This window comes from Massilia polaris, assembly GCF_012927275.1.
In the GTDB taxonomy this organism is placed as follows: domain Bacteria; phylum Pseudomonadota; class Gammaproteobacteria; order Burkholderiales; family Burkholderiaceae_D; genus Telluria_A; species Telluria_A polaris.
Genome location: NZ_JABBGG010000002.1, coordinates 113,014 through 170,684, shown reverse-complemented (window position 1 = coordinate 170,684; position 57,671 = coordinate 113,014). Strand labels below are relative to the sequence as shown.

General features: G+C 65.2%; 47 protein-coding genes, 1 tRNA gene and 1 pseudogene (2 of these 49 only partly in view). 31 read left to right on the top strand and 18 right to left on the bottom strand.

What is annotated here, in order from left to right; translation table 11 throughout:
- Positions 1–357: the final stretch of a TonB-dependent receptor plug domain-containing protein gene (locus HHL21_RS04560; protein WP_169464071.1), read on the top strand. 1,857 nt of this gene lie to the left of the window's left edge; only the last 357 of its 2,214 coding nucleotides appear in the window; its start codon lies off the left edge, out of view; it ends in the stop codon at positions 355–357.
- An 80-nt stretch (positions 358–437) separates the two neighbouring features.
- Complete coding sequence (locus HHL21_RS04555; protein ID WP_169464070.1) at positions 438–2,480, top strand: M13 family metallopeptidase; 2,043 nt, start codon at positions 438–440, stop codon at positions 2,478–2,480.
- A gap of 167 nt (positions 2,481–2,647) precedes the next feature.
- On the opposite strand, the gene HHL21_RS04550 is transcribed toward HHL21_RS04555, so the two are convergent.
- Positions 2,648–3,532 carry a c-type cytochrome gene (locus HHL21_RS04550; RefSeq protein WP_169464069.1) on the bottom strand — a complete coding sequence of 295 codons (885 nt, stop codon included), beginning with the start codon at positions 3,530–3,532 and terminating at the stop codon, positions 2,648–2,650.
- A gap of 171 nt (positions 3,533–3,703) precedes the next feature.
- Here HHL21_RS04550 and HHL21_RS04545 point away from each other — a divergent pair.
- Positions 3,704–3,779, top strand: a tRNA-Arg gene (locus tag HHL21_RS04545).
- A 310-nt stretch (positions 3,780–4,089) separates the two neighbouring features.
- Here the strand turns inward: HHL21_RS04545 and HHL21_RS04540 are convergent.
- A pseudogene (locus HHL21_RS04540) lies at positions 4,090–4,420 on the bottom strand (helix-turn-helix domain-containing protein); the annotation flags it as partial.
- Between the two features lie 258 nt (positions 4,421–4,678).
- Positions 4,679–6,646, bottom strand: a complete 1,968-nt coding sequence (locus HHL21_RS04535) for a bifunctional diguanylate cyclase/phosphodiesterase (protein ID WP_169464068.1) — start codon at positions 6,644–6,646, stop codon at positions 4,679–4,681.
- Here HHL21_RS04535 and HHL21_RS04530 point away from each other — a divergent pair.
- The 6 genes from HHL21_RS04530 to pepA all read left to right on the top strand — a co-directional run bounded on the left by HHL21_RS04530 (position 6,645) and on the right by pepA (position 14,550).
- Positions 6,645–7,073: a recombinase family protein gene (locus HHL21_RS04530; protein WP_169464067.1), complete on the top strand. Its 429-nt coding sequence runs from the start codon at positions 6,645–6,647 to the stop codon at positions 7,071–7,073. The genes HHL21_RS04535 and HHL21_RS04530 overlap by 2 nt on opposite strands.
- Before the next feature lie 655 nt (positions 7,074–7,728).
- A complete protein-coding gene (gene prsT, locus HHL21_RS04525; RefSeq protein ID WP_169464066.1) occupies positions 7,729–10,500 on the top strand; it encodes an XrtA/PEP-CTERM system TPR-repeat protein PrsT in 2,772 nt (923 codons plus the stop codon).
- 146 nt (positions 10,501–10,646) lie between these two features.
- Positions 10,647–11,411 (top strand): N-acyl amino acid synthase FeeM domain-containing protein, encoded by a 765-nt coding sequence (locus tag HHL21_RS04520; protein WP_229496041.1) that lies wholly within the window; start codon positions 10,647–10,649, stop codon positions 11,409–11,411.
- A 56-nt stretch (positions 11,412–11,467) separates the two neighbouring features.
- Positions 11,468–12,376: a ThiF family adenylyltransferase gene (locus HHL21_RS04515; RefSeq protein ID WP_169464065.1), complete on the top strand. Its 909-nt coding sequence runs from the start codon at positions 11,468–11,470 to the stop codon at positions 12,374–12,376.
- 12 nt (positions 12,377–12,388) lie between these two features.
- Complete coding sequence (locus HHL21_RS04510) at positions 12,389–13,507, top strand: nitroreductase family protein (protein WP_229496039.1); 1,119 nt, start codon at positions 12,389–12,391, stop codon at positions 13,505–13,507.
- A gap of 191 nt (positions 13,508–13,698) precedes the next feature.
- Positions 13,699–14,550: a flocculation-associated PEP-CTERM protein PepA gene (gene pepA / locus HHL21_RS04505; RefSeq protein ID WP_169464064.1), complete on the top strand. Its 852-nt coding sequence runs from the start codon at positions 13,699–13,701 to the stop codon at positions 14,548–14,550.
- Between the two features lie 110 nt (positions 14,551–14,660).
- On the opposite strand, the gene HHL21_RS04500 is transcribed toward pepA, so the two are convergent.
- The 6 genes from HHL21_RS04500 to HHL21_RS04475 form a co-directional block, all read right to left on the bottom strand.
- Positions 14,661–15,734: a nucleotidyltransferase domain-containing protein gene (locus tag HHL21_RS04500; protein ID WP_169464063.1), complete on the bottom strand. Its 1,074-nt coding sequence runs from the start codon at positions 15,732–15,734 to the stop codon at positions 14,661–14,663.
- The gene (locus HHL21_RS04495; protein ID WP_229496037.1) at positions 15,731–16,657 is read right to left on the bottom strand and encodes an HprK-related kinase A; all 927 of its coding nucleotides are present in this window, start codon (positions 16,655–16,657) and stop codon (positions 15,731–15,733) included. The genes HHL21_RS04500 and HHL21_RS04495 overlap by 4 nt, the downstream gene beginning before the upstream one ends.
- Positions 16,645–16,923 carry an HPr-rel-A system PqqD family peptide chaperone gene (locus HHL21_RS04490; protein WP_169464062.1) on the bottom strand — a complete coding sequence of 93 codons (279 nt, stop codon included), beginning with the start codon at positions 16,921–16,923 and terminating at the stop codon, positions 16,645–16,647. The genes HHL21_RS04495 and HHL21_RS04490 overlap by 13 nt, the downstream gene beginning before the upstream one ends.
- 21 nt (positions 16,924–16,944) lie before the next feature.
- A complete protein-coding gene (locus tag HHL21_RS04485; RefSeq protein ID WP_169464061.1) occupies positions 16,945–17,610 on the bottom strand; it encodes a hypothetical protein in 666 nt (221 codons plus the stop codon).
- Positions 17,611–17,794: 184 nt separating this feature from the next.
- Positions 17,795–18,430, bottom strand: coding sequence for an XrtA/PEP-CTERM system exopolysaccharide export protein (locus tag HHL21_RS04480; RefSeq protein ID WP_370659664.1), 636 nt, complete (start codon positions 18,428–18,430; stop codon positions 17,795–17,797).
- Between the two features lie 110 nt (positions 18,431–18,540).
- The gene (locus HHL21_RS04475; RefSeq protein ID WP_229496035.1) at positions 18,541–19,314 is read right to left on the bottom strand and encodes a S1 family peptidase; all 774 of its coding nucleotides are present in this window, start codon (positions 19,312–19,314) and stop codon (positions 18,541–18,543) included.
- 385 nt (positions 19,315–19,699) lie between these two features.
- Here HHL21_RS04475 and HHL21_RS04470 point away from each other — a divergent pair, with 385 nt between their 5' ends.
- The 15 genes from HHL21_RS04470 to HHL21_RS04400 all read left to right on the top strand — a co-directional run bounded on the left by HHL21_RS04470 (position 19,700) and on the right by HHL21_RS04400 (position 38,801).
- Positions 19,700–21,238: an XrtA system polysaccharide chain length determinant gene (locus HHL21_RS04470; RefSeq protein ID WP_169464060.1), complete on the top strand. Its 1,539-nt coding sequence runs from the start codon at positions 19,700–19,702 to the stop codon at positions 21,236–21,238.
- Positions 21,239–21,262: 24 nt separating this feature from the next.
- Positions 21,263–22,144 (top strand): XrtA-associated tyrosine autokinase, encoded by an 882-nt coding sequence (locus HHL21_RS04465; protein ID WP_370659663.1) that lies wholly within the window; start codon positions 21,263–21,265, stop codon positions 22,142–22,144.
- Positions 22,125–23,696, top strand: coding sequence for a TIGR03016 family PEP-CTERM system-associated outer membrane protein (locus tag HHL21_RS04460; protein WP_169464059.1), 1,572 nt, complete (start codon positions 22,125–22,127; stop codon positions 23,694–23,696). Before HHL21_RS04465 ends, HHL21_RS04460 begins: the two co-directional genes overlap by 20 nt.
- Before the next feature lie 15 nt (positions 23,697–23,711).
- A complete protein-coding gene (locus tag HHL21_RS04455; protein WP_169464058.1) occupies positions 23,712–24,725 on the top strand; it encodes an XrtA/PEP-CTERM system-associated ATPase in 1,014 nt (337 codons plus the stop codon).
- Complete coding sequence (locus HHL21_RS04450; RefSeq protein ID WP_169464057.1) at positions 24,722–25,597, top strand: XrtA system polysaccharide deacetylase; 876 nt, start codon at positions 24,722–24,724, stop codon at positions 25,595–25,597. Before HHL21_RS04455 ends, HHL21_RS04450 begins: the two co-directional genes overlap by 4 nt.
- Positions 25,594–26,679, top strand: coding sequence for a FemAB family XrtA/PEP-CTERM system-associated protein (locus tag HHL21_RS04445; RefSeq protein ID WP_169464056.1), 1,086 nt, complete (start codon positions 25,594–25,596; stop codon positions 26,677–26,679). Before HHL21_RS04450 ends, HHL21_RS04445 begins: the two co-directional genes overlap by 4 nt.
- A gap of 3 nt (positions 26,680–26,682) precedes the next feature.
- A complete protein-coding gene (locus HHL21_RS04440; RefSeq protein ID WP_169464055.1) occupies positions 26,683–27,933 on the top strand; it encodes a TIGR03087 family PEP-CTERM/XrtA system glycosyltransferase in 1,251 nt (416 codons plus the stop codon).
- On the top strand, positions 27,918–29,465 hold the full coding sequence (xrtA, locus tag HHL21_RS04435; protein ID WP_229496033.1) for an exosortase A: 1,548 nt from the start codon (positions 27,918–27,920) through the stop codon (positions 29,463–29,465). The genes HHL21_RS04440 and xrtA overlap by 16 nt, the downstream gene beginning before the upstream one ends.
- Positions 29,462–30,658 (top strand): TIGR03088 family PEP-CTERM/XrtA system glycosyltransferase, encoded by a 1,197-nt coding sequence (locus HHL21_RS04430; protein WP_229496031.1) that lies wholly within the window; start codon positions 29,462–29,464, stop codon positions 30,656–30,658. Before xrtA ends, HHL21_RS04430 begins: the two co-directional genes overlap by 4 nt.
- Positions 30,646–32,547 (top strand): XrtA/PEP-CTERM system amidotransferase, encoded by a 1,902-nt coding sequence (locus tag HHL21_RS04425; RefSeq protein WP_169464054.1) that lies wholly within the window; start codon positions 30,646–30,648, stop codon positions 32,545–32,547. The genes HHL21_RS04430 and HHL21_RS04425 overlap by 13 nt, the downstream gene beginning before the upstream one ends.
- 34 nt (positions 32,548–32,581) lie before the next feature.
- Positions 32,582–33,802 carry a TIGR04063 family PEP-CTERM/XrtA system glycosyltransferase gene (locus HHL21_RS04420; RefSeq protein WP_169464393.1) on the top strand — a complete coding sequence of 407 codons (1,221 nt, stop codon included), beginning with the start codon at positions 32,582–32,584 and terminating at the stop codon, positions 33,800–33,802.
- A 115-nt stretch (positions 33,803–33,917) separates the two neighbouring features.
- Positions 33,918–35,057 carry a glycosyltransferase family 4 protein gene (locus HHL21_RS04415; RefSeq protein ID WP_229496029.1) on the top strand — a complete coding sequence of 380 codons (1,140 nt, stop codon included), beginning with the start codon at positions 33,918–33,920 and terminating at the stop codon, positions 35,055–35,057.
- Positions 35,054–36,460 (top strand): phenylacetate--CoA ligase family protein, encoded by a 1,407-nt coding sequence (locus HHL21_RS04410; RefSeq protein WP_169464053.1) that lies wholly within the window; start codon positions 35,054–35,056, stop codon positions 36,458–36,460. Before HHL21_RS04415 ends, HHL21_RS04410 begins: the two co-directional genes overlap by 4 nt.
- Positions 36,460–37,812 (top strand): putative O-glycosylation ligase, exosortase A system-associated, encoded by a 1,353-nt coding sequence (locus tag HHL21_RS04405; RefSeq protein ID WP_169464052.1) that lies wholly within the window; start codon positions 36,460–36,462, stop codon positions 37,810–37,812. The genes HHL21_RS04410 and HHL21_RS04405 overlap by 1 nt, the downstream gene beginning before the upstream one ends.
- Positions 37,809–38,801, top strand: a complete 993-nt coding sequence (locus HHL21_RS04400; RefSeq protein ID WP_229496027.1) for a polysaccharide deacetylase family protein — start codon at positions 37,809–37,811, stop codon at positions 38,799–38,801. Before HHL21_RS04405 ends, HHL21_RS04400 begins: the two co-directional genes overlap by 4 nt.
- A 13-nt stretch (positions 38,802–38,814) precedes the next feature.
- Here the strand turns inward: HHL21_RS04400 and HHL21_RS04395 are convergent, their stop codons facing one another.
- Genes HHL21_RS04395 through HHL21_RS04385 form a run of 3 tightly spaced genes read right to left on the bottom strand, consistent with a single transcriptional unit; the run spans position 38,815 to position 43,378 of the window.
- Positions 38,815–39,870 (bottom strand): glycosyltransferase, encoded by a 1,056-nt coding sequence (locus HHL21_RS04395; protein WP_229496025.1) that lies wholly within the window; start codon positions 39,868–39,870, stop codon positions 38,815–38,817.
- On the bottom strand, positions 39,870–41,312 hold the full coding sequence (locus HHL21_RS04390; RefSeq protein WP_169464051.1) for a lipopolysaccharide biosynthesis protein: 1,443 nt from the start codon (positions 41,310–41,312) through the stop codon (positions 39,870–39,872). The genes HHL21_RS04395 and HHL21_RS04390 overlap by 1 nt, the downstream gene beginning before the upstream one ends.
- On the bottom strand, positions 41,309–43,378 hold the full coding sequence (locus HHL21_RS04385; RefSeq protein WP_229496023.1) for a glycosyltransferase: 2,070 nt from the start codon (positions 43,376–43,378) through the stop codon (positions 41,309–41,311). The genes HHL21_RS04390 and HHL21_RS04385 overlap by 4 nt, the downstream gene beginning before the upstream one ends.
- Positions 43,379–43,591: 213 nt before the next feature.
- On the opposite strand from HHL21_RS04385, the gene HHL21_RS04380 reads away from it, so the two are divergent.
- From HHL21_RS04380 to prsR, 6 genes are all read left to right on the top strand, one after another.
- Complete coding sequence (locus HHL21_RS04380; protein WP_169464050.1) at positions 43,592–44,305, top strand: N-acetyltransferase; 714 nt, start codon at positions 43,592–43,594, stop codon at positions 44,303–44,305.
- A gap of 200 nt (positions 44,306–44,505) precedes the next feature.
- On the top strand, positions 44,506–45,795 hold the full coding sequence (locus HHL21_RS04375; protein ID WP_169464049.1) for a nucleotide sugar dehydrogenase: 1,290 nt from the start codon (positions 44,506–44,508) through the stop codon (positions 45,793–45,795).
- 19 nt (positions 45,796–45,814) lie between these two features.
- Positions 45,815–46,855 carry an SDR family oxidoreductase gene (locus HHL21_RS04370; protein ID WP_169464048.1) on the top strand — a complete coding sequence of 347 codons (1,041 nt, stop codon included), beginning with the start codon at positions 45,815–45,817 and terminating at the stop codon, positions 46,853–46,855.
- A gap of 61 nt (positions 46,856–46,916) precedes the next feature.
- A complete protein-coding gene (locus tag HHL21_RS04365) occupies positions 46,917–48,317 on the top strand; it encodes a TIGR03013 family XrtA/PEP-CTERM system glycosyltransferase (RefSeq protein ID WP_169464047.1) in 1,401 nt (466 codons plus the stop codon).
- Between the two features lie 75 nt (positions 48,318–48,392).
- Positions 48,393–50,450, top strand: a complete 2,058-nt coding sequence (prsK, locus tag HHL21_RS04360) for an XrtA/PEP-CTERM system histidine kinase PrsK (protein ID WP_370659662.1) — start codon at positions 48,393–48,395, stop codon at positions 50,448–50,450.
- 42 nt (positions 50,451–50,492) lie between these two features.
- On the top strand, positions 50,493–51,857 hold the full coding sequence (gene prsR, locus HHL21_RS04355; protein WP_169464046.1) for a PEP-CTERM-box response regulator transcription factor: 1,365 nt from the start codon (positions 50,493–50,495) through the stop codon (positions 51,855–51,857).
- A gap of 13 nt (positions 51,858–51,870) precedes the next feature.
- Here the strand turns inward: prsR and HHL21_RS04350 are convergent, their stop codons facing one another.
- Genes HHL21_RS04350 through HHL21_RS04325 form a run of 6 tightly spaced genes read right to left on the bottom strand, consistent with a single transcriptional unit; the run spans position 51,871 to position 56,981 of the window.
- A complete protein-coding gene (locus HHL21_RS04350; protein ID WP_169464045.1) occupies positions 51,871–53,085 on the bottom strand; it encodes a VanZ family protein in 1,215 nt (404 codons plus the stop codon).
- A 10-nt stretch (positions 53,086–53,095) separates the two neighbouring features.
- On the bottom strand, positions 53,096–53,788 hold the full coding sequence (locus HHL21_RS04345; protein ID WP_169464044.1) for a tetratricopeptide repeat protein: 693 nt from the start codon (positions 53,786–53,788) through the stop codon (positions 53,096–53,098).
- Between the two features lie 10 nt (positions 53,789–53,798).
- Positions 53,799–55,055 (bottom strand): glycosyltransferase, encoded by a 1,257-nt coding sequence (locus HHL21_RS04340; RefSeq protein WP_229496021.1) that lies wholly within the window; start codon positions 55,053–55,055, stop codon positions 53,799–53,801.
- Positions 55,049–55,900 (bottom strand): hydrolase 1, exosortase A system-associated, encoded by an 852-nt coding sequence (locus HHL21_RS04335; RefSeq protein WP_169464043.1) that lies wholly within the window; start codon positions 55,898–55,900, stop codon positions 55,049–55,051. Before HHL21_RS04335 ends, HHL21_RS04340 begins: the two co-directional genes overlap by 7 nt.
- The gene (locus tag HHL21_RS04330; protein ID WP_169464042.1) at positions 55,897–56,736 is read right to left on the bottom strand and encodes a hydrolase 2, exosortase A system-associated; all 840 of its coding nucleotides are present in this window, start codon (positions 56,734–56,736) and stop codon (positions 55,897–55,899) included. Before HHL21_RS04330 ends, HHL21_RS04335 begins: the two co-directional genes overlap by 4 nt.
- A complete protein-coding gene (locus HHL21_RS04325; protein ID WP_169464041.1) occupies positions 56,733–56,981 on the bottom strand; it encodes an acyl carrier protein in 249 nt (82 codons plus the stop codon). The genes HHL21_RS04330 and HHL21_RS04325 overlap by 4 nt, the downstream gene beginning before the upstream one ends.
- 376 nt (positions 56,982–57,357) lie before the next feature.
- Between HHL21_RS04325 and HHL21_RS04320 the strand changes: the two genes are divergently transcribed.
- On the top strand, positions 57,358–57,671 hold the beginning of the coding sequence (locus tag HHL21_RS04320) for an acyl-CoA ligase (AMP-forming), exosortase A system-associated (protein ID WP_169464040.1). Its footprint extends 1,282 nt past the window's final position; 314 of the gene's 1,596 nt are visible here — the first part of the coding sequence; it begins with the start codon at positions 57,358–57,360; its stop codon lies beyond the right edge, outside the window.

Genomic DNA, 57,671 nt, shown 5'->3' with positions numbered 1-57,671 from the left:
ATTCCGGGTCCGGACAACCGGCTCGACCAGCAGGCCGAGCAGACCGCCAACATCGGCTTCGACTACCGCCTCAAGGCGGTGCCGCTGACCGTCGGCGGCGGCTTTAACTGGACCCCTGCGATCGAAGTGCAGACCAGCCTGACCGAGCGTGTGAGCACCGGCCCGAAGCGCCAGCTCGACCTGTACGGCCTGTGGAAATTCACGCCGGACGTGCATCTGCGGGTCTCGGGCAGCAACCTGCTTGGCGAAGACTACGACACTGGCCGCGTCGTTTACACCGGCGGCCTGGCGCAGACCTCCTTCACGGCGGCTCGCAGCTACCCGAGCGTGAGTGTTAAGCTTGAGATGAAACTGTAGTAAAGCGGGCAGGTGGAGACCCTGCCCGAGACGCACCCGCGGCCACGAGCCTTTTTTCCAAGACCCATAAGGACAATCCTGTGAAACGACATTTGCTGACTACCCTGTCCCTGAGCCTGATCGCCGCCTTTGCCAGCGCGGCCGACGTCGCCAAGCCTGCCGGCCCGATCTCGGGCATCGACGTGCAGTACATCGACCCGACCGTGCGCGCGGCGGACGATTTCTTCGTGCACCTGAACGGCAAGTGGCTGAAGGCGACCGAGATCCCGGCCGACAAATCGAGCTGGGGCAGCTTCGCCAAGCTGCGCGACGACACCCAGCCGCAGCTGCTGGCGCTGATCGAGACCGCGCAGAAGGACAAGGGCGCCAAGGCAGGTTCGGAAACCCGCAAGATCGGCGACCTGTACGCCAGCTTCATGGATGAAGCGCGCCTGGAAAAGCTTGGCTACAAGCCGCTGACCGGTGAGCTGCAGCGCATCCGCGGCCTGCGCGACAAGAAGGCAGTGCCGGCGATGATCGCGCACCTGTCGCAGATCGGCGTGTCGGTTCCGTACGGGATCTACATCGCGCAGGACGCACGCGAATCGACCCGCTACGCGGCCTACGTCACCCAGAGCGGCCTTGGCATGCCGGACCGCGACTACTACCTGAAACTGGACGACGCCAAGCTGGGCGAAGCCCGCGCGAAGTACGAGAAGCACATCGAGACGACGCTGGCGATGGCCGGCGAGAAGAACGCCGCCGCCGCCGCGAAAGCCATCCTGGCCTTCGAAACGCAGCTGGCCGAAGTCCAGTGGACCAAGGTCGACAACCGCGACCCGGTCAAGCGCTACAACAAGGTCGACATCGCGAAGCTCGCCGAACTGACCCCTGGCTACGAATGGAAGTCGGCGCTGGCCGCGGCCGGCATCGCCAACAAGGTCGACTACGTCATCGTCAACCAGCCAAGCTACCTGAAAGGCTTTAACGAAGTAGTCGCCAAGACCGACCTCGCGACCCTGAAGTCCTACTTCGAGTGGCAACTGCTGCGCGGTTATTCCGAGTTCATGTCGAAATCGTTCGTCGATGCAAACTTCGCGTTTTACGGCACCGCGCTGAACGGCATCGCCGAAAACCAGCCGCGCTGGAAAACCGGCGTCGCGACCGTAGAAACCGCGATGGGCGAAGCGGTCGGCAAGCTGTATGTCGGCCAGCACTTCCCGGCCGAGCGCAAGGCGCGCATGGAAGTCCTGGTCAAAAACCTGCTCGAAGCCTACCGCCAGAGCATCGACACGCTCGACTGGATGGGCCCTGAGACCAAGAAGGAAGCGCAAGCCAAGCTTGCCAAGTTCACGCCGAAGATCGGCTACACCGAAAAATGGCGCGACTATTCGACCCTCAGCGTCGACCGCACCGACCTGGTTGGCAATGTCATGCGTGCCCGCACCTTCGGTTACAAGCGCAACGTCAACAAGCTGGGCAAGCCGATCGACCGCACCGAATGGGGCATGACGCCGCAGACCGTGAACGCGTACTACAGCTCGACGATGAACGAGATCGTGTTCCCGGCTTCGATCCTGCAGCCGCCGTTCTTCGACATGCGCGCGGATGACGCGGTCAACTACGGCGCGATCGGCGCGGTGATTGGCCATGAGATCAGCCACGGCTTCGACGACAAGGGCAGCCAGTCCGATGGCGACGGCAACCTGCGCGACTGGTGGACGGCCGAAGACCGCGCCAAGTTCCAGGCCAAGGCCGACGCGCTGGTCGCGCAGTACAACGCCTTCAGCCCACTGCCTGGCTATAACGTCAACGGCGCGCTGACTCTTGGTGAGAACATCGGCGACAACTCCGGCGTGGCGATTGCGTACAAGGCCTACAAGCTGTCCCTGGGCGGCAAGCCAGCGCCGGTAATCGACGGCCTGACCGGCGACCAGCGCTTCTACATGGGCTTCGGCCAGGTATGGCGCATGAAGATGCGTGAAGCGGCGCAGATCGTCCAGGTCAAGACCGACCCGCACTCGCCGGGCCAGTTCCGCGCCAACGGCACGATGCGCAACCAGCACGGCTTCTACGAAGCGTTCGACGTCAAGGAAGGCGACAAGATGTACCTGGCGCCGAAAGACCGCGTCACCATCTGGTAACCGCTGTCCGCTGAAAAGCAAAAGCCGCTTCTTCACTTCCCGAAGCGGCTTTTTTATTTTTGGCAGGGCGGAAGAGCGCGAAGCGCGTCATCCGCCGAATGATGCGACAAAACGAGGGACCAAAAAAAACCGCCTTGCTGGGCGGTTTCATCGAAGCCTGGAGCGTCTTACTTGGACGAGGCGACCATGTAGTCGACTGCTGCCTTGACTTCAGCGTCCGAAGCGGTCGAGCCGCCTTTTGGAGGCATCATGCCGGCTTTGCCCATGAAGCCCTTGATCGCGTGCTCGTACATCACTGCGTCGCCTTGCTTGATGCGTGCGGCCCAATTGGCCTTGTCACCCAGCTTAGGTGCGCCTGCGATGCCGGCGCCGTGGCAAGCTGCGCACGAAGCGGTGTAGATGTTCTTGCCTGCGTCGGCCGACAGCGTGGCAGGTGCTGCGGCCGCTGCGGCAGCGGCAGGAGCGGCAACCGGCGCCTCGGCGGCTGGTGCAGCTGCGGCAGGCGCTGCTTCAGCAGTTGCTGCCGCCGGCGCTGCAGCTGGTGCCGGAACTGCTGGCTCCTTGAACGAAGCGCCGCTCTTGTTGGCCATGTAGACGACAGCGCGTGCCACTTCCACGTCGTCCAGGTCAGGATTGCCGCCTTTGGCAGGCATCGCGCGGATACCTTCGACCGCGTGCTTGACCAAGGTGTCGTAACCCTGGGCGATGCGTGCGCCCCAGCCGCCGGCGTCGCCGAGCTTAGGAGCACCGGCGGCGCCGCTGGTGTGGCAGGCCGCGCAGTTAGCGGTGTAGACCGCGTCGCCAGCGAGCAATACTTTAGGCGCGTTGACATCTTTCAGGGTGAAGCCTTCGTCAGCGACGGGCGCCAGACGGGTCGCGACTGCGTCGGCGCTCTGGCTATCGGTCCCGGCGCCTTCCAGCGTGCCGGTGGTGACGAAGGACACCAGCAGGATGATGCCGATGACGGTGACCAGGAAGAAGGCAGCGACAGCAGCTGCAAGCTGGCCAGGAGTCCGGATAGGGGAGTAGTGTTCGTTGTGTGCGTCGCTCATGATGTCCTTAAACCAATTTTCAAAGCTGCAAGGCGAAAAAGCCCGCCAAACCCGCGATTATAGACGCAAAGCACGTGCTTTGGAACGGAAATCAGGGGCTGGCACGACAGTTTCCATGGACGGCAGGTTGGAAAAACTGTATCCTTCGCCTCACTTCAGAAATTCCCCTACGCGGCTGTAGCTCAGTGGATAGAGTATTGGCCTCCGAAGCCAAGGGTCGTGGGTTCGATCCCCGCCAGCCGCACCAGCAAGCAATGAAGTTCTATTGTTTTTCGGTTCTCTGAGTCTTTTCTCGTGCTACCCACGTGCTACCTTGTGGCGCACTTTCCCACCCTACCTATCGCCCCACCGTTTATCAACGGAGTCCGGCTGCAAATTTTGCTTTGTTGCTACAGAAATGCGAACATTCGCTATTTCAGCTGACGCGCTCGCTATGGATAACCCACCGGATTTGCTCTTCCATTACACAACGCAGTTGGGTCTTCTGGGTATCCTAGAGTCAAACTCGATGTGGGCGATGTGCGTTTGCTAGCTGAATTGACCCTGTCAGTTTGACCCGCCCGCCATACCCTGGCGAACGCTGCAACCCGGTCGTAAGACCCTTCAAAGCCCAACCCCTTTAGTTCTTCATGAAGCTGTTTCAAAGTGCGCCGCTGCTTGCGTGATTTGGCCGCCTCAGTCTTTAGTAGTCCTGAAAGCTGGAAAGCGTACTTGTCGATTGCGCTGGGCGAGCGCCTGTCTGCGTACGAGGGGCTCTGTCGTTTCCGAGCGCAGATAGCGTCGGACAGTGTTTCTTGAGATGCCAAGGCGTCTCGCGATTTCTCTTAGCGGGACCTGGTCACGAATGTGCCAGCGTCGAATAATGCCTAGTAATGCCACGTCGATCACTCCAATTCCCCACTCAATGTCATGAGTAGGATTGTGAATTAAACGTGGGTCAGTTTCGTGTGCAAATTATGCGGCAAAGTGGGTCAGTTTTCGGTGCAAATCAACAGCCTGCGCCTTGAGCACTGGTCAATGGCAGGGCGCCGAGCTGCTAACGACCGCGCCCAGGGCCGGGTGGGCGCTGTGTGTACAGGCGAATCCGTCCGGAGTGACCCTCTACACACGGTCCTTCAGCACCCGAGCATTGGCTGGATTTACCGATCAAGACTGTATCCACCCGGGCTCCCTGCTATGCCAGTCGGCGTTCCAGTCGCGGAAATGCGCTACCGGCATGGGCTGCGCTACGAAAAATCCCTGCGCGATATCGCAACCGTACTCTGCCAGTCGGGTCCAGACAGCCCGGTCCTCGACGCCTTCAGCGACAACATGCAGGCCGAGGTGATGTCCGAGATCGATCGTCGCGTGGACGATCGCATTCGAGCCGCTGTCCACGATCATGGCGCGCACGAACGATTGATCGATCTTGATGGCATGGATCGGGAATCGTTGCAGGTAGCTTAGGCTGGAATAGCCGGTCCCGAAGTCGTCCAGCCAGATTTGGAAGCCCATGTCGTTCAACCGCGCCATAGAGCGAATTGCGGTTTCGGGATCGTCCATCAGCGCGCTCTCGGTTAGCTCGAACTGGATCGCTTTGTCGGGAACGGCCCAGGTGGCGGCGAACTGGCGGATCCGCCCGATAAGAGCCGGGTCCTGTATGTCGTGCGCAGACAAGTTGACCGAAAGCGAAGACGCAAAGCCGGCCTGGCTCCAGGCGTGCACCTGGCAAAACGCCGTTTCGATCATCCATCCGGAGATCGACGTGATTAGTCCGGATTGTTCGGCGAGCGGAATGAACGTGGCCGGACCTACCAGTCCGTGCACCGGATCGCGCCATCGGATCAGCGCTTCGGCGCCGCACGGCTTGCATGTCCGGATATCGACCTTGGGCTGACAATAGAACTCGAATTCGCCGCGTTCGATCGCGCTGCGCAGCCTGCCCATCATCACCAGGCGGTTTGCGACTTCCTCGTCATGGCCGGCACGGTAGACCGCGACACCAATGGATGTGCGTTGCGCCATGTGCATGGCTGCGCTGGCTCGACGCGCCAGGCTCTCCGGTCCGGTCGCGTGTTCCGGGTAGAGCGATATCCCGGCAGCCACCTGGGGGGCAATCAGCGCAGACACGGCTTCCACCGGCGCCGCGAGTACCGCCAGTACTGCTCGAGCGTACTCCAGTGCACGCTCGAGGTCGGCATCATGGAGAATAATCGCGAACTCGCCCTCTCCCGGCGTCGCCACCGGCGTACCGTGCGGCAGGTACGAAGCTATGCGGGCCGCCAAGCCGCGCATAAGGCAATCACAGACTTCTTGGCCGAGCGCGTTGCCGATCTCGTCAAACTTTTCCACGCCGAGGTACAGCACTGCGAGTTGCCCTTGCGATTGACTTGCGGCCGCGATCTGCTCGCGCAACGCTAACAGCAGTCCTGCCCGGTTGGGCAATCCGGTTGCGGGATCGAATAGCGTCAGGCGCCTGATGGTCTCCTGCGCTTTGTCGTGCTCGCGCCGCATACGTAGCGTATGTATCCCGAATGCGAGGTCGGCAGCGAGCTCGCTCAACAGCCCGATTTCCTGTTCGTCGAACGCATCGGAATCGGCCGCAGCCATGAACAGCGCACCGATCACCTCACCGTCGCACGCGAGGGGAAATGCCGTCAACGACAGATAGTTGCCCTGTTCGGCACGCTTGCGAAGCGTATCGTAGGCCGGATCGCGGAATACCGGCCCGGTTAGCACATTGCGACGGGTAAATGCCTTTCCGGTGCGGATGGCGATGGCGGTTGCGTCTTGTCCGAGTGGCGTGTCGGCCCAGGTGTAGCCGCTGTAATTGAGTTCATCGACGTCGATCTCGACCGCCTTGCCATGTTCGCAGCCCATCCAAACCATCCAGTGCAGTGGTCTGTCTGGTCCGTTGCCGGCATAGGTGACGCCTGCGCGCGCATAGCCGCCTTCTTCCACGGCGACCATACACATGTCGTGCAGTAACTCGGCCTCCTCGATCGCTCGCAGCAGTGTCCGGTTTCCGGCACTGATCGTCCTGTGCGCGCGCAAGGCCCGGGCAAGCGAGTGCCCATGGCTGGGATTGCCCGCCACATGGGTGCTGCTCCCGTCTTCGATCGGTATGTCGGACATGCTGATTCCCGCATCGGAAATGCCTTCCAGTATAGCTCTCTGCGCGCCGGTCGTTTGGTCTGCAACTTCTCGATCGTGCGCGGAGGTCGCAATCGCGCGCCGTATTTATGTCATGTACATCGACATGCAGATGGCTGACGTTCGAATTGCGCAGCAGCTAAACTCTGAAGGATTGCGTACCGATACAGGCCGAGCGTGGATCCCCCACGTCGTAAAACAGGTGCTTTCCAACGAAAAGTACGTAGGGACGATGACATTCAATCGCAGCACGCAGCACATGCGCAGCACGAGACGTGCAAACAGCCCGGATAAATGGATTCGCCGCGAGAATGCGTTCGCGGGAGTTGTATCACGCGGTGGGTCAGATTTCAATCAGCGCCAACAACAAGCATCAACAGGCAATTTTTCCTATGTCTTTGAATTTTAATGATTTAGTTAAAAAATCAACAATGATAAACGGACATAAATCGACAATTTCGTGGCCTCCGAAGCCGAGGGTCGTGGGTTCGATCCCCGCCAGCCGCACCAGTTTTTCCTGCAAATTCAACTGCTTACCTAGTGCTGTATCCCTCTAAGCTTTGCCTCCGTCGCATGATATGCGGTCTACGGCGCTAGCTTTACTTCCCCCGTTGGTTCCTGCTGCACCTCAATAATTGCCATTCCGTAAAATTTGTTGCCATTTAATGGCATTTTTAATTGCATTTATAGCATTGTCGGTTGGTGTCTCGTTTTGTTTCATCGAGGCCAAACTCGCGGCGGCCGCCAACGGGCGCTCACGTGCAGGATACGGAGCGTGGCCGACCCACTCGCTAGAAACGGCTACAAGCAGTATTTGATGCGTTTGGTCAACGACTGATCCACGCAGCAACCAGGCCGACGATCGATTGCCCAAAGCGTTGGGATCGTGTATTTTCGAGGTAATTGCTTCGCTGCATAGGGATGTTGCTCTTGGCTAAGAGTTGTATTTTAGACACAAGCCAGTCTTATCGTTTGTTGCAATATTGATATATGCTACGTTCAGGTTTATGTCATGCGTTCGATCCTGATCGCAGGATCCTTCCACTTACGCCACAGGATTTGCTATGCGGAAAACACGAAACACGCTGGTCGCCGGGGCGACCGCCGCCGTCACCGTACTCATGCTGGCTTCGGTCGCGGGCTGCGGCAAGACCGAAAGCTCAGAATCCCTGGTCGCGGACGCCAGGCAGTTCATCCAGGCAGGCGACACCAAGTCCGCCGTTATCCAGCTTAAGAATGCAGTGTTGAAGAACCCGGCTAATGTCGAAGCGCGCCTGACCCTGGGCGCGCTGTATAACGACATGGGCGACGCGGTTTCGGCGGAAAAGGAAATCCGCAAAGCGGCCGAACTGGGCGCCACGCCCGAGAAGACCGTAGTCGGCCTGGCCATCGCCCTGATGGGGCAAGGCAAGTTCCAGAAGGTGCTCGACGAAACCGCCGCCTCCTCGGCCGGCAAGGCTGACGTGTTGGCGCTGCGCGGCGACGCCCACTTTTCGCTCGGCAATGCCGACGCGGCCAGGCTGGCGTACGAACAGGCGCTGCAGGTCAACCCAAAACAGGGCGCCGCGCTGCTCGGCATGGCGCGCCGCGCGCTGTCGCTGGGGGACGACGCCGGCGCCAGGCGCCTGGCCGACCAGGCCACGAGCGGGAACCCGAACGACCCTACAGTATGGATGTTCAAGGGAGCCTTGCTGCGTGCCGAAGGCAAGAACGACGAGGCGCTGGCCATGTTCGACCAAGCCCTGAAGGTCAAGCCTGACCATCGCAGTGCCAGCATCGAGAAAGCGTACATCAAAATTGCCGCGAAGCAATTTGATGCGGCGCAGGCCGACATGGCTGCGGCCAATAAAGCGGCGCCCAACAGCCTGATGGTGCTGTATGCCCAGGCTTTGCTTGACCATGCCCAAGGCAAGCACGCGGCCGCCAAGGAGTCGCTTCAGAAAGTGTTGCGCGTCGCGCCGGAACACATGCCGAGCGTCCTGCTGGCAGGTTCGGTCGAGAGTGCGCTCGGTTCGCTGCCGCAGGCCGAGCTGCACTTGAAGAAGTATGTCGCAAACGTTCCGCGCAACGCCAATGCACGCAAAATGTTGGTCGCCACGCTGATGAAACTGGGCAAAATTACCGAAGCCCAGGCGGCGCTGGAACCGCTGATGGCCGACGCCAACAAGGATCCGCAGGTCCTGGCACTGGCCGGCGAACTGGCGATGCAGAGCCGCGACTTCGCCAAGGCAGGCGAGTTCCTCGAGCGTGCCGCAAGAATGGCCCCGGAAGCGGCCGTCTTGCGTACTTCGCTGGCGGTGAGCAAGCTGGCTCAGGGCGACGATACCCGCGCAATCGCCGAGCTGGAAGAATCGGTGCGGCTCGATGGCAAATCCACCCGGGCCGGCAAGCTGCTGGTCTTGGCCGAAATGCGCGCGATGCGTTTCGACAAGGCGCTGGCTGCCGCCGACGCAATGGCAAAGCAGCAGCCGAACGACCCTGCGGTCCGGAATCTGATGGGAGGCGTCTACCTGGCCAAGGGAGATCTTGCGAACGCCCGCACCAGCTTCGAGAAGGCGATTGCGCTGGAGGCCGGCTATTTCCCGGCGGTCGCCAACCTGGCCCAGCTCGAGATGAAGGAGAACAAGCCTGAGCTGGCGAAGAAGCACCTGGTCAGCTTCCTGGAAAAGAACAAGAAGAGTGTCTACGCGATGTCCGGCCTGGCCGAACTGGCGCAAATCCAGGGTAAGCCCGCGGAAGTGACGCAGTGGCGCGAAAAGGCGCTGGCCGAGAATCCGGATGGCGTGGCGCCTGCGATGCTGCTCAGCGCACACTACCTGCGCACGGGCGCCAATCAAAAGGCGCTGTCCCTGGTACGCAAGTTCCAGGTCGCCCACCCGAAAAATCCTGAAGTGCTTGACATGCTCGGCCAGGCGCAACTGGCCAGCGGCGACCGCGAGGGGGCGCTCGAATCCTACAGCAAGCTGACCGGCCTGGTCCCGAAATCGGCACCGGCGCAGTTCCGCCTCGCATCGGTCCACATGGCGCTGGATAATCCAGCGGCGGCCGCCGCCAACCTGAAAAAGGCGCTGGCGATCGATCCGAACTACCACGAGGCCCAGCTGGCCCACGCCGAACTGAAGCTGCGCGGCGGCAAGCCGGACGAGGCGCTCGCGATGGCGCGCGCGATCCAGAAGCAGCGCCCGAAAGAGCCGGCCGGCTTCATGCTGGAAGGCGGCATTCTGCAGGCCCAGGGCAAGGATGCGCTGGCGGTGCGCTCGTACGAACAGGCGCTGGCGCTGGCGAACGTCACCGTGATCAAGGCCAAGCTGCATAGCGCGCTGATCCGTTCCGGCAAGGGCAAGGAGGCTGACGTGCGAATGGCGGAGTGGCAGAAGCAGTCGCCCGGCGATCTGCAGCTGAACATGTACGCGGCCGACACGCTGTTGGCAAAAAAGCAGTACAAGGATGCGATCGCCCAGATGGAGCAGCTCGTTGCAAAGGCCCCGAACAATCCCTTACTACTGAACAACTTGGCGTGGGCTTACCAGCAGGAAAACGATCCGCGTGCGCTCAAGACGGCAGAGAAAGCGCTGGCAAACGCGCCCGACAACCCGGCCGTCCTCGACACCGTGGGCACCATCCTGGTGCAGCGGGGCGACGTCAAACGGGGGCTGGGCTATCTGACAACTGCGGCGGCCAAGTCGCCAGCCGACGCCGACATTCGCCTGCACTTGGCGCAGGCGCTGGCCAAGTCCGGCGACAAGGCCGGTGCCCGCAAGGCGCTCGAGCAGGCCATGAAAACGCAAGGATTCGAAAAAATGGACGAGGCGCGCGCGCTACAGCAGTCGCTGTAAGGAGGCTGGCCAGGTCCGCCCCGGGGCGGCATGGTTGCATGAAATTAACAAATAATGCTGCAAAAATTTATTCGTTGCGTGCTGAAAAGTCGATGGTAGGATGAGTCAACGCGATCTGGCATGAGCACGGGAAACCTGGAGCGAAAATGATGGAAAAGATCCTCGATACCTTCATCACATTCGGTTTCGATTCCGAGGGAAGACCTGCGCACGATAGCGTGCTCGACAGGACAGGTGCTGGATCCTCTGATAACATCCGCGAGATGACAATTAACGAAAGAGCCTTCGGTATCCGGGTTGCAGACACGGAAGAAGGCCGAAATCATGCAAGCATGCTCATCAATAAGATGTATGCATGGCGAGGATATGTAGGAACCCACCGCATTGATGACAACCCCAATCGCATTACGCTGTCGGCCTCCGACAAGGGCGCCGTCATCGGGACAGTCACACTCGGCATCGACTCGCCGATCGGGATCCTTGCAGACGAGGTGTTCAAGGACCACATCGACGGGTTCCGCGAACGTGGCGCACGGGTCTGCGAGATCAGCAAGCTGGCGTTCGATCCGACCGTACGCTCGAAAATGGCGCTCGGGTCGCTGTTCCACATCCTGTATATCTATGCCCACCACCTGTACCAGTGCACGGATGCGTTTATCGAAATCAATCCGCGCCATCGCCGTTATTACGAGCACATGCTCGGGTTTAAGACGCTGACGGAAGTGCGCTCCAACCCGCGTGTCGACGCGCCGGCCTACCTGATGTGGCTGAACCTTGACTATATGGGCAAGGAAATTGAGCGCCTCGGCGGCACCAGCGAAAATCCCGGCACCGAGCGTTCGCTGTATCCGTACTTCTTCTCCAAACGCGAGGAAATGGGGATTGCGAACCGGCTGTTTAATATCGGCTAAGCAAGACTCCCGCAGTTTTTCCCTGAACAATCACGCCCGTCACGGGCATTTCGCCCATGATTAATCAATTTTCCTATTCTGAAGCTTTCTCGCGCAATATCGGCTGGGTGACGCGGGAGGAACAGGAAAAGCTGCGCGGCGCCCGGGTCGCCATCGCCGGCATGGGCGGGGTCGGCGGCATCTATGCGGTGACGCTGGCGCGGCTGGGGGTGGGCGCGTTCCACCTGGCCGACTTCGACACCTACGACATCGCCAACTTCAACCGCCAGGTCGGCGCCATGATGTCGACCCGCGGCAAGGCCAAGGTCGAGGTCATCGCCGACATGGTGCGCGACATCAATCCTGAAGCCGACATCACCATTTTCCCGCACGGCGTCGATGCGTCCAGCCTGCCTGCCTTCCTCGACGGCGTCGACCTGTATATCGACGGCCTCGACTTCTTCGTGTTCGACATCCGCCAGAAGACCTTCGCCGCCTGCGCCGCGCGCGCCATCCCGTCGACCACGGTGGCGCCGCTGGGCACGGGCGCGGCGGTGCTGAACTTCCTGCCCGGCCAGATGACGTTCGAGGAATACTTCCAGTGGGGCGACCTGCCGGAGAACGAAAAGGCGATCCGCTTCCTGGTCGGGTTGTCGCCGGCCGGCCTGCACCGCGCCTACCTGGTCGATCCGTCGGCGGTCAATTTTTCCGAGCGGCGCGGCCCGTCCACCATCATGTCGGTGCAGATCTGCGCCGGCATCGCCGCCACCCAGGCCCTGAAGATCCTGCTGAAACGCGGCAAGGTGCTGGCGGCGCCGCACGGCCTTCAGTTCGATCCGTACCGCAACAAGATGGCACACACCTGGCGTCCGGGCGGCAACAAGAACCCGATCCAGCGCCTCGCCATCGCCATCGGCCGCCGCCACCTGGACAGCCTGCTGCGCGAAAGCGCCGCTGCCAGCGCGCGCCAGGCCAACTCCAACTAGCCGGAACAGATCATGACCCTCGCACAGTCCCACGCAGACACCGGCCGCATGGTCGCCATCCTCGAAAAAGCCAAATGGGCGCCCAGCGGCGACAACGACCAGCCGTGGCGTTTCGAACTCATCGACCCAATGCGGGTGCGCGTGCATTGCTGCGACACCAGCGACCATTGCGTATACGACCTTGAAGGATGGCCGAGCCAGGTCGCGATCGGCGCGATGCTCGAGACCATGGCGATCGCCGCCACCGGACACGGCCTCGCGGCCGAGGTGCGGCTGCGCGAGGGCTGCAGCGACAAGGAGCCGGTGTTCGACGTGACCTTCACCGAGCAGCCGGGCTTGGCGCCGGATCCCTTGATCCCCGCGATCGAGGTGCGCAGCGTCCAGCGCCGCCCGATGAGCAGGCGCGCGCTGACGGCGGCCGAAAAGCAGGCGCTCGAACAGGCGGTCGGCGTCGGCTACCTGGTCCAGTGGCTGGAGGGCGGCGCCCGCATGGACGCCGCGCGGCTCATGTATGACAATGCGCGCCTGCGCCTGCTGATGCCGGAAGCCTATACGGTCCACAAACGCATCATCAAGTGGGGTAAAGTCACCTCGGAATGGGGCGTGCCCGACCAGGCGCTGGGCGTCGACAACATGACGCTCCACCTGATGAAGTGGGCGATGGTCAGCTGGGACCGCCTAAAGCGGATGAACACGCTGATGGGCACCTGGGCGCCGCGGCTGCAGATGGACCTGGTGCCCGGCCTGGCCTGCGCGGCCCATTTCGTGATCCGCGCGAAGGTGCAGCCTGCATCGGTGGCGGACTACGTTGCCGCCGGTCGCGCGATGCAGCGTTTCTGGCTGACCCTGACCAATCTCGGGCTGGTGATGCAGCCGGAAATGACACCGTTGATCTTCTCGTCTTATGTCCGCAACGGCCGCATGGACTTCACCGCAACCGGCAAGCTGAAGGAAATGGCGGTCGGCCTTGCCGGGCAACTCGACCGGGTGCTGGGCAAGCAGGACGGTTTCCCGGTCTTCATGGGGCGCCTCGGACAGGGCAAGAGCGCGGTCGCGCGCTCGACCCGTCCGGACCTGGCGCAGCTGATGCACGGGGCGGCCAAGCCAGGCGCGGGAAACCGGCCCCCCTAAGCGTGCTAGCGCACTGTCGGTTTACTTTACAAGGGCTTGGCCATTAACGACAACAAACTTGTTGCTAGTTACTTAAGTCATTGATCTTAAACAGATTGGACAGCGCTGGCACGGTTGCTGCTTATACAGGTTGGCAAGCACGAATTTTAAGATTCCAGCGACATAACCTAATAACGAAACGGAGCCACAAAATGATCAAATTAAACAAAATCGGCAAGTTGGTAGCCGCAGCAGTTCTGGCCCTGTCGAGCTCGGCAGCAATGGCGGATCACGTGCCAGGCTTCGCGTTCACCGCGCAAACCTTCACGATCAATCCTGGGGCAATCGGCGAAGCAGGTTGCGGCGGCGGCACCTGCACCGCAAAATTCATCGATTTCAGCTATGGCGCTGAAGTGGATCAAACCAATACCGGCGCAGGATCGGCATCGTTCGTCGAGACCGGTGGCGGCTTCTTCGGCACCTTCCGTACTGCCCTGAACGGCCCTGTGGTCGGCGGCACTGGCCTGAACAACAACTATGCGATGTACTTCGTGTTCTCCGCGGCCGGAACCACCGCGCCTGGCGGCGGCGGCACCATTGACGGCACGTTCAGCGCCTTCAACTACACGATTTATGTCGACCGCGATATGGACACCGACTTTAATACCGTTACCGTAGGCGGCGCGAATGAAAGCATCGCCCCGATCGGCGACACTACCGATGACATCGCTGTGCTGACCGGCACCCTGGTTGAGAACTTCGGCGGTTTCCACATCGCTGGCGGTCTGGCTAACGGCGACTTCGACGTGATCGCTACCGCGATCGCACTGAACGGCTTCTTCGGCGGCGACGCGTTTGCGAGTGGCTCGGCCCAGACCGACATCAATGGCGTCAACAGCCTGATCGCAGGCGTTCCAGGCGACGGCTTCAGCGATGCAACCGATATCACGATTCTCGGTTCGGGCAACGCTTCGTTCCAGCCAGTACCAGAGCCGGCAAGCCTGGCACTGTTCGGCCTGGCACTGGCAGGTGTTGCATTCTCCCGCCGCAGCAAGAAAGCATAAATAAAACCGCTGCGCAAGCAGCGTTGGTTGACTAGCTCAATCACTCAATGCCGTTCAGTCTGACTGAGCGGCATTTTTTATGGGCGAAGCAAAAGTCGCCACCTTCGGGGTCAGCCTGGCTGGGGGGAGAGGAAGGCTTTGTGGAACAGGTGGCGCGCCAGCAGCAGCGGCGGCATGCGCAGCCAGTTCGAGCGTACGTACAGCGCCAACAGTGCGGCGCCGGTGCCGGGCAGCCGGCAGCTTGCGTGGGGCGGCATCAGGCCGCGCACCATCAGCGCGTCGATCAGTGCAAGCAGGGCCCGCCCTGGCGCCCACGCGGCGCTGGCGCGTAGCGCTTGCGCCGGCACCGGGGTGCCGAGCAGCCGCACCGCATAGCGCAGCGCGTAGAACAAGGGACGTCCCAGTTCGAGGCTGCGGGCGCGCGCGTCCAGTTCGCGCCAGAACCCGGGCCGGCTGCCGAACTCCTGCAGCAGGCGGTGGATGTCGACCAGGTCGCGCAGGCTGTTGTCGAATTCGCCGTAAAACAAGTGGGTCGCGCTGTGCAGGATCATGTCCGCTGGCGCCAGCACCTGCAGCGCCGGGTCTTCGCCTGCCGCGACGGCGGCTTCGCGCAGCAGGCGCGAATCGGGGCGCGCCCGCGCCGTCAGCGGCAGGATCGCGTGGTGGACGTCGATCGAGGTCGCGCGCTTGACGTGCTGCATCGGCGGCAGTTCATGCATCCAGTTGCGGTAATAGCGCTGGTCATAGTCGTCCTGGTGCACGGCGTGCCAGCCGTGCATCATCAGCGCGGCCTCGACCACGTCCAGGCGCTCCTTCGGCACCAGGATGTCGATGTCGGTAAACACCCGGCCGCGCGCTGCCGGCAACCCTGCAGCGGCATAGGCGCCGCCCTTCAGCAGGATCAGCGGTAGCCCCAGCCCTTCCAGCGCGGCCCGGATCTGGCGCACTTCCCAGTGCACCGCCTTGCGGTGGCGGTCGGCATAGGTGCGTGCCCATTCGAAGTGGACCTGGACCTGGGGCGGCACCGATGCCAGCATGCCCCGTTCGTCGAGCAGGCTTTGTACGGTAGCGTCGAGGCGGGCGCTGGCGGCCTGGCGCACCAGCAGGTCCCAGTCCGCGTCGGTGAGCGACGGCGCCTGCGCCGGATCACGCAGGATGTGCAGGAGGATCGGCGTGGCATTCAAGGGGGCGGCGGCTCCAGGCGGGAAAAGGCATCGATGGCCTCGTGCAGGTCACTGTAGGTGAACGCGTAGCTTCGGGTGCGGCCGATCAATCCCGCCATCGTGTCGAACCCGATGCCGGCCAGTACGCTGTAGTTGAACCCGTTCTCGGCCACCCGCATGAAGGCGCGCGCCTGCGCGATCGGTTCGAGCGTGGTGGCGGCGCCCGCCGCGTACTTGGGAAACACGATCCAGGCCGGCCGCGCCACTTCGCCGGCGCGCCGGATGCTGTCGGCCGGCGCCTTCACGTGCGCCACCGTGCCCTTGGTGGTATTGGCGACGGGCTGGCTGATGACGGCGGCAGGATGGAACTGCCGCATGACGTCGATCGAGGCATTCTTCAGGCTGATAGGACGGGGTAGCGGGACCAGCATGCCGTCGGCCGGCCGGATCATCGTCAGTTCATCGGACAGCAAGCGCCAGCCGGAACTCACCAGCGCAGCGCACAGGGTGCTCTTGCCGGAGCCGGGCGGCGCCGGCAGGATCGCGGCGAGGCCATTTCTTTCGACAACCGCCGCGTGCAGGATCAGGTAGTTGTGGGCGCGGGTGGACACGCACCAGTTCAAGCCCCATTCCAGCATCGGATAGGCATGGGTCAGCGGGAGTGGATTGAACAGCGAATCGCCATCGAGGTAGAACTTGGCCTGCGGTTTGTACCAGCGGCGCAAGCCTTGGGACGGCGCGACGCTGACATGGAAATCGGCAAACTGAGCGTCCTCGGCCAGGGGGTAGTCGGCATACAGCAGGTGAATGGCGTCGGCCACGCGACTGATGGGGCTGTGCAGCCGGGTAATGAAGCAGCCCGTGCGCAAGGCGATCCCGGAGCTGGCCAGGCGCCGGCGCAGCTCCGCGCGCGACAGTTCGGACACGGTGATCATGTGGCCCATTCGACCAGTGCCAGGTGGCGCAGCCCCGCCAGGATCGTCCCGATGCCTGCCGCGGCATCGGCGCCGGCATCGAGGCGGGCGCACAACTCGGGCACGCCGGCGGCACCGGCCCGCAGCGCGAGCAGCACCGCGATGACGTCCGAATCGACGAGGTGGGTATCGCCGCTCAGTTCGTTATAAAGGACGGCTTCGTCCCCGCAGATCATGTGGCGCACCAGTTGGCCTTGCGTCAGCTGCCAACGATGTTCAGGTTCTGAAAATTGCAAAACAAACAATCATTATGGCGCTTAATTATGGAAGGTCACGGTGGTCAGGTAATGCACAAGGTCCTTGCCATACCATTTTACCGTCGCGGACGGCTGGTAGTAGCCGATATGGCCCCCGCCAGTGTCGACGTATTCGCGCCACATGCGTTTCAGGGTCGGCTCGTCGAGGACGGTAGCGCGGTCCGATTTCAAGTTCAGGTAAGCGGCAAGGAAATGGCGGCCGACGTTTTCCGGATCCGGATCTTCGGTAACCACCGGGCCGCCGCCAGGCTTCTTGTCCTTGCCATTGCCATTGCCGATTTCAAATACTTCCATCAGTGTCAGCCCGCCCAGAACGGCGTAGGAGGAATTGATGGCATAGATGTCCTGGAACTTCAAGTGGGTCGTTGCCGGTATGTCGGCCGGCCATCCCTCGGGATTGTTTTTATAGTAGCCGGGCGACACCCCGCCGCAGGTTGCGACCGTGTCGGGCGCGTGGGTATATGCCACAGCGTGCGACGTCCCGTCCGATCCGGAGACACAAGCGGCCCCGGCCATACCGGAGGGGCTGCTCAGTGTCAGCAGGACGCCGGTCGCGCCTGCGCCAACACGGGCGAAACGGCGCCGCGCCAAGCCGGAAGCTGGTAAGCCGCCAGCCGCGGCGGGTCCCGCATCCGCCTGCTTATCGCTATTTGACGTCGTTTTCATTCTTCATTCCCTCGGGTTGCGCAGCCGTGCGGCTCCAGGCATATCAAGCAAGATTCATACCCAAACCATCGCCAGTAAAATGTCCTTGAATATCAGCAGCTTGCAGCATACAGCGACTTCGTCGGGCGATGCACTGTAAGAAAAACCGACAGCCGCCCGCGAGCGAAGCGGCGGTATCGTGACCTCAGAAGAAACTCTCCGGAACGACCAGGATGTCGCCCGGGCGCATGTAGAGATTCGCGGAAATGTCGCCATCCTTGATCAGGTCGTCCAGGCGCACCGGAATCACCTGGTTCTTGCCGTCGATTTTGCGGATGATGGTCGCCTTGTTGCCCGAAGCGAGCTCAGTGACGCCGCCAACCATGATCAGCACGTCCATCAGCGACATGTCGCGGCGGTACGGCAGCGCCTGCGGCCGGGCCGCCTGGCCGATCACACGGATCTGTTCGCCATAGGTGCTGACGAAGCCCGTGACAATCACGGTCACGACCGGCTGCTGGATGAACTTGGCCAGCGCCTTTTCGATGTCGCGCGCCAGTTCGGTCGAGGTCTTGCCGCTGGCTTCGAGGTCTTCCACCAGCGGGGTGGTGATCTTGCCGTCCGGACGCACCGGAACCGACGTCGACACTTCCGGATTGCGCCACACCACGATGTTAATGTTGTCGCCAGGGCCGATCAGGTAAGTGTGATCGGTGACAGGCTTGGCGTCGGCCAGTGCGGCGCCGCCGCCACGGCTGGCGCAGCCGCCGAGCGTCAGGGCAATCGCCACCGCGGCACATCCAGCCAACCATGCGCGCGCCGTTTTGTTATATGTAGTCACGGGTATTTCCTTTTCTGGTCTTGGGCGGTAACGGATGTTGCGTAAAACAGTTTCTATTTTAGCATGATAATTTTCCCGCGCGGCGCTCATCAGTATCGAACCCAACGGGCTCAGGGCGCCGCCTGCTCGAGCAAGTCCCGCACATGCTTGACGGGGATGGCATAACTGATGCCGCTGGGCGTAGAAATCGCGCTTTCCTTCAATCCCTTGACCAGCACCATATTGATCACGGCATGCACCACCCCGGTCTGGGGATCGTAGACCGGGCTGCCGCTGTTGCCCGGATAAGCGGTCGCGTCCAGCTGGTAGATCGGGAAGGCCGGGGCCGACAGGCGCGACACCGTGCGGCTGTTGAGTTTGCCGGAGCTTAGCGCGGGCAGCACGATCGGGGCGATCACCGCCAGCGAGGCGCGGTGGGTGGCCGCGTGCAGGCCAAGCACCATGCCCAGCGGGAAGCCGGTAAATGCCAGCGATTGGCCTTCGGCGACGTCGGCGGGGCCGCCAAGCGCCAGCGCGGGCAGGGCGGCGCCTTCGATGCGCAGGTGCGCCAGGTCGTGGGCAGGATCGCGCGCCACCACCGTGGCGGGGCGGAATTCGACCTTGCCGCGATTGCCGATCACCACGCCCAAGGTCTCCATGTTGGCCAGGTCCAGGTTAGCGGGTATCCCGTGCGCGTTGGTGATCACGCTGCGTCCGTCGCCCACCACGAAGCCGGTCGCCACGAACTGGACCGCGGGCGAGCGCGTGCGCTGGTAGGTGCCGATGCCGACCACCGACGGCTTCACCGCCTGGATCGTGCGGACCAGGTCGTCGGCGCGCGCGGGCGCGCCCAGCACAAGTGTGAACAGCAGCAAAAGCGTTTCGCGGGCATGTCTTGGCATCATCAAATCACAATACCGCATTGGCATCCTTGAAACAACAATTTTCCCGAAAGCCATCGCGGGGCCGATAGGTTGTTGTAAATAAGTTGTCCGCTATACGTTTTATTACCCTGACGACGTTTCAATGTGCGAAACTTTTCGCTGGGACGGCTGCCAGTTTTGACATCGGCATGCTGGTTCGCATGTTGCAATATTTGCACTTATGTTCAGGAAACTACGTTGTGCGGCAGTTTGACTCATGTACAATATGACATGACATTCTGCTTCAAAGCAGTATTTTTCACCGGTCAAAGGGGCGCCGCGGGCGCTGCTGAAACCGGGACATTGGCCGGCGTGCTCCCTGGGGCGCCGCTTCAATTAATTCGCATGTCCCCTAGAGACTGAGCAAATGGCAGAACTGACCGTCCTCATTACAAGTTTCCTCAAGGCAATCTGGAAATACCGCTGGTACGCCATCACCATTTCCTGGATTGTTGCCGTGATCGGCTGGATTACCGTCTACCGTCTACCCAACGAGTACCAGGCCACGGCGCGCGTGTATGTCGATACCCAGTCCATCCTGCGTCCATTGCTGTCTGGCATGACTAGCGTGCCTAACATTGACCAGCAGGTCGGCTTCATGCGGCGCACCCTGATCAGCCGTCCCAACGTGGAGCGGGTGATGCGCATGGTCGACCTCGATGTCAAGGCGATTACGCCCAAGCAAAGCGAGGCAATGGTCGACGACCTGATGGCCAACATCAGCATCGCCGGTACCGAGCGCGACGACATCTACACGATCTCGTACAACAACCCCAACCGCAAGCTCGGCAAGGATGTGGTGCAGTCGCTGCTGACCATCTTCGTGGAGGGCAGCTCCGGCGGCAAGGCGCAGGATTCGGCAAAGGCGATCCAGTTCATCGATGAGCAGATCAAGAGCTACGAGGACAGGCTGATCCAGGCCGAGAACGTCGTCAAGGAATTCCGGATCAACAACGTCAACATCCTGCCGCGCGGGGGCGACAGCGATTTCAGCGGCAACATGGTGCAACTTGAAGACATGCTCAGCGCCGCCCGCCTCGAGCTGACCGAAGCCGAACAGGCGCGCGAAGCGATCAAACGCCAGATTGGCGGCGAGGAGCCGGCCCCGCCGAGCGCGCCGAGCGCCGACACGCTGGTCAATCCGGAGATCGACGGCCGCATCGCGGCGCTGGAGAAAAACCTCGATGCGCTGCGCATGCAATTTACCGAGGAGCATCCCGACATCGTGTCCGGCAAGCGCCTGATCGCCCAGCTGGAAGCGCGCAAGGTGGACGAGTCCAAGCGCGTCAAGCGCAACAACGATCCGGGCGTCAACTACAGCCCGATGCTGCAACAGATGAATGTCGCGCTCTCGGTTGAGGAAGCGCGCGTGGCCTCGCTGCGGGCGCGGGTGGCGGAATATGCCAGCCGCGTGGCGCGGGTGCGTGCCAACAGCACCCGCGCGCCCGAGATCGAGGCGCAACTGGCCCAGCTCAACCGCGACTACGCGATCAACAAGGCCAATTACGAGCAACTGGTGAGCCGCCGCGAGGCCGCCAAGTTGTCCGGCGAACTCAGCTCGGCTACCGACATCCTGACCTTCCGCGTCATCGACCCGCCGACGGTGCCGTCGGTTCCGGCCGGCCCCAACCGCATGCGCCTGTTCTCCTTCGTGTTCCTCGGCGCCCTGGTCGCGGGCCTCGGCGCCGCGCTCCTGATGAGCCAGGTCCGCCCGACCTTCATGACCCAGTACAGCTTGCGCGAAGTGGCCGGCATCCCTGTGCTGGGCAGTATCAGCATGAACTGGACCGAGGAGCAGAAAGTGCGCCGCGCCAAGCGTACCTATGCCTTCGGCGCCGCTGTCCTGGTGCTGTTTAGCGCGTACGGCGCGGTCATGGCGGCCTTATTTATCCGTCCGCAACTGTAATGTGGACGATCAAGGAGAATACCCGTGAGTATTATTGAAAAAGCCGCAAGCCGCATCGATCACGGCGCCGATGCCAGGCCGACCCTTCCCGCCACCGCAGCGGCCGTAGCGGCCAGCATCGAGGCGGCGCACGCCGTCCCGGCAACGGCCGCCAACACCGATGGGGAACCGGCCCGCCGCACCGTCAACCAGGTCACGCTCGACCTGGACCGCATGCAGCATATCGGCCTGGTCACCGCCGCCGGCGGCCGCACCGCGCTGGTCGAGGACTTCCGCATGATCAAGCGCCCGCTGCTGCAGCGCGCCTTCGCGCCGCGCGCGCCGCACGAAAAGCCGGGTAACCTGATCATGGTGACCAGTTCGGTGCCGGGCGAAGGCAAAACCTTCTGCTCGATCAACCTGGCCATGAGCATCGCCATGGAGCTCGACCACACCGTGCTGCTGATCGACGCCGACGTGGCCCGTCCTTCGGTGTTGACCACGCTGGGGCTGCCGCCCCAGCGCGGCTTGATGGACTTGTTGTTGGACGAGAAGCTCGACCTGGCCGACGTGATGCTGCGCACCAACGTCGACACCCTGACCCTGCTGCCCGCCGGTACCAGCAACCCGCGCGCCACCGAGCTGCTGGCCAGCCAGGCCATGAGCAACTTCGTCTATGAAATCGCCAACCGCTATCCGGACCGGATCGTGATCGTCGATTCGCCGCCGCTGCTGCTCACCAGTGAAGCGCGGGCGCTGGCCAGCCACATGGGCCAGATCGCGCTGGTGGTCGAAGCCCAGAGCACCACCCAGCACTCGGTCAAGGAAGCCCTGCGCCATCTGGAAGGCTGCAGCAATGTCGGCCTGATTTACAACAAAACGCGCGAGTTTCCCGGATCCGAGACGTATGATTACCACTACGCTTGAGATCAGCCGCATCCGCAGCGTGAGGTCGTCCGTGTTCCCGCCGGCAGTGCCGGTTGCGCTGCTGAGCCTGCTGTTGGCGCCGATGGCGCGCGCGGAATTCAAGTTCCAGCCGACGGTCGGGCTGCGCCAGACCTACACCGACAACGCCGGGCTGTCCCGCGACGAGGACGCGCGCTCGCGCTTCATTACCCAGGTCAGTCCCGGATTTTCCTTGCTCAACAACAGTGCGCGGCTGACGCTGCGCGCCGACTACGCGCTGAACTACTACGCCACTAACGGCGACGGCGACGATACCCGCACCACCCGTTCGCAGCTGCGGGCGGCGGCCCGCGCCACCTTGCTCGACGAGCTGCTGTTCTTCGACGGCTCGGCCAGCATTTCGCAGCAGGCCATTTCAGCGTTCGGGCCGCAGGTCAACGACAATGACTACGTGCGCACCAACCGCGCCGACGTCAAGACCCTGCGCCTGAGCCCCTCGCTGCGCCACCAGTTCGGCAACACCGCGCTGCTGCAGGCACGCTACGCGCACGAGACGGTCGACAGCGGCCGCGCACTGTTCGGCCGCAGCAGCACCGACACGGTGAGCATGAACCTGTCCAGCGGCCGCTCGTTCGGGCGCATCGGCTGGGGCCTGAACCTGAGCGAACAGCAACTGAGCGAGGCGCGTTTCGGCGACAGCTCGGTGCGCTCGGCCAGCGCCAACCTGAGCTACATGATGGTGGGCGGATTCAGCCTGACGGGCGTCGCCGGCTATGACGAATACGATTACCAGTCGCTGGGCGGCCCGACCAAGGGTAAATTCTGGAACCTCGGCTTCAATTGGGCGCCCAGCGCCCGCACCAGCCTCAGCGCCAGCGCCGGCCGGCGCTTCTTTGGCGACAGCTATTCGCTGCGCGGACTGCACCGCAGCCGCCGCTCGGTTTGGAACATCAGCTACGACGACACGGTCTCGAATGCGCGCGGCCAGTCGGTGATCCCGGCCGGCACCGATACCGCGGCCACCATCGACCGCCTGCTGACGGCGCAGTTCCCCGATCCGCTGTTGCGCGCCCAGGTGGTCGATGCCTTCATCCGCGCCAACAACCTGCCGCCCACGCTGGCCGACAACCTGCATTACCTCAGCAACCGCTATTCGCTGTACCGCCAGTTGCGCGCCTCGGCTGGCTTCAATACGGCGCGTACCACCTTCATCCTCAGCGGCTTCGGCAGCCGGCGCGAGGCGCTGTCGGAGCCCCTGGAAGGCAGCCCGGCGATCGACCTGGGCGGCCTTACGCTGAACGATAACGTCCGCCAGCGCGGTGCCAGCGCCATGTTCAGCATGCGCCTGGCCGGGCGCAGCACGCTGAACGTGTCGCTGAGCAACAGCCATACCACGTCGGAGTCGGTGCGCGGCCGCGAAGCCAGCAACACCGCGCTGCGGGTGGCCATGACGCGCCGCTTTTCGCAGCGCGCCAACGCATCGGTCGAACTGCATACCGCCAAGGGCAGCACCTCGCAACTGCACGAGTACCGCGAGAACGCCGTGTCGGCCGCACTTTCACTGACTTTCTAGCCGGGCAGGGACATCATGTATGAATCCTATTACGGGTTAAGCGACAAGCCGTTCAGGCTGCGCCCCGATCCCCATTTTTTCTTCGGCAGCAAGGGCCACAAGCGCGCCATGGCCTACCTCGAGTACGGCCTGTCGCACGGCGAGGGCTTCATCGTCATTACCGGTGAAGTCGGGGCCGGCAAGACCACGCTGGTGCGCAACCTGTTCAACCAGCTGCCGTCCGAGCAGATCGTCGCCGCCCACATCGTCAACACCCACCTCGATGCCGACGACACCCTGCGCACCGTGCTGGCGGCGTTCGGCCAGCCCTACGAAAGTTCGAGCAAGACCGCGATGCTGTCGCGCCTCGAGCAATTCCTGCGCGCCTGCGACAAGGAAGGCAAGCGCGCCTTGCTGGTGGTCGACGAAGCCCAGAACCTGACCCCGCGCGCGGTCGAGGAGCTGCGCATGCTGTCCAATTTCCAGACCGGCGAGAACGCGCTGCTGCAGACCTTCCTGCTCGGCCAGCCTGAATTCCGCACCACGCTGCACAGCGCCGGCATGCAGCAGCTGCGCCAGCGCGTCACCGCCAGCTACCACCTGGGACCGATGGACGCCGGCGAAACCCGCGCCTACATCGAACACCGCCTGCGCACGGTCGGCTGGTGCGAGGACCCTACCTTCAGCGACAACGCCTACGCCGCGATCCACGAGTACTCGGGCGGCATCCCGCGCAAGGTCAACGGCCTGTGCGACCGCCTGCTGCTGATGGGCTACCTGGAAGAGCTGCACGCGCTCAAGGAAAAGGATGTCGAGGAAGTCATCAGCGACATCCAGCAGGAGCACTTGGTCCCGCCGGCCGCGCTGGCGCCGCTGGCCGACGCCGGCGAGCTGGCCGGCATGGCCGCGTCCGGCAGCGACAACCCGGGCTACATGGACGAGCGCATGATGAAGATGGAGAAATCCATGTCCTCGGTGCTGTCGATCCTGAAGAAGATCGTCAGCGCACTGCCGGCCCCGGTCCACCCAGCGGACAACCAGCCAGAATGAACGACCGCCACCGCGCAGGGGCGCTGGCCGCCGCCGGCATCCGCAACGCCATGACCATCGACGTCGAGGACTATTTCCAGGTCTCGGCGTTCGCGCCGGTGATCGCGCGCGACAGCTGGGAGGCGCGCGAGTGCCGGGTCGAGCGCAATGTCGGGCGCATCCTCGAGATCCTCGCCGGGCGCGACGTCAAGGCCACCTTCTTCACGCTGGGATGGATTGCCGAACGCTACCCGCAGGTGGTGCGCAGCATCGCCGCCGGCGGCCATGAAGTGGCCAGCCACGGCTACGGCCACCTGCGCGCGTCCGACCAGAGCCGCGCCGAATTCAGCGCCGACGTGCGGCGCAGCAAGGCGATACTGGAAGACATCGCCGGCCAGGCCGTGCTTGGCTACCGTGCCCCCAGTTTCTCGATCGGCCGCGCCAATTTATGGGCGCTCGACGTGCTGCAGGAGGCGGGCTACCGCTACAGCTCCAGCATCTATCCGATCCAGCACGACCATTACGGCATGCCCGAGGCGCCGCGCTTCGCGTTCCGCCCGAACGGGCCGGGCGGGCTGCTGGAAGTGCCGATCACGACGGTACAACTGATGCGGCGCAAGCTGCCCGCTGGCGGCGGCGGCTATTTCCGGCTGCTGCCGTATGCGCTGTCGCGCTCGATGATGCGGCGCGTCAACGACGTCGACCGGCAGAGTGCGATTTTCTATTTCCATCCATGGGAAATCGATCCTGGCCAGCCCCGTCCCGCCGGCGTCGGCATGAAGTCGCGGTTCCGCCACTATGTCAACCTGGCGCGGATGGAAGGGCGCATCCGCCAGCTGACCCAGGACTTCGCGTGGGACCGGATGGACCGCATTTTTTTAGGCAAGCCATGAGCTCGATTATTGAAGCAGCACGCGCCAAGGGCGCCGCCGCCGTGGCCGCGCCGGTGCTGCGCCTGCTCGAACCGGCGGACCGCGCCCGCTGGGACGCCTTCGTGCGCTCGCAGCCGCAGGCCAGCTTCTTCCACTTGTCCGGATGGCAGCAAGTCATCGAGCGCAGCTACGGCCACAAGACCTGGTTTTACTACGTCGAGGACCAGGGCCGGATTACCGGCGTGCTGCCGCTGGCGCAGATCAAGAGCCGCCTGTTCGGCCACTCGCTCGGTTCGCTGCCGTTCTGCGTGCTGGGCGGCGTGGTGGCCAGCGCCGGGCCGGCGCGCGGCATGCTCGACGCCGCCGCCGACGCGCTCGCCGTGGCGCTCGGCGTCGGCCACCTCGAATACCGCAACCTGGTGAGCGCCCACGCGAGCGACCCCGGCTGGCGCCAGAAAGACCTGTACGTCACCTTCCGCAAGCAGATCTCGGCCGACGACGAGGAAAACCTGAACGCGGTGCCGCGCAAGCAGCGCGCGATGATCCGCAAGGGCATCAAGCTGGGCCTCCAGGGCGAGCTCGACGCGGACGTCGACCGCTTCTTCACCGCCTACTCGACCAGTGTGCACCGCCTCGGCACCCCGGTTTTCCCGAAGTCCTACTTCCGCATCATCAAGGAAGTGTTCGGCGACGACTGCGAGATCCGCATCATCGTGCGCGGCGGCGAACTGATCGCCGGCGTGCTGAGTTTCTACTTCCGCGACGAAGTGCTGCCTTACTACGGCGGCGGCATGCCGGCCGCGCGCGAGTGCGCCGGCAACGACTTCATGTACTGGAACCTGATGCAGGCCGCGGCCGCGCGCGGCGCGCGCATCTTCGACTTCGGCCGCAGCAAGCTGGGCACCGGCGCCTTCGATTTCAAGAAAAACTGGGGCTTCGCGCCGACCCCGCTCGCCTACGAGTACCGGCTGTACAAGTCGAGCGAGCTGCCGGACAACAATCCGCTCAATCCGAAGTACCAGCTGTTCATCAAGCTGTGGAAAAAGATGCCGGTCAGCCTGGCCAACCGGCTCGGTCCCCACATCGTCAAACACCTGGGGTAAGCGATGGAATCCCTGTTAATGCTGGTTCACCGGATCCCGTTCCCACCGAACAAGGGCGACAAGATCCGTTCATATCACCTGCTGCAGCAGCTGTCGCAGCATTTCAAGGTCCACCTGGCCACCTTCGTCGACGACGCCGACGACTGGCAGCACGTGCCGCGGGTGCAGCAACTGTGCGCCAGCAGCCATTTCGCTCCACTCAATCCGACCGCCGCGCGGATCCGCAGCCTCGGCGCGCTGCTGAGCAAGCGTTCGCTGTCGCTCGACTACTACCGCGACGCCGGCCTGGCGCGCTGGGTCGCCGATGCCGTGCGCATCCACCGCATCGACCGTGCGCTGGTGTTCTCGTCGGCAATGGCCCAGTACGCTGAAGGGGTGCCAGGCCCGCGCCGCGTGGTGGACTTCTGCGATGTCGACTCGGAAAAATGGCGCGAGTACGCCGAGAAAAAGCGTTTCCCGATGAACCTGGTGTACGCCCGCGAAGCGCGCCAGCTGCTGCGCTACGAGCGCACGGTGGCCGCCGGTTGCGGCGCCGCGCTGTTCGTGTCCGAACCCGAGGCGGCGCTGTTCCGCCAGCTGGCGCCGGAAAGCGCGGCGCGCACCGCTTACTTCAGCAACGGCGTCGATACCAACTACTTCAGCCCGCACCGCGCCTACGACAACCCGTATCCGGCCGGGGCCCATGCGGTGGTGTTTTGCGGCGCCATGGACTACTGGCCGAACGTCGATGCGGTCAGCTGGTTCGCGCGCGAGGTCTTCCCGGCCCTCAAGGCGCGCCATGCCGGCGCCGCCTTCTACATCGTCGGCGCCCGGCCCCCCGCGGAAGTGGCCCAGCTGGCGTCGCTGCCGGGCGTGATAGTGACCGGCACGGTCCCTGACGTGCGCCCGTACGTGGCCCACGCCGCCGTATGCGTCGCCCCGCTGCGGGTGGCGCGCGGCATCCAGAACAAGGTATTGGAGGCGATGGCGATGGGCAAGACGATCGTGGTTTCGCCGCAGGCGCTGGAAGGCATCGCCGCCAGGCCGGGCGCCGAGCTGCTGCTGGCGACGGAGGCGGCCGAATTTGGCGCCGCCGTCGGCGCCGCGCTGGACGCGCCCTGCGCACGGATGGGCGAGGCGGCCCGCGCCCGGGTCGAGGACAGCTACAGCTGGACCCGCAACCTGGCGCCGGTCATCGACATGCTCAAGGCCGGCGCCGCCCAGCCCGCGGCAGCGGCCACCGGCATGGGAGGCGCGCAATGGAAGCCAGCATGACGCTCGCGCCGGCCCGTCCGGCCCCGCAGTACGCCTTGTTCGCCCTGATCGGGGCGGCGCTGCTGCTGCCGCTGCTGGTGTATTTTTCGACCGCCGCGTCGATCGTCGGCATCTGGCAGCGCTCGGAAACTTTCGCCCACGGCTTCGTGATCGTCCCGCTCAGCGCATGGATGATCTGGCGCCGCCGCGCCGAGCTGCAGAACCTGCCCGTCGCGCCGTTCTGGCCGGCCCTGCTGCTGCTGGCCGTGTGCGGCGCGGCCTGGCTGCTGGGCAGCATTGGCGGGGTATCGATCGTGCGCCAGTTCGCGCTGGCCGCGATGCTGCCGCTCTGCGTGCTGGCCGTGCTGGGGCTGCGCATCGCCCGCGTGATCGCCTTCCCGCTGCTGTTCCTGCTGCTGGGCGTGCCGTTCGGCGAATCCCTGATCGACCCGCTGATCGGCGTGACGGCCGATTTCACGGTCGACGCGGTGCGCGCCAGCGGCATCCCGGTGTTCCGCGAAGGTAACAGCTTCAGCCTCCCGACCGGCAACTGGTCGGTGGTGGAAGCCTGCAGTGGCGTGCGCTACCTGATTTCCTCGTTCACCCTGGGCTGCCTGTATGCCTACCTGAGCTACCGTTCGGCCGGCAGGCGCGCGCTGTTCGTGCTGTTTTCGATCCTGGTGCCGATCGTGGCCAACGGCCTGCGCGCCTATTCCATCGTCATGATCGGCCACCTGTCCGGCATGACCCTGGCGGTCGGCGTCGACCACCTGATCTACGGCTGGGTGTTCTTCGGCATCGTGATGTTCCTGCTGTTCTGGATCGGCAGCTTCTGGCGCGAGGACAGGCCGGCGGCCCCGGTCGTCGCGGCGGCCGCGCCATCGGTGACCTGGCCAGCGCCGGCGCGCATCGGCGCCATGGCCGCCGCGCTCGCCTTCAGCCTGGCGCTGTGGCCGGCGTACGGCAGTTATCTTGGCCGCCCGGCGCACGGCGCCCAGGCGCCGGTCGAGCTGGCCTCGTTCACGCCGGCGTGGGAGCCGGCCGTCGCGCCGGCCCGCTTGCAGCCCCACTTCAAGGGTGCCAGCGCCGAGCTGCACCAGTCCTACCAGAACGGCGGCCAGGCGGTGGCGCTCGACCTGTTCTTCTACCGCAGCGGGCCGGCCGGCACCGAGCTGATCAGCTCAAGCAACCGCCTGGTGGCGCCGGAATCGCACAAGCTGTGGCGTCAGGAAACGCCGGTTACCCGCACCGAGCTGCTCGGCGAACGCCGCCTGGCGCTGCGCGAAGTTCTGCTGTTCGCGCGCTCCGGCGCCAGGGTCCTGGTATGGCACTGGTACTGGATCGACGGCACCGCCACCGCCAGCCCGTACACCGGCAAGCTACTGCAGGTAAGGCAAAAACTGATGAGCAAGCGCGACGACGGCGCGATACTGGTGGTGTCGGCGCCGTTCGACGAGCGGCCGGAAGCGGCGCGCGAGGCCATGCGCGCCTTCCTGGCGGCCAACCTGGCGGCGCTGGAAACCACGCTCGAACGCACCCGGAGCCAGCCATGACGGCGGCGCGCAGCGCGATGCAGGAGGCGCCGCCGCTGGTGGTGCACCTGATTTACCGGCTCGATTTCGGCGGCCTCGAGTCGCTGCTGGTCGAGCGCATCAACCGCATGTGCGCCACCCGCTACCGCCATGCGGTGGTGTGCCTGACCGACTACACCGCGTTCGCCGACAAGATCCGCCGCCAGGGCGTGACGCTGCATGCGCTGCACAAGCAGCCCGGCCTGTCGCCCGGCACCCACCTGGCCTTGTGGTCGCTGCTGCGCCGCCTGAACCCGACCATCATCCACACCTACAACCTGTCGGCGATCGAATATGCGCCGGTGGCGCTGCTGGCCGGCGTGCCGGTACGGATCAACGGCGCCCACGGGCGCGACCATCATGATCCGCATGGCCTCAACGCCAGGCATAACCTGCTGCGCCGGCTGATGCTGCCGTTCTACGACTGTTACTACGCCAATTCGGCGGCCATGGTGAAATGGCATAGCGACGTGATCGGGGTACCGTCCGCCAAGAGCCGGCTGCTGTCGAACGGCATCGACACCGCCAGGTTCCGCCCGCGCGAGCACGGCGACGCGCCCGCCCCCGGCCCGTTCGGCGACGGCTGCATCGTCATCGGCAGCGTCGGCCGCATCCAGCAAGTCAAGGACCACGCCACCCTGCTGGAAGCCTTCATCCTGCTGCGTCAACAGCTGCCGGAACAGCGCGCGCGGCTGCGCCTGGCCATTGTCGGCGACGGCCCGCTGCTGCCGGCGCTGCGGGCGCGCGCGGCGCAGGCCGGCCTCGAACGGGAAGTCTGGCTGCCCGGGTCGCGCGCCGACGTCGCCGAGATCCTGCGCGGTTTCCACGTGTTCGCCATGGCCTCGATCGCCGAGGGCACCCCCGGCGCGGCGCTGGAGGCGATGGCCAGCGCCCTGCCGGTGGCGGCCACCCGCGTCGGCGGGATCCCGGAAGTCATTGAAGACGGCGTCACCGGCGCGCTGGCGCCGCCGTCCGACCCGCAGGCGCTGGCCGATGCGCTGGCGCGGTATGTCGCCGCGCCCGGCCTGGCCGCGCAGCACGGCCAGGCCGGGCGCGCGCGCGTGCTGCGCCACTACGCCATGGACGCCATGGTCGCCGCCTACCTCGGCCTGTACGACCAGTTGTGCGAACAGAAACATCAAACGAGGAAACCGGAAAAAACATGTGTGGAATAGTCGGCATTTTTGATACGCGCGGGGCCCGCGCGATCGACCCGGAACTGGTCAGGCGCATGAACGAGACCCAGCACCACCGCGGTCCGGACGAGGGCGACGTGTACACCGAAGCGGGCGTGGGTTTCGGCCACCGCCGGCTGTCGGTGATCGACATCCTGAGCGGCCAGCAGCCGATGTTCAACGCCGCCGGCGACGTCGGCGTGGTGTTCAACGGCGAGATCTACAACTACCCGGAGCTGACCGCCGAGCTGCAGGCGCTCGGCTACGCGTTCCGCACCAAAAGCGACACCGAAACCATCGTGCATGCCTGGGAAGCGTGGGGCGAGGAGTGCGTGCACCGTTTCCGCGGCATGTTCGCGATCGCCGTGTGGGACCGCAAGGCGCAGACCATGTTCATGGCGCGCGACCGCCTTGGCGTCAAGCCGTTCTACTATGCGCTGCTGCCGGACGGGATGTTCATCTTCGGCTCCGAGCTGAAGTCGCTGCGCGCCCACCCGGACCTGCCGCGCGCGATCGACCCGCAGGCGGTCGAGGATTACTTCGCCTACGGCTACGTGCCGGAGCCGAAAACCATCTACGCCGGCGCCGCCAAGCTGTCGCCGGGCTATACCCTGACCGTGAAGATCGGCCAGCCGGTGCCGGCGCCGAAGCAGTTCTGGGACGTGCCGTTCAAGGCGCACGCCGGGATGACTGAATCGGATGCCAGCAACGAGCTGGTCGAGCGCCTGCGCGAGGCGGTGAAGATCCGCCTGAAGGCCGAAGTGCCGCTGGGCGCCTTCCTGTCGGGCGGCGTCGATTCGAGCGCCGTGGTGGCGATGATGGCCGGCCTGATGAAGGATCAGCCGGTCAACACCTGCTCGATCGCCTTCAAGCACAAGGACTTCGACGAATCCGAATACGCCGAAAAGGTGGCGCGCCAGTACCAGACCGCGCACCACACCGACACCGTCGACACCGACGATTATGCGCTGCTCGACACCCTGGCCGACCTGTACGACGAGCCTTACGCCGACAGTTCCGCGATCCCGACCTACCGCGTGTGCCAGCTGGCGCGCAAGCGCGTCACGGTGGCGCTGTCGGGCGACGGCGGCGACGAGAACCTGGCCGGCTACCGCCGCTACCGCTATGCGATGGCGGAGAACAAGGTGCGCGCCCAGATCCCGGCGGGCATGCGCCGCATGGTGTTCGGGCCGCTCGGAAAATACTACCCGAAGGCCGACTGGGCGCCGCGCGTGTTGCGCGCCAAGACCACTTTCGAGGCGCTGTCGCGCGACTTGGTGGAAGGCTACTTCCACGGCGTGTCGATCATGAGCGACGCCATGCGCGCGCGCCTGTTCTCGGACCAGTTCCGCAGCAAGCTGCAGGGCTACCGCGCGATCGAGGTGATGCGCGGCCACGCGGCGGCCTCGCCCACCGACGACCCGCTGTCGATGGTCCAGTACCTCGACATGAAGACCTACCTGCCGGGCGACATCCTGACCAAGGTCGACCGCGCCAGCATGGCGCACGCGCTGGAAGTGCGGGTGCCGCTGCTGGACCACAAGCTGGTGGAGTGGATTTCCGGCCTGTCGCCCGAGCTCAAGCTCAAGGGCAGCGAAGGCAAGTACATCTTCAAGAAGAGCCTCGAGCCCTACTTGCCGGAGGAGATCCTGTACCGCAAGAAGATGGGCTTCTCGGTGCCGCTGGCGGCCTGGTTCCGCGGCCCGCTGCGCGAGCGCGTGCGCACCTCGCTGCTGGGGCCAGCCCTGGCCGACACCGGCATCTTCAACCGCGAGTACCTGTCCGAGCTGGTCGAGCAGCACCAGTCGGGCCGGCGCGACTACAGCGCCCCGATTTGGACCGTGCTGATGTTCGAAGCTTTCCTGCGCAAGGAAACGTATGGAGAATAAGCCCCTGGCCAGCGCCAGCGCGGCGGCGGCGCCGCTGCGCGTGCTGCACGTGCTGGACCATTCGATCCCGCTGCACAGCGGCTACACCTTCCGCACCCGCGCGATCCTGCAGCAGCAGCGCGCGCAGGGCTGGCAGACCTTCCACCTGACCGGTCCCAAGCAGGGCGCGACTGAGGGCGGGCTGGAGCAGGTCGCCGACCTGGCCTTCTACCGCACCAAACCGGCGCGCGGCCTGCTGGCGTCGGCGCCGGCGTTCCGCCAACTGGCGCTGATCGACGCACTGGCCGCACGCCTGCTGGAAGTGGCGCGCGAGTGCAGGCCCGACGTGCTGCACGCCCACTCGCCGGCGCTCAACGCGCTCGCGGCGCTGCGGGTCGGGCGCCGCCTCGGCATCCCGGTGGTGTATGAAATCCGCGCCTTCTGGGAAGACGCCGCGGTCGACCACGGCACCAGCCGCGAATGGGGCCTGCGCTACCGCCTCACGCGCGCGATGGAAACCTATGCCATCAAGCGGGTGGCCGCGGTGACCACCATCTGCGAAGGGCTGCGCGCCGACATCGTCGGGCGCGGCATCGCGGCCGAAAAAATCACGGTGATCCCGAACGCCGTCAACGTCGACGATTTCAGCGTCGCCGGCGAGCGCGACGAGGCGCTGGCGGCCGCACTGGGGCTGCAGGGCAAGCAGGTGCTGGGCTTCATCGGCTCGTTCTATGCCTACGAAGGACTGGATGTCTTGTTGGCCGCGATGCCCGCCATGCTGGCGGCCAACCCGGACACCCGCGCGCTGCTGGTCGGCGGCGGCCCGCAGGAGGAGCTGCTGAAGGCCCAGGCGCGCCAGCTGGGGATCGCCGGCAAGGTGATCTTTACCGGGCGGGTGCCGCACGACCAGGTCCAGCGCTACTACAACCTGGTCGACGTGCTGGTTTATCCGCGCCTGAAAATGCGCCTGACCGAGCTGGTCACGCCGCTCAAGCCGCTCGAAGCGATGGCGCAGGGGCGGCTGCTGGCGGCCTCGGACGTGGGCGGCCACCGCGAACTCATCGCCGACGGCCAGACCGGGGTGCTGTTCGAGGCCGGCGACGCGGCCGCCCTGGCGCGCACGGTGCTGGCGCTGCTCGACGCGCCGCACAGCTGGCCCATGCTGCGCGCGCGCGGCCGCAGCTTTGTCGAGCGCGAACGCACCTGGGCCGGCAGCGTGGCGCGCTACCGCGCCGTGTATGGCGGGCTCAGCCCGCGCTTGAACACGCTTGTTTGAGGCATCTTTTATTGCATATAGAACATGGGATCGGCGCCGGAATCGTTAGAATGGCAAGTCGCAGGCGCGGAGCGCGCGCGGCGGCCAACATACCAACCAGCCAAACGGGATTATTTTGTCTAGCACATCAATCACAGGACGCTCATCGGGACCCGCCAGCGCGCTGCGCATTGGCCTGGTGGGTCCCTTGCCGCCCCCTGCCGGCGGCATGGCGAACCAGACCGTCCAGCTGGCCCGGCTGCTGCGCGCGGAGGGCCACCAGGTCGAGCTTATCCAGGTTAACGCCGCCTGCCGGCCGGCCTGGGCCGGCCGCCTGAAGGGCATCCGCGCGGTGGTGCGGCTGCTGCCTTTCGTGGCGGCGCTGTGGCGCGCGGCAGGGCGCCAGGACCTGTTCCACGTGATGGCAAATTCCGGCTTGTCGTGGCATCTGTACGCGGCACCGGCGATCTGGATCGGCCGCCTGCGCGGCTGCCCGGTGGTGATCAACTACCGGGGCGGCGAAGCCGGCACCTTCCTCGATGCGGCCGAGGCCTGGGTCCGCCCCAGCCTGGTGCGCGCCGATGCGCTGATCGTGCCATCCGGCTTCCTCGGCGCGGTGTTCGGCAAGTTCGGCTTCGCCGCCACCGTGGTCCCCAACATCATCAACCTGGAACGCTTCAGCGCGGCGCCGGCGCCGCCCGCGCGCCCGCTGTCGCTGCTGGTGGCGCGCAACCTCGAACCGATCTACGACAACGCCACCGCGCTGCGCGCCTTCGCCATCGTCAGGGCGGCGCATCCGCTGGCGCGGCTGGTGGTGGCCGGTTGCGGCCCCGAACGCGCGCGCCTCGCGCAGCTCGCCGCCGAGCTGGCGCTGGGCAGCGCGGTGACCTTCGCCGGCCGCCTCGATCCCGACCAGATGGCCGCGCTGTACCGCGGCGCCGACGTGATGCTCAACCCCAGCCTGGTCGACAACATGCCCAACTCGGTGCTGGAAGCGCTGGCCAGCGGCGTACTGGTGGTCAGCACCAACGTCGGCGGCGTGCCCTACATGGTCGATGACGGCAGCACCGCGCTGCTGGTGCCGCCGGCCAGCCCGCAAGCGATGGCCGACGCCGTGCTGCGCCTGCTCAACGACGCCGCGCTGGCCGAGGCGATGCGCGCCGCCGGCCTGCGCTGCGCCCAGCAATACACATGGGACAGTGTGCGTCCGCGCCTGCTGCAGGTGTACCACACCATCCTTGCCAAATCCACTTCCACCGCGGCGATCCCCTCATGACCAAGCCACCGTTGCCGCAGCCCGGCCCGTACACGCGGCTGGTGTCGCGCGTCCTGTTTCCGCTGCACGAGCGCCTCAAGCGCCATACCACGGTCGGCGTGCGCCGGCGCATGGAGCAGACCCAGTACTGGAGCGAGGCCCGGCTGGCCGGGCTCCAGCTCGAGCGCCTGCGCCAGCTGCTGCGCCGCGCGCAGGCCCAGGTGCCTTACTATGCCGCCCTGTTCACCCGCATCGGCTTCGACCCGGCGCGCGACCTGCACTCGCTGGCCGACCTGGCACGCCTGCCGCTGCTCGACAAGGGCGTGATCCGCGCCAACACCGACGCCATGAAGGCGGCCGACGCGGTCGGGCTGGCGCGCTTCAATACCGGCGGCTCCAGCGGCGAGCCGCTGATTTTCTTCATCGGCAAGGAACGGGTCAGCCATGACGTCGCCGCCAAGTGGCGCGCCACGCGCTGGTGGGGCGTCGACATCGGCGACCCGGAAATCGTGGTGTGGGGCTCGCCGATCGAACTGGGCAACCAGGACCGGCTGCGCGCCGTGCGCGACCGCGCCCTGCGCACCGAACTGCTGCCGGCGTTCCAGATGTCCGAGGCCAGGCTGGACGGCTTTATCGCGCAGATCCGCCGGCGCCGCCCGCGCATGCTGTTCGGCTATCCGTCGGCGCTGGCGCATATCGCGCGCCACGCGCGCCTGCGCGGCCAGCGCATGGATGACCTCGGCATCAAGGTCGCCTTCGTGACCTCCGAGCGGCTATACGACGAGCAGCGCGAGCTGATCGGCGCGACCTTCGGCTGCCCGGTGGCCAACGGCTACGGCGGGCGCGACGCCGGCTTCATCGCCCACCAGTGCCCGCAGGGCGGCATGCATATCACGGCCGAAGACATTATCGTCGAGATCATCGACGCCGCCGGCCAGCCGCTGCCGCGCGGCCAGGCCGGCGAGATCGTCGTGACCCACCTGGCCACCGGCGACTTCCCGTTCGTGCGCTACCGCACCGGCGACATCGGCGTGCTCGCCAGCGCGCCCTGCGGCTGCGGGCGCGGCCTGCCGCTGCTGCGCGAGATCCAGGGACGCAGCACCGACTTCCTGGTGGCCCGGGACGGCACCGTGATGCACGGGCTGGCGCTGGTCTACATCCTGCGCGACCTGCCCCAAGTGAAGGCGTTCAAGATCACCCAGCATGACCTCGACCATACCGAGGTCCAGGTGGTGCTCGACGGCGCGCTCGATGCGGCGCTGCGCGCGGCGATCGAGGCCGGCTTCCGCGCCCGCCTGGGCGGCGCGGTCCGGATCGAGGTGCTGCAGGTCGATGCGATCCTGCCTGAAAAATCCGGCAAGTTCCGCTATGTGGTCAGCAAGGTCGCCACGGCCGGCAACCTGGCGCAGGAGGCGCTGGCATAATGCGCGATATCCTTGTCACCCTGATGGTCTTCGGTTCGCTGCCGTTCATCTTCAAGCGCCCCTGGCTTGGCGCCATCATGTGGATCTGGATCAGCGTCATGAACCTGCATTCGCAGGGATGGGGCTTCGCGCGCACCATGCCGTTCGCCGCGATCATCGCCTGCGCCACCGTCGCCAGCATGATCCTGAGCAAGGACAAGCATCGCCTGCCGCCATCGCCGGTCACCACCATCTTCATCCTGTTCGGGGTGTGGGTCGGCGTGACGACGATCTTCGCCATCAACGGCGCCGACAATATTCCGCAGCTGACCAAGGTCTACAAGATCCTCGGCATGAACCTGGTGGTCATGATGCTGATCAAGACGCGCAAGCAGGTCGAGGCGCTGGTCTGGACCGTCGCCGTGTCGCTCGGGTTTTATGGCATCAAGGGGGGCATTTTCACCATCCGCAGCGGCGGCAACGAGATGGTGTGGGGCCCCGCCGGAACCTTCATTGAAGGCAATAACGAACTGGCGCTGGCACTGGTGATGGTGATCCCGGTCATTTACTACCTGTTCACCATCAGCACCAGGCGCTGGCTCCGGGCCGGCCTGATCGGTGCGATGCTGCTGTGCGCCTTGTCCGCGCTGGGCAGCTATTCGCGCGGCGCCGCGCTGGCGATCGGGGCGATGGTGGTGTTCTTCTGGCTTAAGAGCCGCCACAAGGTCACCCTTGGCGTGCTGTTCCTGGCCGCGGCCCCGCTGATGCTGAACTTCATGCCGGAAAAATGGTTTGCCCGCATCGACACCATTTCGCAGTACGAGACCGACGGCTCGGCGCAGGGACGGATCAATGCCTGGAACATGGCGTATAACCTGGCGCTCGACCGCCCGATCGTGGGGGGCGGGTTCGACATCTACGACTACGCCGTGTTCCTGCGCTACGCGCCGATCCCGGACGACGTGCACGCCGCGCACAGCCTGTATTTCCAGGTGCTGGGCGAGCACGGCTTCGTCGGCCTGCTGATTTACCTGGCGCTGGCCTGGAGCGCCTGGCGGGCCGGTGCGCGCATCATCCGCGACACCAAGCCTTATCCGGACCTGCGCTGGGCATCCGACCTGGCCACCATGCTACAGGTGAGCATGCTCGGATTCGGCGTCGGCGGCGCTTTCCTGAGCCTGGCGTATTTCGACGTTCCGTATTACCTGATGGCGGCGATGGTTGCCACCAGCCTGATCGTCGCCGCCGAGATCAAGGAACGGAAGAAACACAAGGCGCCGGCCGCCGCCGCCGCCGCGGCCGCCGCTGCGGCCGCCGCTGCGGCCGCCGTGCCGGCGCCGGCGGCGGCGCGCCGTCACGAAGGATCCCGTTGAAGCTGTCCCAGGCACTCGCCGCGCGCGCCAGCCGGCCCCTGCTCAGGGCTTTGTCGCCGGGCGGCAGCGGCCCGCTCTCGATCGTGATCTACCATCGCGTGTCCGCCGCGCCCGACCCGCTGTTCCCGGGCGAAGTCGACCAGCATCGCTTCGACCGCGAAATCGGTGTCCTGAAGTCGCACTTCGACATCCTGCCGCTGGCCGGCGCGATCGAGCGCATCCGCAGCGGAACCCTGCCGCCGCGCGCGGCCTGCATCACCTTCGACGACGGCTATGCCGACAACGCCGAGGTCGCGCTGCCGATCCTGCAGCGCCACGGCGTGCATGCCACCTTCTTCATCGCGACCGGCTTCCTGAACGGCGGCCTGATGTTCAACGACGTCATCACCGAGCTGGTGCGCGGCTGCCGCGCGCCGGCGCTGGACGCGCGGGCGGCCGGGCTCGGCGTGATCGGCCTCGGCAGCAACGAACAGCGCCGCGCGGCGATTTCCGCCCTGATCGGCAAGCTGAAGTATCGTGCGCTGGAAGAAAGGCTGGAGCTGGCCCTGCGGCTTGCCGCCACCCACCAGGTGGCGCTGCCGGCCAACGCCATGATGAGCGACGGCCAGGTCAGGATGATGCACCAGGCCGGCATGGGGATCGGCGGCCACACCGTCAACCATCCCATCCTGGCGCGGCTGGACGCCGGCGCGGCGCGCGAGGAAATCGCGCAGGGCAAGCACCAGCTGGAGCAGATCATCGGCGACGAGGTCAGGCTGTTTGCGTATCCGAACGGCAAGCCGAACGCCGATTACCATGCCGGGCACGCGGCGATGGTGCGCGACCTGAAGTTCGACGCCGCGGTGTCGACCGCGTGGGGACGCTACGACGGCGTGCCCGACCTGTTCCAGCTGCCGCGCTTCACGCCATGGGACCTGAGCCGGACGGGCTATCTGATGCGGATGGCGCGCAACCTGACCGTCAAGGCCGAGCGCGCGGCCGCGGCCTGAGGAATCGCCGGCGTCAGCCGTTGGCGGCGTGCATGGCGCGCGCCTGCTGGTAGATCGCCAGCAGTTCCCGGGCCACGCCGGGCCAGGTCATGTGCCGCACCAGGTCCTGCACCCGCTTGCGCTCGGGCTTGCCTGCCACCAGCGCCGCAATCGCCGCCTGCTGGCCGGCGCCGTCATCCCACTTCACTTTCCTGAATGCGAAGCCGCTATCGGCGAGGTCCAGCGCGCTCTGGTCGGTCAGCATGACCGGGGTGCCGCTGGCCAGCGCTTCCAGCGCCGTCAGCGGCAGCACTTCGCCCTTGCTCGGCAGCACGAACACGCTGGCGGCTGCGTACGCGGAGGCCAGCAGGGGATCGTCATGGGCCAGCCCGCCGAGGTAGCGCACCCCGCTGGTGGCCTGCAGCTGTCGCAGGTAGCCCTGGTCGCGCTGCTCGGCCGTGCCGATCACGGCGAACGGCAGGCCCATCGCGGCCAGCACGGCGGCCACGCCGAGCTGGTTCTTGTAGGGCGACACCGCGCCCACCATCAGCGCGAAATCGCCGTGCAGGCCGGCGCGGTCACGGAACAGGCCGCCATCGGCGCTGAAAAAACGCGCGCCGATGCCGTTCGGGACAATCCGGATCCGCTGGTCCGGGATGCGGAAGGCAGAGCGCATCGCGGCCCGTTCCGGCTCGCCAAGCGCGACCAGCAGGTCGGCCTTGCGCAGCGCGCCCTCGATCTGGCTGAAGCTGGTCTGCACGTCGCCGCCGGTAAGGTGGCGCGCGACGCCGGTGGCGATGCGCGCGCGCAGCGCGGAGGCGCCGTTCCACGCGGGCGACAGCAGCGGCGACAGCACGGCCGGCACGCCGAGCTCGCGCGCGGTCTCGATGATGCGGTGGTTGCCGTTGATGGCGGAAAATACGTGCAGCACATCGTAGCCGGCCAGGCTGGCGCGCACCGGGTCGGCCAGCTCCACCGACAGGGCGGCGCCGGCCAGCTGCTGCAGCGCGCTGACCGTTTCCGTGACCTGTACCTGCAGGCCGCCGTGGCGCTGGAACAGCATCGGGTAGGACAACACACCGACGCGCATCAGCGCTTCCTCGCGCCGAACAGCGGAATTTTCTGGCCGATGGCGCGGACCTCGGGGGCCAGCGGATGGCGCAGCATGAACAGGCCGGCCACCCACAGCAGTGCGCTCAGCGATGCGGCGACGAGCAGTTTCACCAGCACCGGACCGCCCAGCATGAAGGCGGCCAGGGGGCCGGCCGAGCACAGCAGTGCCAGCAGGGCGCTCTTGCGGCAGGCCGAGAACAGGTCGAACACGGTGATGCCGCTGACCTGGTACTGCATGCGCACGGTCAGGTACAGGCGGAACAGGGCGCCCAGCACGATCGCCCACGCCACCGCGACCAGGCCGAACGGCGCGGCGGCCAGCAGCATGGCGACCCGGACCGATACGGTGGAGGCGTCCAGCTTGGCCTGGGCCTTGACGTGGCCGGTCGCGACGAACAGGTAGCGCGCCATGCTGATCGCGCTGAACAGCGCGGACGACAGGCACATGATCCGCAACAAGGGCGCCGCGCCATCCCACTGCGGGCCGAACATCACGCGCACGGTGGGGAAGGCCATCAGCGCGATGAAACCGAAGAAGGGCATCGAGAACGCCGTCATCAGCGCGACCGTGGTCAGGTAGGCGCCCTTGACGTCGCCGCCGCCGCGCGACTGTTCCGCGAACAGCGCGTAGGCCACCGGCGACACCACGCTGGTGACGGCGCGGCCGAAGATCGCCAGGGTGCCGGCCGCCTTGCTGAAGATGCCGACGCCGTCCATGCCGATGAACTTGCCGATGATGAGTTCCGGTGCGGCCACGCCGATTTCGTCGATCAGCGTGCCGCCGGTCGAGAAGGCGCCGAACTTCGCGACCCGGCGGATGCCGCGCAACGACGGTATCCAGGGGAAACCGGGCGGCCGGAAGCGGACGCTGGCCAGCAGGGTCGCGATCGAGGCGCAGGCCGAAGCGTATGCCAGGCTCATGTAGCCGAAGCCGTTCCACGCCAGGCTGACGGCGACCGAAAAGCTGACCGTGCCGCTGACGATGTTGATGAAGCAGATCGGCCCGAAGCGCATCTCGCGGCGTAGCAAAGGCAGCACTGTCGAGGTAAACGGGATCAGGAAGAAATTGATCGACATGACTTGCATCACCGGCACCAGGCGCTGGTCGTCAAAGAACCAGGCCAGCGGGTGGCTGGCGCAGATAATCATGACGGCCAGCGACCAGGCCACCGCAAAACTCACCGCCAGGGTGGCGCGCAGCTTGTCCTGGGTCAGTTCGCGCTCCTGGATCAGGTACTGGCCGACGCCGAAATCGCGCATCACGTGGGCGATGCCAAGCAGGGTGGCGCCGATGGAATAGACGCCGGTTTCTTCCGGCGTCAGCAGGCGGGCCAGGGTCATGCTGCCGATGATTCCAAGAATCAGCAACGCATATTTTTCAACGAAGGAGATGAGCAGCGCCGCCCGGGTTTTGCTCACGTCAACAACCCCTGGTAAAACGCGTCGATGCGGCCCTTTAAGATTTCCGCCGAATAGGTCGACTCCATTTCCTGCCTTGCCTTGATGGCCATCGCGGCGCGCCGCGCCGGGTCGGCAAGCAGGCGCGACACCTGGTCGTGGGTGAGGTCGGCGTCGTCGAGCGGCACCAGCATGCCGCCCTCGCTGCCGCGCAGGATATCGGCGGTGCCGGGCACGTCGGTGCCGACCACCGGCACCCCGCATGCCATCGCCTCGATGGTGGAAATGCCGAAGCCCTCGTTCCGGCTCAGCAGGAAGTGCAGGTCGAAGGCCGGCAGCATCATTTCGACGTCGCCGACGAAGCCGGCGAAGATCACGGCGCCGTCCAGGCCGAGCGCGGCGACCTGGTCGCGCAGCTGCTGCTCGAGCGGGCCGGTGCCGGCCAGCACCAGGTACAGGTCCGGGTAAGTCTGCCTGAGCCGCGCGAACAGGTCGATCAGGGCGTCCGGGCGTTTCTGCGGCGACAGCCGGGCGACCGAGCCCAGCACCAGGGCGTCGCGCGGCAGGCCGAGCCTGGCGCGGGCGGCGTCGCGGCGCGCGGGCGAGGGGATGAAGCGGCCGATGTCGACGCTGTTCGGGATCACCTGCAGCCGGGTGGCCGGGCCGATGTACTTGCCGAAGATGGCGACGAAATGGTCCATCGCGGAATCGGATACCGCGTAGATGCCCTTCACGCTGGTAAACGCTTCGCGGAACAGGCGGTCGTGCCAGGCCGAGAAGGTCTTTTTCGGGAAGGCGTTATGCACGCTGATGACGGTCGGGATGCCGCAGCGGTGCGCCAGCCACAGCGCCGAGGCGCCGTAGGTGGTCCAGCAGAATGCCACGTGGACCAGGTCGGGACGGTGGCGCCGCATCTGCCAGGTGCCAGTCAGCGAGGCGCGCAGTTTGTTGAAGCGCCGCCATTGCCATTGCTCGCCGAACTGCGGCGGGTCGAAGATGCCGACCGCGATCCGGCCGCCGTGCAGCGCGTCGGCGAAGCGCTCGAAACCGCGGAAGGGCGGCGTCGCCACCACCACCCGGGCGCCGGCCGCGGCCAGCAGCCTGGCTTCCTGCGCCATGCGCATTTCCATGCCGCCCAGCTCGCCCGAGCAGCTGGTGAGCATGACGCGCGGCTGGCCCTTGGCCTTCCATGCCTGGAAAAAATAGCCGCGCAGGTAGTGCAGCTCCCAGCGCGCCGCGAACAGGCGCTCCTGGTCGCCGGCCAGGCGCGCCTTGAGCGCCGCCAGCATTTCATGCGCGTACTTGGACAGCGTCCAGCGCGGGACATCGAACAGCCGGGCTTGGCTGGAACCCGTTTCCTGGGCACGGGCCCCGCGCCCGAACTTGTAGGCGCGCTGCAGGATGAATTCCGGCGCCAGCTGGCTGGCGCGGATATGGTGGCCGGTCTTCGCTTCGGCGCAAAACCAGGACTTGAACCCGGCTTCGCTGACGCGGCGGTTGAATTCGGTTTCGCTACCCATCGCATAGGCGCCGGCCGACGGGCCGATGCTGGCGTTGAAACGGTGTCCGGCATCAAACACGGCGCGCCGTACCGCCATGTTGGCGCCCCATACCAGTCCCGGGAAGACCGGACCGCTGGCGGCGGTGGTGACGGCGTAGGTGATGCCAAGCGGAACCTTGTTGAGTACCCAGTCCGGCGGCGCCACCGCCCAGTCGGGGTAGATCGCGCCGCCGAAGATCGCATAGCCGGGCTGGGCGCGCGCGCAATCGGCCAGCCGCATCAGCCAGTCCGGCTCGGGCGTGGCGTCGTCGTCGGTAAACACCAGCAGCTGGCAGCCGGGATTGGCCAGCGCCACCGCGAGCGCGGCATTGAGCGCGGCATTCTTGCCCTTGCGGTCCTGGTCGATCACGGTCAGCGGCAGGGCGGCGGCGAAACCGGCGAGGATCGCGCCGGTGCCGTCGGTGCTGCCATCGTTGACAACGAACAGCTTCCACGCCTCGCCGGGATGCTCGAGGCGCGCATAGGCGGCCAGCACTTTGGGCAGGGTGAGTGCGCCGTTGCACGTTGCCATTACGACCGATAACATGCCGCTCCTCGAAAAATATGCATAAAAGACAATGAAGTGTAACGAGCACGACAGGCACCGTCAAGGAAGGTCGCACTTGTAAAAAATTCAATTCAAATGTCACAACGATAATAAATGCTGTGGTACCATATTGCTACAAGGTCATGGGCTCGTCGACCCGGTGCCTGGGCATATCATTTGCACGCCCAAGCGGCCCGCTTGCCCTAAAGAGTCATGCGAAAACAATTTCAACAAACCGTGCGGCAGATTGGCTGGGTCAACAGCGGCTGGTATGCACTGTCGCGCGGGCTCGCGCTCATCAGCGCGCGGCGCGTCCGCCTGTTCAGATATTACCTTGTGGCACAGCCGGTGACGACCGTGCCTTTCAGTAAAGGCCGTGGCGCGGCGATCGACGTGCGTGAAGTCATGGAGGGCGAGCTGGACGCAAGCCAGTTCGACCGTCCGGCCACCGTCATCGCCGAACGCTACCGGCGCGGCGGGCGCTGCCTGGCCGCCTGGAAGGACGGCGTACTGCTCGGTTACCTGTGGTTCACCCTGGCCGACTACCAGGAGGACGAGGTGAGGGCGGTGTTTTCACCCGGCGAGGGCGTGGCCTGGGACTTCGACGTCCAGATATTTCCAAAGCACCAGTTCACCATGGCGTTCCCGCGCCTGTGGGACCGCGCCAACCTCTTGTTGCACAGCCTGGGCGTGCGCTGGTCGTGCAGCCGCATCTCGGCCTTCAACGCCGCGTCCGGGGCGGCCCACCGCCGCCTGGGCGCGCGCCGGATCGCCACCGCGCTGTTCCTGGTCTGCGGCAAGTGGCAACTGACGCTGGCGACACAATTGCCGTTTGTGCAGCTATCGGTGGGCGCGGCGGGCGCGCCGAAATTCCGCCTGGCGCCGGCCCAGGACCATCAGCAACCTGGCGAAACGGGAAGGGCGTAAAAGCAACAGCGCGATTGTTTTTTATTTGTATAATTGCAATTCTGATTACGGCACGGAAAGAAACCAAGGACAATGAATTGACGCTTCCCTGATCAGCGGATTTTTCCATGGCCGGATCGATGTGCGGTTGTTGTTCTACAACAAAATGGCGCCCTGCACTTGCTATACTTACAACAGTAATAATAAATTTTGGGGGCAATATGGAAGCAGCAAAGGTTGTGGCCGTTGTCGGGCTGGGCTACGTGGGCCTGCCGCTGGCAGTGGAATTTGGCAAGAAACGCAAAACCATCGGTTTCGACTTGTCCGAGAGCAAGATCGACAGCTACCGGCGTCATATTGACCCCACCGGCGAGTTGAGCACCGGACAGATGCGTGCGGCAGAGCAGCTTCAGGTCACCACCGACCCGGCCGCACTGGCCGAGGCAGACTACATCGTGGTGGCGGTCCCGACCCCGGTCGACATCGCCCACAACCCGGACTTCGGCCCACTGGCTGGCGCCTCCAGGACGGTCGGCCTGCACATGAAGAAAGGCGCGATCGTCGTGTTCGAATCGACCGTCTATCCTGGCGCCACCGAGGAAGTCTGCATCCCGATCCTCGAGCAGCATTCGGGCCTGACATGGAAGCAGGACTTCCACGTCGGCTTCTCGCCGGAGCGCATCAATCCGGGCGACAAGGAACACACGCTGACCACGATCCTGAAAGTGGTGTCCGGCGACGACGCCGACACCCTCGACAAGGTCGCGCAGCTGTATGAATCGATCATCACCGCCGGGGTCTACCGCGCCTCCAGCGTCAAGGTCGCCGAAGCGGCCAAGGTCATCGAAAACACCCAGCGCGACCTGAACATCGCGCTGATGAACGAACTGGCGATTATCTTCGACAAGATCGGCATCGATACGCTGGAAGTGCTGAAGGCCGCCGGCACCAAGTGGAACTTCCTGCCGTTCCGTCCGGGGCTGGTGGGCGGCCACTGCATCGGCGTCGATCCCTACTACCTGACCCACAAGGCCGAAATGATCGGCTACCACCCCCAGGTGATCCTGGCCGGCCGCCGCATCAACGACGGCATGGCCAAGTTTGTCGCCGAAAAGACCATCAAGTCGATGATCGCGTCCGGTTTCAACGTCAAGGGTGCCAAGGTCAACGTGATCGGCCTGACCTTCAAGGAAAACTGCCCTGACCTGCGCAATTCGAAAGTGGCCGACATCGTGGCCGAACTGAAGGCCTACGGCGTCGAAGTGCACGTGCACGACCCGGTCGCCGATGCCGGCGAAGCATTCCACGAGTACCACATCGAACTGGAAAGCTGGGACCGGCTGCCGCGCGCCGACGCCATCGTGGCCGCCGTGTCGCACCGGGAACTGCTGGCGCGTCCGCTGGAAGATTTCCAGCACAAGCTGAGCAAGGGCGGCTGCTTTATCGACGTCAAGTCGCTGTTCGACCAGGATGCGCTGAAGTCGGCTGGCTACAGCGTCTGGCGCCTGTGATGCATGGCACGGGGGCATTGTGAGTAAATACGCGGACGTTCAACAGTACCTCGGTGGCCACCGCGGCCACTGGCTGGTCACGGGTGCGGCCGGCTTCATCGGCTCCCACCTGGTCGAGGCGCTGTTGCGCCTGGGGCAGCGCGTGACCGCCCTGGACAATTTCGCCACCGGCTACCGCCGCAACCTGGAGCTGGCGCTGGCCGGCGCCGGCGCCGGCGCGGCCGCCAATTTTACCTTCATCGAAGGCGACATCCGCAATCCGGCCGACTGCGCCCGGGCTGTCGCCGGGGCCGATTACGTGCTGCACCAGGCGGCGCTGGGCTCGGTATCGCGCTCGATCAGCGATCCGCAGGCCACCAACGATGTCAACGTCAGCGGTTTCCTCAACATGCTGGCGGCCGCGCGCGACGCCAGGGTCAAGCGGATCGTCTACGCCGCCTCCAGCTCGACCTATGGCGACCATCCGGACTTGCCCAAGGTCGAGGACACCATCGGCAACCCGATGTCGCCGTATGCGGTCACCAAGTACGTCAACGAGCTGTACGCCGACGTGTTCGGCCGTTGCTACGGCACCGACAGCATCGGCCTGCGCTATTTCAATGTGTTCGGCCCGCGCCAGGACCCGGATGGCGCCTACGCCGCCGTGATCCCGCAATGGATCGCCGCGCTGATCCGCAACGAGCCGCTGTTCATTAACGGCGACGGCGAGACCAGCCGCGATTTCTGTTTCATCGATAACGTGGTGCAGGCCAACCTGCTGGCCGCGCTGGCGACCGACCCGGCGGCCGCCAACCAGGTCTACAACGTGGCGCTCAATGCACGCACCAGCCTGAACGCGCTGCACGCCATGCTGCGCGACCTGCTGGTGGAACGCTTCCCGCACGTGGCCGGCCACCTTCCCGAGCACAAGCCGTTCCGTGCGGGCGACGTGCGCCATTCGCAGGCGGACATCGCCAAGGCCGAAAGGCTGCTGGGATTCGCGCCGACCCACCGCATCGATGAAGGTTTGCGCGAAGCAATGAATTGGTATGTCGCAAGTTTAGTCGGAAACAAATCATAAATACCGCGCACCGGGCCGTGATCGCAAGACCGCGCGCGCCGCGATCGGATGGGGAAGCAAAATGCTGAGGATATCGAATCACTACGTTTCAAAGATCGCCTTTTTCCTGGTGTTCGTCGAGGTATTGGTCCTGCTGGGCTCGGCCTATGCGGGCGCCGCCGTGCGCTTCCTCGACCTCGGCGGCGGCACCGCGCATTCGCTCGATGATTTCTTCATGTCCGCCCTCGTGTTTGCGCTCGCGGTGAGCTTCAGCATGAGCGCGATGGGCATGTACCAGCTCAACTTCGATGAAGGCCTGCGCAATCCGTTTTTCCTGAAACTGATGCCCTCGTTTGCGATCGGCTTCATGATCCTGACCCTGGTGTTCTATGTCGTGCCCGCCCTGCAGCTGGGCCGCGGCGTGCTGTTCCTGGTGTTCCTGATCGCCGGCACCGGCATCTTCGCGGCGCGCATGATCTTTTTCAAGACCTCCGAGCTGCGCTTCCTCGAATCGCGCATCCTGTTCGTCGGCACCGGCGCGCTGGCCAAGGAATGCGGCGACCTGGCGATGCAGAACACCGCCTACCACCGCTATGACATCGTTGGCTTCGTCGACACCGAAGCGGACGAGTGCTGCATTCCAGCGTCCAACATCATCCGGGTGCGCGAAGGCGATTCGCTGGCGCGCCTGGCCAGCAGCCACAACGTGGCCGAAATCGTGGTATCGGTGCAAAACCGCCGCACCGGCTTCCCGATCAACGAACTGCTCGACTGCAAACTGCAGGGCATCAAGGTGATCGACGCGGCCACTTTCTTCGAGCGCGAAACCAACCAGATCCGGGTCGATTCGCTGCAGCCGAGCTGGCTGGTGTTCGGTGGCGGCTTCGACCAGAGCTTCGTACGCACCTTCATCAAGCGTACTTTCGACCTGGTGTGCAGCGGCCTGATTTTGCTGGCCACCTTTCCGGTGATGATGCTGACCGCCGTGCTGATCTGGCTGGAAGACCGCGGCACCATTTTCTACCAGCAGGAACGGGTCGGCTGCGACGGCCGCCAGTTCAATGTGCTCAAGTTCCGCAGCATGCGCTCCGACGCCGAACAGGGCGGCCAGCCGCAGTGGGCGGCGCAGAACGACCCCCGGGTGACGGTGGTCGGCAACTTCATCCGCAAGACGCGCATCGACGAACTGCCGCAGATACTGAACGTGTTCAAGGGCGAGATGAGCTTCGTCGGCCCGCGGCCGGAGCGTCCGTACTTTGTCGACCAGCTGATCGGCATCGTGCCTTACTATAACGTCCGCCACAGCATCAAGCCGGGCATCACCGGCTGGGCCCAGGTGCGCTACGGCTATGGCTCCTCGGCCGACGACGCGCTGCGCAAGCTGCAATATGACCTGTATTACGTGAAGAACAATAGCCTGTTCCTCGACCTTCTCATTCTCATCGATACATTAAAGGTCGTCCTGATCCGCAGCGGACGCTGATCGCACCGGCGGGCCGCGCCGGCCGCCAGCACATCGTGTTTCGTCGCATGCAGGCACCACTGTCGGGATAACCCTGTGCACTTGATCAATATCGCTACCTTCAGTTATGCAGTCTGCGCGCTGGCCTTCCTGCTGCTCGCGGCGTTCCTGCTGAGCCATTGGCGCGGGCGCGCGCGCGCGCGGCCGCTGGCCGGGGCCTGCCTGGCCAGCGCGCTCTGGAGCGCGGCCGTCGCGCTGGAATCGGCCAACCAGCCGCTCCTGGCCGGCTGGACCGACGGCCTGGAGATCCTGCGCAGCGGTGCCTGGTCGGCCATCGTGGTGATGCTGATCGGCCGTTACCGGCGCCCCGGCGGACGTTTCTTGTTCCAGCTGAACACGCCTGTGCTGTTGCTGGCCGGGTGCTACGTGCTGCTGCTGGTGGAAACCGCTACCGGCATGCTCCAGCGGGCCGTGGTGCCGGGACAGGGGCTGATGCCGGCCTTGGTCGCGCGCATCGGCATCGCCGTGGTCGGGATGTTGCTGGTCGAGCAGTTATACCGCAACAAGTCGGTGCAGGAGCGCTGGGCGATCAAGTTCGCCTGCCTCGGCATCGGCGGCATGTTCGCCTACGATTTCTACATGTACAGCGACACCATGCTGTTCCGCGGCACCAATCCCGACATCTGGGGCGCGCGCGGCATCGTCAACGCGCTCACCGTGCCCATGCTCGCGGTATCGATGGGACGCAGCGCCTCGTGGTCAACCGAACTGGCGCTATCGCGCCGGGTGATGTTCCATTCGGCGGCGCTGTTCGGATCGGCGATTTACCTGCTGGCGATGGCGTCGGCCGGCTACTTCCTGCTCTATTTTGGCGGCAGCTGGGGCAAGCTGTTGCAGGTGTCCTTCCTGTTTGGCGCGGTGTTCCTGCTGATCGGCATTCTTTTCTCCGGCACGTTCCGCGCCTGGCTCAAGGTTTTCATCAGCAAGCATTTTTACAGCTACAACTACGATTACCGCGAAGAATGGCTGCGCTTCACCAAGACCCTGTCCGAGCAGGGGCCCAAGCTGTCCGAGCGCTCGTTGCAGGCGGTGGGCGAACTGGTTGAAAGCGCCGGCGGCGTGCTGTGGTTGCGCCGCGACAGCGGCATGTTCGAGCCGGTGGCCGGCTGGCATAGCCCGCCACGCCATCCCGCCGTGGGCGCCGATGCGCCGCTGTGCAGCTTCCTCGAGTCGCGCCAGTGGGTCATCGACCTGGACGAATATGCGGCCGCGCCGGAAATGTACGACAATACCGAATTGCCGGCCTGGCTGCCAGCCATCGCACGCGGCTGGCTGGTGGTGCCGCTGATGTTGCAGGGCCGCCTGTTCGGCTTCATGCTGCTGCTCGAGCCGCGCAGCAAGATCAAGCTGAACTGGGAAGTGATCGACCTGCTGAAGATCGCCGGCAGCCAGGCTGCCGGTTACCTCGCCCAGCAGGAAGCGGCCGCCGCGCTGATGGCGGCGCGCCAGTTCGAATCGTTCAACCGCATGTCGACCTTCGTGGTGCATGACTTGAAGAACCTGGTGTCGCAGCTGTCGCTGCTGATTCCGAACGCGGAAAAACACAAGGACAACCCCGAATTCCAGCGCGACATGCTGGAAACGGTGACGCTGTCGGTGCAAAAAATGCGCATGATGCTGCAAAAGCTCAGCCGCAGCGGCTCGGAGGAGCAGCCCACGCCGCTGCTGGTCGACCAGCTGTTGCAGCAGGCGATCGCGCTGAAGGCGGCATTCCAGCCGCGCCCGCTGTTGATGAGCTCCGGGCAGAAACTGTATGTGTTTGCCGAACGCGAGCGCCTCGAGCGCGTGCTGGGCCACCTGATCCAGAATGCGATCGAGGCCACGCCGCAGCAGGGCGCGGTGACCGTCAAACTCAGCCACGAGGCCGATTCGGTGGTGATCGAGGTGGCCGATACCGGCACCGGGATGAGCGAGGAATTCATCCGTGAACGCCTGTTCAAGCCGTTCGACTCGACCAAGTCGGCCGGCATGGGCATCGGCGCGTTCGAGAGCCGCGAATACATCCACCAGCTGGGCGGCGAACTGCGGGTGAGCAGCGAACACCAGCGCGGCACCACGTTCCGTATCGCGCTGCCGCGCTACCCACTGGCATAATCAGATCCGACCGGACAGTATCCGAAGGTAGAGGGATTGCACGTGACCCAAGTCAAACAAAAGCTATTGATCATCGAAGACGACCCCGGCCTGCAAAAGCAGCTGCGCTGGTGCTTCGATGCCTATGACGTTGCGATCGCGGGCGACCGCGAGAGCGCGCTGGCCCAGATGCGCCGCCACGAACCGGCCGTGGTGACCATGGACCTCGGCCTGCCGCCCGACCCGGACGGCGCCACCGAAGGCCTGGCCACGCTGCGCGCGATCCTGGCGATGGCGCCCGATACCAAGCTGATCGTACTGACCGGCAACCAGAACCACGGCCACGCGGTCGAGGCGATTGGCCTCGGCGCCTACGACTTCCACCAGAAGCCCTTCGATCCCGAAATCCTCGGGCTGGTGGTCAAGCGAGCGTTCTACCTGCACGCGCTGCAGCTGGAAAATCGGCGCATCCTGATGTCGGAGGTCGAGTCGCCGCTGGCCGGCGTGATCAGCCGCGACGGCGGCATGCAGCGCCTGTGCCGCAGCATCGAGAAAGTGGCGCCGACGTCGGCCTCGGTGATGCTGCTCGGCGAGAGTGGCACCGGCAAGGAAGTCATGGCGCGCGCGCTGCACCAGCTCAGCCCGCGCGCCAGTAACCGGCTGATGGCGATCAACTGCGCCGCCATCCCGGAAAACCTGCTTGAAAGCGAACTGTTCGGCTACGAGAAAGGCGCCTTCACCGGCGCGGCCAAGCAGACCAAGGGCAAGGTTGAACTGGCGCACGGCGGCACCTTCTTCCTCGACGAGGTCGGCGACCTGCCGATGGCGCTGCAGGCCAAGCTGCTGCGTTTCCTGCAGGAGCGCGTGATCGAACGGGTCGGCGGACATGAAGAAATCGCGGTCGACGTACGGGTGGTCTGCGCGACCCACCAGAACCTGAAGGCGCTGACTGCCAGCGGGCGCTTCCGCGAAGACCTGTTCTACCGCCTGTCCGAAATCGTGGTCACGATCCCGCCGCTGCGCGACCGTACCGGCGATGCAGCCTTGCTGGCGCACCACTTCAAGAACAAGTTCTGCGCCCAGGAAGCGCGCCCGTCGCTGCACTTCAGCAAGGACGCGATGGACGCGATCGAAGCCCACCCGTGGCCGGGCAATGTGCGCGAGATGGAAAACTGCATCAAGCGCGCAATCATCATGGCCGACGGCCCCCAGATCACGGCCGAGGACCTCGGCCTTGGCGATGCCGCCAGAACCGACATGCCGGTCAACCTGCGCCAGGTGCGCGACGAGGCGGAAAGGGCGGCCATCGTCAAGGCGCTCAGCCGGGTCGATGGCAACATCGTGCGCGCCGCCGAGCTGCTCGGCATCAGCCGCCCGACCCTGTACGACCTGATGTCGCGCCACGCGGTCAGGCCCGAAGGGGCGTGAGCGCCAGGCCCGCTCAGGCCGGTGGTTCGCGCGCCGCACAGGCGCCGGTCCGCGGACGCGCGCCGCTGCCGGACAGCCACGGCAGGCTCCAGCCGATGCAGCCCAACATCACCTGCGTGATATCGCCGTAGCGGCCCGGCACGGTTTGCTGCGACCATTCCAGCCAGAACAGCACCATGCCCAGCACCAGGGCGCCCGCCAGCGCTGGCAGCCACGGGCGGTCGCCGCGATACAGGTAGCTGCTGAAACAGGCCAGTGCGAAGCAAGGCCAGATGAAGTCCAGAATGTCCTGGAAGCCCGCGAGCGAATTCAATTGCCCCGCCAGCGGCACCCAGTTGAAGTCGAAGGTCCGCCCGCTCTTGCCCGGAACGCATTGGGTGATGACGAAGCCGGCCGCTAGCGCCATCATTCCAGCCAGCGCATGGGGCGCGCGGGCGCCCGGGCGGCGCGCGAGCGCCAGCAGCGCCAGCCCGACGGCCGCGCCGGCCAGCGCTTCCGGCGACAGCTGGCGCCCCTGGATCAGCATCTTGAACATGAAAACCGCGGCCACCAGCAGCGCGAACACCGGCAGCAGCCGGCGATCGCCGCGCAGCGACAGGCGCAGCAGCAGGCCGAGACCAGCAAGGTAAAGCGCGTAGACGGCCGCCTGGGCGGCATTGAACGCCGCCGGGTTGACCAGGACCCGGTACAACGGCGACAGCGCGTGGCGCAGATGGCTGGCATCCAGGGCCGGCACCAGCGGGCTGGTTTGCGACAGCGCCCACAGGCAGAACGCGACCGCGCCGAGTTCGGCCGGGCGGCCCTTGCGCAGCCAGCCATGGCGCAGGGCCAGGCTGGCGGCGCCGAAACGGGTGTCGCTGCGCAGCAAGGCGGCGCCGGCCGCGCCGATGCAGGCGCCGGCGATGTTGAGCGCGATGTCGATGACCGAGGGATCGCGGCTGGGAACGAACTGCTGCAGGCTTTCCATGGCCAGCGACAGCAGCGCGCCGGCGCTGGCCGCAAGCAGGAAAGCGGACCCGCAAGCGATCCGGCGCCGCAGCGCCGCGGCCAGGGACAGGCCGAGCGGCATGTAGGCGAGGACGTTCTGGACGATGTCGGCGCGCTCAAGGCGGCGCGGGAGGGTAAACAGGAAGCCGAACAGCGCATCGGGCGGCGCGGTCCAGCCGGTCAGCGGGTACAGGCTGGCGTAGCCGATCAGAATGGCCAGGCCGAGGGCGATGTAGCCCATGGCGCACGGCTTATTCCGCCGCCGCCGACTCCAGCGGTTCCGTCGTCTCGGCCGGCGTGGTCGTTTCCGGCTTGTCCGCCGTCTCCGGCAGCGGCTGCCATTTGCCCGAACTGACCAGCATGTTCTTCAGGCCGGGCAGCGGGAAGCCGAGCGAATAGGCCTTCTGGGCCAGCCGGTTGGCGGCCTCATAATTTTTTTTCTTGAAGTACAACAGTCCCGCATTGTAGTTGACCGCGGCGTCGTTCGGCATCAGCTGCACGGCTTCGTCGTAGCGGGCCAGCGCTTCGTCAAGCCGTCCCATCCCGTACAGGTAGCCGCCGTAAGCGGCGCGCGCCTGGCCGTCGTCCGGCGCAAAGCGGACCGCGCGCTCGAAATAGCATTCGACCGCGTACTTGGCGCCCGGCACCTTGTACTTTTTCTTCAGCAGGCCGGTCTTGGCCATCACCGCCAGCGCCGGTGCGTGGTTGGGGAAAGCGCGCAGCGTGTAGTCGAGGTTGCTGCCAATGGAGGTGTAGCTGCGGCCGATGCCGTGCTTGACCTCGTCGGTGAAGTGGTAGGTCTCGACCACGTTCAGCTTGTCGGCGCGGGTGCGGTAATCGAATGGCCCGTAGGCGTTATCCAGTTCGCCGCAGTAAGGCGCGGCTTGCGCGGCGCCGGCAGTGGCGATCAGCAGGATGGCAAGGCGACGATGCAAAATGGCCATGGGAGTTCCGTCAAGAGTGAGTGGAAGGAGCAATTGCCGCGTCGAGCAGGTCGCTTAACCTGCTGGTGCGCGCCTGCCGTGAATACTGCTGCACCGTTTCCGGCGTGGCAAGCGGTGCGCCGCCGCTGGAAATCAAGCCGATGAACCGTATGATAGCCTGCGCAATCCCGATCGGACAATCGAGTGGCGCAATCGTGTCGACCCCAGCCGTGCGCAGGGTGGCGGCGGTGTCGCCGGCCGGATCGGTCAGCGCCAGCACCGGGCGGCGCGCCCGCAGGTACTCGTACAGCTTGGCCGGCACCTGGTGGTTGCAGTTGGCCGCCTGCAAGATCAGCAGGCCGTCGGCGCCCAGCATTTCCGCCAGCGCGTCGCGGTAGGCGATGTGCGGCGCCAGCGAGACCACGCTGCCGATCTGATGCTCGTCAATCATCGCCGCGATGTACGCATCGTGCCCGGTGGCGCGCAAGGTCAGGTGGAAGTTCGCGGCCGCGATCGCGCCGCTGGCCAGCAGCGAGGCCAGCGCCTGGAACAGCGCGGTCGGGTCGCGCTCGGACGGATAGATCACGCCGCTGTGCACCAGCCGCAGGCGCCCGTCCGGCCGGTGCGGCAGCGGAATCGCTTCGGCGTTGATGAAGTTTTCCTCGTCGTAACCGTTTTCGATCACCTCGAATTTTGCCGCCGGCAGGCCCGGGAAGCGCGCCCGGTAGACCTCCGCGGCGCCGCGCGTGGTGCACACCAGCAGCTCGCAATGCAGCGCCGTCTGGCGTTCGATCCAGCGGTACAGGCGGCGCAGGAACGGGTTGGCCGGATAATCGTCGTCGGTCATCGGGTCGCGCATGTCGGCCACCCACGGGATCCCGGTCAGCCGGTGCAGGGCCAGGCCGACCAGGTGCGCGGTGGCGATCGGGTAGGTCGACCAGATCACGTCGGGAGGCTGGCGCCGGATCAGCTTCAGGCCGGCCGGCACGGCGCCGAACCACCACGACACCCAGCGGTCGGGCAGGGCCAGCCAGCCGGGATAGCGGCCAAACAGCGACAGGTGGCGCGCGGTGTCGAAGGCGAACGCCCGGTGCACCTGCATGCCTTGCGGGATGTCGCCGAGCTGGTCGTCGCCGGTGTTGGCGTAGGCGCGCGGGTGCGCGCTGAGCACGGTCGGCTGCCAGCCGTGGTTGCCGAGATACTGGGAAAATTTCAGCGTCCGCTGGATGCCGCTGCTGCCCCGCATCGGGGGGTAGTGGTAGGCGATCATCAATATGCGCTTTACCATGACTTCAACCAATCAGTCGTCCAGAGCGCGACTTGCCGGCGCCACGCGGCGCGCGAAAACGTGTGGTCGGCGGCGGCCAGGTCGCGGCGGGTGGTGCGGGCCGACTTCAGCTGCGCCTGCCATGCGGGCGACGCGGCGGCGACATCCATGAATTCCTGCGCGGTGAGGTCGGCGCCGCTAAGGATCAGCAGCACCTCGCCCTTGAAGGCGGACAGCCCGGCCAGCATGCGCTCGGGCAGCCTGGCGGCGGGCGCGCTCGCCGCGCCGCCGGCCTGGCCCGTGCCGGCCGCCTGCAGCAGGCCGGCGGCGCTCGTGAGCGCCGCCGCAACACGGAACTTGCCGCTGAGGAGTTTGCGCCACAGGCTGGCTTCGAACAGGCGCTGCACGTAATAGTGTTTCAGCGTGGCCCTGGCCAGGCCTTCGGGCGTGCGCACCCACGGGTTGAGCAGGGTGACGCCGGTCACGCGGGCGTCGCTGGCGGCATAGAACAGCGCCGCCGAGGCGCCGTCGCACAGGCCCCACAGCGCCACGTCGCGCAGCGACGGCACCGCCTGCATGAAGGCGTCGACGGCGGCGCGCAGGTCGTCGCCCACCTGCTCGAACGAGCGCATCGCGCCTTCGCTGTCGCCCATGCCGCGGTAGTCGAAGCGCATCGATGCCACGCCCTGTTCGCCCAGCGCGCGCGCCAGCAAGACGAACTGGCGCTGGCTGCCCGCGCGGTATTGCGGGCCGCCGACCACCACCAGCACGCCGCGCTGGCTGGATGTCTCCGGCTGGCAGACGATGCCGACCAGGGCCTCGCCCTGGCAGTCGAAGCTGATGGCGTTTTCAGTGAAGGGCATCATGCGCTGGCCGTGGCGAACATCCGGACGGTGGCGTCGACCAGCTCCGGCGCTTCTTCGATTTCCTGGGTCGCCCAGAAGGTGGGACCGGCGACCATCTGGAGGTGCACGGCGGTTCCCGCGGCTTCGATCGCCGCGACGATGCGCGCGCTGACTGGCGCCAGCGAGGTGGCGGCGCCCGCCACCTCGAACCAGTGGATCGGGCAGGCAGTATCGGCCAGCGCAGTGATCTCGAGCGAGTCGAGGTCGTCGGCCAGGGCAGGGTGCAGCCGGTAGCCGGCGATTTCCAGTACATTGCCTTCGCGCAGGCTTTCGCGCAGGGCCCTGGTGGACCGTCCAGCCGCGCCCGGCTCGCCGCCCAGTTCGCTGGCCACCTTCAGCCGCAGGAACTGGGTCAGCACGCTGCTGCCCTGCTGCACCGGCTGCCACAGCAGCACGTAAGGGCACTCAGGGGTGTTGCGCGCATAATCGAGCGCCAGCAGGGCGCCGAGGCGCAATCCCCACATCCCCACCGGGCGCCCGAGCCGTTGCGACAGCCAGGCGGCGCCGGCTTTGATGTCCTCGCGCCACAGCGCCAGCCGCGCATCCTCGAAATCGCCGGCGCTGTCGCCGCAGCCGGACAGGTCCAGCTGCAGCACGGCGATGCCGGATTCAGCCAGCGCGCGCGACTGCAGTGCCGCCATGCGCCGCGACTTGTTCATCTCTTCGGCGAACGGATGGACGTACACCAGCGCGCCGCGGCAGCTGCCGTGCGCCGGGTGGTACAGCGAAAATTTCGGTCCCGAACCCGTGTCCAGGAAGAAGGGCTGCGCGCGCGGGCTGCCAGGCGAACGGGTCATTGAGCCAGTTTGGAGGCGACGAAGTCGTTCAGGCTGCCAAGGGTTGCGAAGGTGCTGGCGCTGATTTCATCGTCGTCGACAACGATGCCGAAACGCTCTTCGAGTGCCCCGATCAGGTGGACCACGGCCATGGAGTCGAGCTCCGGAATGCTGCCCAGCAGCGGGGTTTCCGGCTTCAGCCGGTCCTTGGCGGCGCCAAGGCTCAGTACATCGGCGAGCACGTTCTTCAATTCGTCCAGATACATCGATTTCTCCTGAGGGAATGCCGGTTTGATTGGTGGCGCCGCGATCGGCGCGGGTTCACTCAGCATTGTAGGCGATTACTATGAGGGGCATTCAGCACTCATTGCGCGGTCGCAATCGAATGGCGGCGCGATGCGGCGTCGTGACAACAGCATCAGTCCTTCGCGGAGGCCGCTGTTCCCTCTACAATACAAAGCAGTCGGAAGGGTGTCCGGGGTCCGCACCGATTCAATTGCGCAAGCATTTTTAGATAGCATAATATAAACTATAATTACTTTTTTTCCAGTGGTCAATGTTAAAATGCTCATTGGCTGATGCGCCGGGCGTGGCTGCTTTGACTGCAATTTTGCGTTAATTCCATACTCCTGCAAGGTAGCGATGAGTGATCTAATCCACCAATTCATTTTCAACTCGGCGGCCCGCACTCCCGCCGCCGAGGCCCTGGTCTACGGCGCCGCACGTCTCGACTACGCGACGCTGGCCGGCGCGGTGCGCAAGGTCGCCCACAACCTGCTGCTGCAGGGCCTCGGGCGCGGCGAGCGCGTGGCGGTCTACCTTGAGAAGAACATCGAAAACGTCGCTGCCATGTTCGGCGCCGCCGCCGCCGGCGCGACCTTTGTTCCGGTCAACCCGCTGCTGCGTCCGGAGCAGGTCGGCTACATTCTCAACGACTGCAATGTGCGCGTGCTGGT

Coding starts and splice junctions, on each gene's coding strand:
- HHL21_RS04470 (WP_169464060.1), top strand. CDS start 19,700: ATGGCAGAACTGACCGTCCTCATTACAAGTTTCCTCAAGGCAATCTGG.
- HHL21_RS04510 (WP_229496039.1), top strand. CDS start 12,389: ATGACCCTCGCACAGTCCCACGCAGACACCGGCCGCATGGTCGCCATC.
- HHL21_RS04340 (WP_229496021.1), bottom strand. CDS start 55,055: ATGGTAAAGCGCATATTGATGATCGCCTACCACTACCCCCCGATGCGG.
- prsT (WP_169464066.1), top strand. CDS start 7,729: ATGCGGAAAACACGAAACACGCTGGTCGCCGGGGCGACCGCCGCCGTC.
- HHL21_RS04455 (WP_169464058.1), top strand. CDS start 23,712: ATGTATGAATCCTATTACGGGTTAAGCGACAAGCCGTTCAGGCTGCGC.
- HHL21_RS04335 (WP_169464043.1), bottom strand. CDS start 55,900: ATGATGCCCTTCACTGAAAACGCCATCAGCTTCGACTGCCAGGGCGAG.
- HHL21_RS04350 (WP_169464045.1), bottom strand. CDS start 53,085: ATGGGCTACATCGCCCTCGGCCTGGCCATTCTGATCGGCTACGCCAGC.
- HHL21_RS04460 (WP_169464059.1), top strand. CDS start 22,125: ATGATTACCACTACGCTTGAGATCAGCCGCATCCGCAGCGTGAGGTCG.
- HHL21_RS04475 (WP_229496035.1), bottom strand. CDS start 19,314: ATGATGCCAAGACATGCCCGCGAAACGCTTTTGCTGCTGTTCACACTT.
- HHL21_RS04365 (WP_169464047.1), top strand. CDS start 46,917: ATGCTGAGGATATCGAATCACTACGTTTCAAAGATCGCCTTTTTCCTG.
- HHL21_RS04345 (WP_169464044.1), bottom strand. CDS start 53,788: ATGGCCATTTTGCATCGTCGCCTTGCCATCCTGCTGATCGCCACTGCC.
- xrtA (WP_229496033.1), top strand. CDS start 27,918: ATGGAAGCCAGCATGACGCTCGCGCCGGCCCGTCCGGCCCCGCAGTAC.
- HHL21_RS04495 (WP_229496037.1), bottom strand. CDS start 16,657: ATGGGCCACATGATCACCGTGTCCGAACTGTCGCGCGCGGAGCTGCGC.
- HHL21_RS04450 (WP_169464057.1), top strand. CDS start 24,722: ATGAACGACCGCCACCGCGCAGGGGCGCTGGCCGCCGCCGGCATCCGC.
- HHL21_RS04485 (WP_169464061.1), bottom strand. CDS start 17,610: ATGAAAACGACGTCAAATAGCGATAAGCAGGCGGATGCGGGACCCGCC.
- HHL21_RS04520 (WP_229496041.1), top strand. CDS start 10,647: ATGATGGAAAAGATCCTCGATACCTTCATCACATTCGGTTTCGATTCC.
- HHL21_RS04325 (WP_169464041.1), bottom strand. CDS start 56,981: ATGTATCTGGACGAATTGAAGAACGTGCTCGCCGATGTACTGAGCCTT.
- pepA (WP_169464064.1), top strand. CDS start 13,699: ATGATCAAATTAAACAAAATCGGCAAGTTGGTAGCCGCAGCAGTTCTG.
- HHL21_RS04405 (WP_169464052.1), top strand. CDS start 36,460: ATGCGCGATATCCTTGTCACCCTGATGGTCTTCGGTTCGCTGCCGTTC.
- HHL21_RS04430 (WP_229496031.1), top strand. CDS start 29,462: ATGACGGCGGCGCGCAGCGCGATGCAGGAGGCGCCGCCGCTGGTGGTG.
- HHL21_RS04425 (WP_169464054.1), top strand. CDS start 30,646: ATGTGTGGAATAGTCGGCATTTTTGATACGCGCGGGGCCCGCGCGATC.
- HHL21_RS04395 (WP_229496025.1), bottom strand. CDS start 39,870: ATGCGCGTCGGTGTGTTGTCCTACCCGATGCTGTTCCAGCGCCACGGC.
- HHL21_RS04330 (WP_169464042.1), bottom strand. CDS start 56,736: ATGACCCGTTCGCCTGGCAGCCCGCGCGCGCAGCCCTTCTTCCTGGAC.
- HHL21_RS04445 (WP_169464056.1), top strand. CDS start 25,594: ATGAGCTCGATTATTGAAGCAGCACGCGCCAAGGGCGCCGCCGCCGTG.
- HHL21_RS04515 (WP_169464065.1), top strand. CDS start 11,468: ATGATTAATCAATTTTCCTATTCTGAAGCTTTCTCGCGCAATATCGGC.
- HHL21_RS04535 (WP_169464068.1), bottom strand. CDS start 6,646: ATGTCCGACATACCGATCGAAGACGGGAGCAGCACCCATGTGGCGGGC.
- HHL21_RS04410 (WP_169464053.1), top strand. CDS start 35,054: ATGACCAAGCCACCGTTGCCGCAGCCCGGCCCGTACACGCGGCTGGTG.
- HHL21_RS04375 (WP_169464049.1), top strand. CDS start 44,506: ATGGAAGCAGCAAAGGTTGTGGCCGTTGTCGGGCTGGGCTACGTGGGC.
- HHL21_RS04550 (WP_169464069.1), bottom strand. CDS start 3,532: ATGAGCGACGCACACAACGAACACTACTCCCCTATCCGGACTCCTGGC.
- HHL21_RS04440 (WP_169464055.1), top strand. CDS start 26,683: ATGGAATCCCTGTTAATGCTGGTTCACCGGATCCCGTTCCCACCGAAC.
- HHL21_RS04530 (WP_169464067.1), top strand. CDS start 6,645: ATGCTGATTCCCGCATCGGAAATGCCTTCCAGTATAGCTCTCTGCGCG.
- HHL21_RS04380 (WP_169464050.1), top strand. CDS start 43,592: ATGCGAAAACAATTTCAACAAACCGTGCGGCAGATTGGCTGGGTCAAC.
- HHL21_RS04385 (WP_229496023.1), bottom strand. CDS start 43,378: ATGTTATCGGTCGTAATGGCAACGTGCAACGGCGCACTCACCCTGCCC.